Source organism: Pseudoalteromonas rubra (assembly GCF_000967655.1).
GTDB classification, from domain to species: Bacteria; Pseudomonadota; Gammaproteobacteria; order Enterobacterales; family Alteromonadaceae; genus Pseudoalteromonas; species Pseudoalteromonas rubra_A.
On sequence record NZ_JXYA01000079.1, the window covers coordinates 1 to 40,607 of the forward strand.

Annotated in this window: 27 protein-coding genes, 1 pseudogene, 1 CRISPR repeat array and 1 riboswitch; of the genes and pseudogenes, 14 read left to right on the forward strand and 14 right to left on the reverse strand. The window is 46.9% G+C overall.

Going from position 1 to position 40,607, the window contains the following annotated elements:
- Positions 1–1,166 (forward strand): hypothetical protein (locus TW77_RS25470; protein ID WP_046007308.1); only part of this gene is annotated, 1,166 nt, incomplete at its 5' end.
- A gap of 10 nt (positions 1,167–1,176) precedes the next feature.
- Positions 1,177–1,617, forward strand: a complete 441-nt coding sequence (locus TW77_RS23005) for a hypothetical protein (protein WP_046007309.1) — start codon at positions 1,177–1,179, stop codon at positions 1,615–1,617.
- A 94-nt stretch (positions 1,618–1,711) separates the two neighbouring features.
- Here TW77_RS23005 and TW77_RS23010 read toward each other — a convergent pair whose 3' ends face one another.
- From TW77_RS23010 to TW77_RS23020, 3 genes are all read right to left on the reverse strand, one after another.
- Positions 1,712–3,043 (reverse strand): trypsin-like serine protease, encoded by a 1,332-nt coding sequence (locus TW77_RS23010; RefSeq protein WP_046007310.1) that lies wholly within the window; start codon positions 3,041–3,043, stop codon positions 1,712–1,714.
- A 267-nt stretch (positions 3,044–3,310) separates the two neighbouring features.
- Positions 3,311–4,131: direct repeats of the CRISPR family, unit length 32 nt; unit sequence GTCTCAATCCCCTCTCACGCGGGGAGCGCAGC.
- A 534-nt stretch (positions 4,132–4,665) separates the two neighbouring features.
- Positions 4,666–5,013, reverse strand: coding sequence for a hypothetical protein (locus TW77_RS23015; protein ID WP_046007311.1), 348 nt, complete (start codon positions 5,011–5,013; stop codon positions 4,666–4,668).
- Between the two features lie 254 nt (positions 5,014–5,267).
- The gene (locus tag TW77_RS23020) at positions 5,268–5,858 is read right to left on the reverse strand and encodes a hypothetical protein (RefSeq protein ID WP_046007312.1); all 591 of its coding nucleotides are present in this window, start codon (positions 5,856–5,858) and stop codon (positions 5,268–5,270) included.
- Between the two features lie 308 nt (positions 5,859–6,166).
- Between TW77_RS23020 and TW77_RS25320 the strand changes: the two genes are divergently transcribed.
- Entirely contained in the window at positions 6,167–6,544 is a 378-nt protein-coding gene (locus tag TW77_RS25320) for a hypothetical protein (RefSeq protein WP_046007313.1), read from the forward strand.
- A gap of 26 nt (positions 6,545–6,570) precedes the next feature.
- Positions 6,571–7,632, forward strand: a complete 1,062-nt coding sequence (locus TW77_RS24535) for a hypothetical protein (RefSeq protein ID WP_052713329.1) — start codon at positions 6,571–6,573, stop codon at positions 7,630–7,632.
- Positions 7,633–7,917: 285 nt separating this feature from the next.
- Here TW77_RS24535 and TW77_RS23035 read toward each other — a convergent pair whose 3' ends face one another.
- Positions 7,918–8,541, reverse strand: coding sequence for a hypothetical protein (locus tag TW77_RS23035; RefSeq protein ID WP_046007314.1), 624 nt, complete (start codon positions 8,539–8,541; stop codon positions 7,918–7,920).
- Positions 8,542–9,014: 473 nt separating this feature from the next.
- Here TW77_RS23035 and TW77_RS23040 point away from each other — a divergent pair, with 473 nt between their 5' ends.
- On the forward strand, positions 9,015–9,419 hold the full coding sequence (locus TW77_RS23040) for a DUF1801 domain-containing protein (protein WP_046007315.1): 405 nt from the start codon (positions 9,015–9,017) through the stop codon (positions 9,417–9,419).
- A 9-nt stretch (positions 9,420–9,428) separates the two neighbouring features.
- Here the strand turns inward: TW77_RS23040 and rnr are convergent, their stop codons facing one another.
- Both rnr and TW77_RS23050 read right to left on the reverse strand, forming a co-directional pair.
- A complete protein-coding gene (gene rnr / locus TW77_RS23045; RefSeq protein ID WP_046007316.1) occupies positions 9,429–11,648 on the reverse strand; it encodes a ribonuclease R in 2,220 nt (739 codons plus the stop codon).
- A 202-nt stretch (positions 11,649–11,850) separates the two neighbouring features.
- The gene (locus tag TW77_RS23050; protein ID WP_046007317.1) at positions 11,851–12,060 is read right to left on the reverse strand and encodes a cold-shock protein; all 210 of its coding nucleotides are present in this window, start codon (positions 12,058–12,060) and stop codon (positions 11,851–11,853) included.
- Between the two features lie 341 nt (positions 12,061–12,401).
- On the opposite strand from TW77_RS23050, the gene TW77_RS23055 reads away from it, so the two are divergent.
- The 4 genes from TW77_RS23055 to TW77_RS23070 all read left to right on the forward strand — a co-directional run bounded on the left by TW77_RS23055 (position 12,402) and on the right by TW77_RS23070 (position 18,425).
- Positions 12,402–12,764, forward strand: coding sequence for a hypothetical protein (locus tag TW77_RS23055; RefSeq protein WP_046007318.1), 363 nt, complete (start codon positions 12,402–12,404; stop codon positions 12,762–12,764).
- Positions 12,765–13,064: 300 nt separating this feature from the next.
- On the forward strand, positions 13,065–14,921 hold the full coding sequence (locus TW77_RS23060) for a flavin monoamine oxidase family protein (RefSeq protein ID WP_046007319.1): 1,857 nt from the start codon (positions 13,065–13,067) through the stop codon (positions 14,919–14,921).
- On the forward strand, positions 14,908–16,650 hold the full coding sequence (locus TW77_RS23065) for an alpha-keto acid decarboxylase family protein (protein WP_046007320.1): 1,743 nt from the start codon (positions 14,908–14,910) through the stop codon (positions 16,648–16,650). The genes TW77_RS23060 and TW77_RS23065 overlap by 14 nt, the downstream gene beginning before the upstream one ends.
- Positions 16,651–16,664: 14 nt before the next feature.
- Positions 16,665–18,425, forward strand: a complete 1,761-nt coding sequence (locus TW77_RS23070) for an FAD-binding oxidoreductase (protein WP_046007330.1) — start codon at positions 16,665–16,667, stop codon at positions 18,423–18,425.
- A 208-nt stretch (positions 18,426–18,633) separates the two neighbouring features.
- On the opposite strand, the gene TW77_RS23075 is transcribed toward TW77_RS23070, so the two are convergent.
- Positions 18,634–19,419, reverse strand: coding sequence for a class I SAM-dependent methyltransferase (locus TW77_RS23075; RefSeq protein WP_046007321.1), 786 nt, complete (start codon positions 19,417–19,419; stop codon positions 18,634–18,636).
- 192 nt (positions 19,420–19,611) lie between these two features.
- Positions 19,612–20,379 (reverse strand): hypothetical protein, encoded by a 768-nt coding sequence (locus TW77_RS23080; protein WP_046007322.1) that lies wholly within the window; start codon positions 20,377–20,379, stop codon positions 19,612–19,614.
- A 1,008-nt stretch (positions 20,380–21,387) separates the two neighbouring features.
- Here TW77_RS23080 and TW77_RS23085 point away from each other — a divergent pair.
- Entirely contained in the window at positions 21,388–22,965 is a 1,578-nt protein-coding gene (locus tag TW77_RS23085; RefSeq protein ID WP_046007323.1) for a phage tail sheath family protein, read from the forward strand.
- Between the two features lie 143 nt (positions 22,966–23,108).
- Here TW77_RS23085 and TW77_RS23090 read toward each other — a convergent pair whose 3' ends face one another.
- Both TW77_RS23090 and TW77_RS23095 read right to left on the reverse strand, forming a co-directional pair.
- A complete protein-coding gene (locus TW77_RS23090; protein ID WP_046007324.1) occupies positions 23,109–23,471 on the reverse strand; it encodes a hypothetical protein in 363 nt (120 codons plus the stop codon).
- A gap of 268 nt (positions 23,472–23,739) precedes the next feature.
- On the reverse strand, positions 23,740–28,512 hold the full coding sequence (locus tag TW77_RS23095) for a DUF3320 domain-containing protein (RefSeq protein WP_046007325.1): 4,773 nt from the start codon (positions 28,510–28,512) through the stop codon (positions 23,740–23,742).
- Positions 28,513–28,916: 404 nt separating this feature from the next.
- Positions 28,917–28,999: riboswitch (cyclic di-GMP riboswitch) on the forward strand.
- A gap of 284 nt (positions 29,000–29,283) precedes the next feature.
- Between TW77_RS23095 and TW77_RS24955 the strand changes: the two genes are divergently transcribed.
- The 4 genes from TW77_RS24955 (at position 29,284) to TW77_RS23115 (ending at position 36,712) form a co-directional block, all read left to right on the forward strand.
- Positions 29,284–31,026, forward strand: a complete 1,743-nt coding sequence (locus TW77_RS24955; RefSeq protein ID WP_240479538.1) for a cellulose binding domain-containing protein — start codon at positions 29,284–29,286, stop codon at positions 31,024–31,026.
- Positions 31,027–31,038: 12 nt separating this feature from the next.
- Positions 31,039–34,209 (forward strand): DUF1592 domain-containing protein, encoded by a 3,171-nt coding sequence (locus TW77_RS23105; protein WP_046007326.1) that lies wholly within the window; start codon positions 31,039–31,041, stop codon positions 34,207–34,209.
- A gap of 30 nt (positions 34,210–34,239) precedes the next feature.
- Positions 34,240–35,466, forward strand: coding sequence for a DUF1552 domain-containing protein (locus TW77_RS23110; RefSeq protein ID WP_052713331.1), 1,227 nt, complete (start codon positions 34,240–34,242; stop codon positions 35,464–35,466).
- A gap of 319 nt (positions 35,467–35,785) precedes the next feature.
- The gene (locus TW77_RS23115) at positions 35,786–36,712 is read left to right on the forward strand and encodes a putative phage abortive infection protein (protein WP_052713332.1); all 927 of its coding nucleotides are present in this window, start codon (positions 35,786–35,788) and stop codon (positions 36,710–36,712) included.
- A gap of 292 nt (positions 36,713–37,004) precedes the next feature.
- Here the strand turns inward: TW77_RS23115 and TW77_RS23125 are convergent, their stop codons facing one another.
- The 4 genes and pseudogenes from TW77_RS23125 to TW77_RS24960 all read right to left on the reverse strand — a co-directional run bounded on the left by TW77_RS23125 (position 37,005) and on the right by TW77_RS24960 (position 40,579).
- On the reverse strand, positions 37,005–37,250 hold the full coding sequence (locus tag TW77_RS23125) for a type II toxin-antitoxin system prevent-host-death family antitoxin (protein WP_046007327.1): 246 nt from the start codon (positions 37,248–37,250) through the stop codon (positions 37,005–37,007).
- Positions 37,247–38,113, reverse strand: coding sequence for a hypothetical protein (locus tag TW77_RS23130; RefSeq protein ID WP_052713333.1), 867 nt, complete (start codon positions 38,111–38,113; stop codon positions 37,247–37,249). The genes TW77_RS23125 and TW77_RS23130 overlap by 4 nt, the downstream gene beginning before the upstream one ends.
- Positions 38,114–39,038: 925 nt before the next feature.
- Positions 39,039–39,827 carry a hypothetical protein gene (locus TW77_RS23135; RefSeq protein WP_046007328.1) on the reverse strand — a complete coding sequence of 263 codons (789 nt, stop codon included), beginning with the start codon at positions 39,825–39,827 and terminating at the stop codon, positions 39,039–39,041.
- 539 nt (positions 39,828–40,366) lie between these two features.
- Positions 40,367–40,579: pseudogene (locus TW77_RS24960) on the reverse strand (type II toxin-antitoxin system Phd/YefM family antitoxin).
- Positions 40,580–40,607: the final 28 nt, after the last annotated feature.

Sequence of the window (40,607 nt, forward strand, 5' to 3'; positions counted from 1 at the left end):
ATAGCGAGTTGCTAACGAACCAGGGAACGTCGATTGCCAACCATAGCGAGTTGCTAACGAACCAGGGAACGTCGATTGCCAACAACGCAAATAGCATCACCCAACTTAATATCCAGCAGACAGAGCAGGAGGCACGCTTAACTCAACTGAAAGAGCAGGTGTCTACTTTCCATACTGCGCAAAGTACAGTCAATCAGGCCACAACCACCCAACTAAGTGCGTTCAATGCTCAATTAGGTGGCCTGAATACACAAGTGGCTACGGCCGCAAATCAAGTAACAATAAATACCGGGCAAATCAGCCAGCTATCTTTGGAAGCGGCGACTCAGAAAGCAATCGTGACAGAGCTGGAAAATACAACAACCAGCCACTCAAGCACCTTAACGGCCTTAACGACTGAACAATCCGCACTGTCAGCTAAACAGCAAAAACTGGATCAGGACCTGGGCACACTGGACACCGGCGTTATGGACCTAAGCAACGCCGTTAACAGCAACACCAGCGCTGTTGCGTCGATGCAAACATCAGTAAATTCGGTGCAAGGGTCGGTCACTCAACAAGAGAGCAGACTCAGCCAGCTGGAAAGTGAGCGTGTTAAAAAATACATAACGCCAAAAGACGTACACAATCACGATGCTGAATTTGTCTACAACTATCGACCAACGACTCCTGGACAGCAGATTTCACTTCAGGGTCATACCTATCGCATGTACCGCCTACCAATAATCGATATGGAGACAGGACAGAAGTACGCGGTCGATATACCTATGGAAGAGGACAACGGCTACCGTTATTACAATTGGATTACTTATCATGCCTGTTCAAACTTTGTGTATAACCCTTCTATAGAAATTGGTGCTGGTGCACGTGCCGTATTCATAGATCATCAATCAGACACACGCTTTTATAATCTACGTTCAGACAAGTTTTCAACGCAGTATGATGGCAATGGCAATGGCGTAAGCATATCCATTAGAGTCGGAGAATCTACCTGTACAAGTTTCTTCATGCCGCGTTCTCAAGTTATTGAAGAAGGCGAAACACCAGTGCAAAGTGATGATTATGACCTAACTGATAACATAGATTGGATCACCAAAAGTGACCGAATGGATGAGTTTCCTGACTTGAGCGAGTTGCTGCACTATATTCGTGTAGTTGCGCTGTAAGGAAGCCATCATGATGCGTTTTATTTCGATTTTGTGCCTGAGCCTGGTGCTGGCAGCCTGCGGTGGTGGTGGTGGCTCCGATAATCCGTCGTCTGGCAGTGCGACATCAGGTAACAAAAACCCTACCGACAAAGGTAGCACGAGCGATAATACTGACAGTAGTGATACTGGCGGCGGTAATACTGACGGCAGTGATACTGACGGCGGTAATACTGACGGCGGTGATACTGACGGTGGCGATACTGGCGGTGGTGATACTGGCGATGGTGATACTGGCGATGGTGATACTGGCGATGGTGATACTGGCGGTGGTGATACTGACGGCGGTGATACTGGCGGTGGTGATAAAGACGGCGGTGATACTGATGGCGGTTCGGGAGACAATGATACCGTACCGGCAGACAAGAGCCAGTGGGAAGCCGCCAGCTGGGACACGCTGGAATGGCAATAACACAATCGCTGTAGGAAAAAGATATGGGCTAGTTTACAGCCCATATCTTAGCTAAATCAAAGCAGCCGGGGCTGCTTTTTTTTAGGGTTACGAATTAACGTGTGCAACCGCTATCAACGCCAAGTAGCTTCCAGACACCCCAGGTGCCCGACTCGCTCGGCACATCGCCACGCGTCCACCAGCGCGCTTCATACTTAAAGCCCTGATAGGTCACTTGATCTGGCTTGTCATAGACCTTGCTCGCATCCCAGTTGCCGGGGCAGCCAGTATCGCCACCTGAGGTGACGGTTGCGGTGGCTTTAGCGCTATAGTTCACCTGGCTTTCTTCCAGAGTGAAGTTCACAGCAACACCTGCCGATCCACTGCGGCTGGCACCAAATTCTACGCCCACCTGACAGCTCTGATTGGCAGCCAGTGTGCTCGCGCTACAAGTATCGACCGGTTTAACCAGGCCTGACGTAACGCCGCTTGAGGCCACATTTAAGGTCTTAAAGCTAAATGGCGTATTGCCTGAGTTAGTGATAGTGAAAGTATGTGCTTTGGTTTCGCCAACCTTGAAACCCGTCAGCGTATCGTTTTCTTTAAACGACACAGAAACCGGCTCAGCACCGCCTTTTACGCTGTCAATCCAGCTGCGCAGTGCTGCCACATCTGAGTAAACGCCATATTTTGCAGGGCGCGCACAGCCAATCCCCCAGCTAACGATCCCTAGCTGCACAACCTGGCCGCCAGAGTTTGCGACGATAGGGCCGCCACTGTCACCGCTACAAGAGTCTTTCTGACCCTCAGGGTAGCCTGCGCAAAACGCCACGCTGCCCACATTTTGGTACGAGCCGCCGGATTGACGACACACCTGATCAGAAACCAGCGGCACGTCGACCTCATAAAGATTCGTCGGGCGGCTACCGCCTTCGCTCAAGCGGCCAAGACCTGCAACAGAAATTAAATCACCAACCCGCACATATTGCTCAACATTGCCCTGTGCCAGCGCAACGCTTGCACCCTGAGTTGGGGTACGTACCAACTTAAGCAAGGCAATATCATGGTTTAGCGTGCTGCTGTTATATTGTGGATGCACGTATTTCTCAGCCACCGCGATACGGTCGCCGTCGTTACCACCAAGCACAAAGCCCGCCACCTTAACATTGAGGCCACTTGCTGATCTGCTACTCACACAGTGTGCCGCAGTCAGTACATAACCGTCACCCACATAACTACCACCACAAAATGCCGTGGTGCCATTGGCACTTAAAATTTGCGTATAAAACGGCCAGTCGGCCGTATTTGCCGGGTTACCTCCGACAATTTCAGGCTCATAGTAATCGCTACCCGCATCGGCAGGCTGCGCCATAACCGCACTACTCGCGCCTAGCGCAAGCAAAACAGACAACGCTGTCATAGAAAGTGTTTTTTTAACCTTTAACATGTGTATACCTTTATTTTTCCTTTATTGGGAACTTAAAAATATAAACACTTAATTTACACTTGTAAATAAAAAACAGTCAACAATTGCTCATTTTTTATCATTGTTCGGGCGAAGCAAGACCGATGATTAAAGATCATCGCAGCTTGCTGAGGTGAGGTCATGGATCCATATGGGTGTGGAAAAGCAGAATAATGCAGGAGCCATTATCGAGATGACCGATGGGCGAAGCTACACGGATGTATTCCAGCTCGGTGCTTATTGTTACTTCGTTCGATCCCCTCTCACGCGGGGAGCGCAGCTCTAATAACTACGTGAAGGCGAACGCTGTCACTTTTGTCTCAATCCCCTCTCACGCGGGGAGCGCAGCGTACCCCGTCTAGATCCTGTAACGGTTTATCTGGTCTCAATCCCCTCTCACGCGGGGAGCGCAGCGCTTTAATAGTGGTGCCCTGGATGTTTTGATACTGTCTCAATCCCCTCTCACGCGGGGAGCGCAGCGCTTGGTGTTCAAAAGGCACTAAAGCTGCTCCAGGTCTCAATCCCCTCTCACGCGGGGAGCGCAGCAATAGGTTTGAGTGTCTTGGTCAAGCATCATCTGTCTCAATCCCCTCTCACGCGGGGAGCGCAGCCGGTCAAATTGATGGTTCAACATGTTATCCGGTGGTCTCAATCCCCTCTCACGCGGGGAGCGCAGCCACATGTACGAAGCGACAACGCTAAGGCTAGGAGTCTCAATCCCCTCTCACGCGGGGAGCGCAGCGGTTAGCACAGACTTTATCATAACCCTGACAGGGTCTCAATCCCCTCTCACGCGGGGAGCGCAGCAAAAACGCTAACACTAACACGGCCGCTAATGCCGGTCTCAATCCCCTCTCACGCGGGGAGCGCAGCCACACCCGCCTCACGGGTACCGTCGCGGCTTGTGTCTCAATCCCCTCTCACGCGGGGAGCGCAGCTGGCCGCCTGCAATAACGCGTCCAGCGACTCGTGGTCTCAATCCCCTCTCACGCGGGGAGCGCAGCATGATATAGGGTGGCTGTATCACTATCCGCAAATGTCTCAATCCCCTCTCACGCGGGGAGCGCAGCGGCCTGCTTTAAAGCCCGCATTATACAAGGCCAAAAACCAAATTTTGCGCTAACCTAGGTCAAAATTGCCAAACGCAACCGAATTTTGTACAACAAGATTACACAATACCATAATAAACATCAACATACAGAAGCGCTAACCTCCCGGGTTTTTTATGAGCACCAGGGGTTAGCGCAAATAACATGATTGACTGGGAAAGTTGGCCTCAGGCATACAATGACAAAGCACAGTACAGCAAGGGCAGAGCTCTAAAGTTAAACGCCCACTCCACCGTCCTACCGGCCTTGAGCCGGTATCTTTCTTACAGGCCAAAAAGTGTTTAATTAAACCTGTTTTCATAGCTTCCATATCAAGTGTACATGGGCGATGTTTCAGTCACCACTTTTAGCCAAAACCTTAATCTAAATTGAGAATAGCAAGCCCTGGAACCAGTCAATGAAGGCTAAAATGACATTAAATAGAAGTCATATCAGGGCATCACGGTGACGCCCCGGAAACAGCCTAGCATCTTGCACAGGCTATTGCTGAGCGGCTTAGTACTTCTTGCTGATACCGATCAAAGCGTTTTCAGACTCACCATCGTAGCAACGTGTGTCGCTGCCATCACGATTCTCAATTACCAAATTATATATTGTGCCGGAAGTCTGCCCTGCTTCAATGGCTTTCAGAACCGGCCCCAACAGATAAGTATGGGTATCATAAATAATGACAGGTTCCATCTGAGCACCAAAACGCTCACTGTTGTATCTGACTTCAAAATTACCATTGTGAGACGCGACCTTAGTCACTACACCTGAACAGGTAAAAATAGTTGCCTGTGCCGCAAATGCGCTGCCCGCCATACATACGCCGATAGCGGCGCGTAACAATTGTGTTCTCATTATTCTTCCTTAAGTTGATTAGTGCCAAAGCTGGCAACACACAAACTAAACCCAAACAAAGAATAAAAAGATATCAAAATGTTAATTTTTTATTTAATTTAAAATAATAACTAAACATCGACAGATCAGCCCAATTCAGCCTCAATGTTCATAATACGGAAAAACAGTCGTACCCGCGCGTCCTGCCCACCAAGGGTGTTATGGCGTTTAATGCTGTTGCCGAGTATGAACATGATCTGTCGACTGCTGAGACCTTACGCTTTGCTGTCGATTAAATGGCTGTCAGTTGCTTTCAATACGTGCAGCGCCTGTTGCTGCAACGCTTGCAGATTAGACTGGGTCATATAAGTTTCGATAGCCTGTTTGGACTGATTGGCATACATCGCGGAATAACCGTAGGTTTTACTATCTTGCCTGGACAAGTTTTCAGACTGTTCGACGTACTCATTAATGTATTGCTGCATATCTATCTCAGCGCTGGGGTCTAATTGCCCCGCTTCCATGCGCACCTCCAGAGACACTCTGAAATGGCTTAACCCTGTCACGGCAGTCTCATCCATACCACCCACTTCGCCCGGCAGGCGAGTAATATCCGAAAGTAGGCTGCTAAAAGCCTGAGGCGAGGTATTGCGGATATTAAACGTATCCACAGCTAGTAAGGCTTTAAAGCCGCCTTGCTCTGACTGAGCAGTTTGGGTAGCAGCATCCGGCTCTTTTACCGCTACCGCTTGGTCGTTTATAGGGTCAGGGTCGCCCGCACTGATCTGCCAACGATCTTGCGCTTTCTTTTGTTCTTTATTTAAAAAATGAACAGGCGGCTGTCCTGAGCCGTTTTCCAGTTTCATCTATATTCCTTATAAATCTGTCAAGACTCTCCTCATGTCGGCCTTAAACAGGAAAGCTTTAACGGCATTTTTGGCGTGCACTCTTAGCGTTTGGTGTGGGCCCTTGGCCGGGTTGTTATTGCCATCACCGCTATATTTATTTTTATGACAGGCACACCGGAGCGCAATCTCATACTCACAGTCCCATCGGATTACTTCTGCGTGGTGTTTAAATAGCTCCCGGCTCGCTCGCGTCCGGGATGACGGTGTTGTTTGTCAGTTTTGTTGCTAGTGAGACGCTGAAGCGTGAATTTAAGTAGGCTTTGTACGTGCCCCACAGAATCAGCTACTCAGAAATTTGCGAGAACGTACTGTTTGAAACAGCCCCCTCCGAACATCAGTTTCGTGAGGTGTTTTTCAAAAATTCTTCTGTTGGGAAAATTCGAAATTCAGCGCTACATATAGAAGACCATTCAAGAGGATTCGGTACTTGGAAAGATAAAAAGAAAGGTAAGAAAATGGAAACCTCAGATTTCTTGGGGCTGATTAATCTAGAAGGTAGTTTTTTATGCTCTACAATTGATGATGGTATATATAAAAAAGTCGAAATTAGTGTAGGTGTTTTTAATATTTTAGGCCAAATAATGAACCACTTGTTGGCAAGCTTTCAGTGGGAAGGTAGTCCTCGAATTAAGCCTCACTATTAAGCATATACACGGACCGAGGAGGAATTATGAATCATTCTTTTTTACTATTTATTGCTTTGATATTATCCGCAAATATTTACGCTGCGGATCTATCCTCTATCAAGAAGGAACTAAAAACATTAAAGGAGCTCTGTGATGCAAGCTTACTAGATGCGGAAGAATGCAAAAAGCAGAGGGCTAAGATACTGCTGACTCTAGACAAAAAAGAGGAAGAAATATGGTTTTGTAACTACGGCGGGGAAAATAAATTAGGAGAACCTATTCTAGCCGAAGATGGGGTTAGTTTCTCTGAGTCTTCCTCTGTGAATACTATAGTAAGAGAAATACTCGATGAAGCAGGACTTGTTGGGAACTTTATTGTAAGGGCAGCAAGCGTGCCAAATGCAGCCGCAAGTGTACGAATGGGTGATCGTTATATTGAGTACAATCCTTCATTTGTACAGAATCTCAAGGTAGGCACGAAAACCAATTGGTCTGTATATAGCGTACTTGCTCATGAAATAGGTCATCACCTACAGGGCCACACACTAAAACCTGGAGGTAGCCGACCAGATATTGAGCTTCAAGCTGATGAATACTCTGGGTTTATACTTGCCAAAATGGGGGCGTCGATAAAGGATGCCCAAAAAGCAATGAAAACGTTTGGGTCAGATTCTGCTTCCGGTACTCATCCTGCCACACAGCAGAGACTTGTAGCAATCAAGAAAGGCTGGGATAAAGGAAAAGAACCTGATGACTCCAAACCACAACCTATAGCCCAAGATCATGAAGCCGAGAATAAAGATGTACCACCTGTAACCGTACAAACGCCTATTCAGCAACCTCCAGCCATGCCTGTGTCTTCCTACCTGTATAAATGTGTTGTGAATGGTGAACAGGTACTTATAGATAACACCAATAGAGTCCTATCCGTTCCCAGAGGAGGAATACAAGTTGGGCAAAGAGTCCCTCCAAACCATCCAAATTGTGCATTCAATTTAGCAGCACCTCCTACCGGCGTATATTGTGTCGGGCATAATGGCATGGTCTATTTTGGTACACCTATGCCTGTTGGGCAATGTATACAGTGTGGGCCAGGGCAGTGCTAAATGAGACTGTAACTAAATTTGTGTAAGCTATGTTCTATAATGAAGTGCACCACTACAGTTTAAGTTAGCTATTCTGGAGGTGAAAAAATGACGCACACTTTCCCTTCACCGGGTGAATACACCATAGTTTTGGTAGTCGTGGACAATGAATATCAATTGGGTGTGATTAGTCAGACTATACGGGTAAGCGAAAGCGAGTAATCACTTACAACTACAAAGTTACCATCATTGAGAGTTACCCGATGTTAGAGAGGTCGGGTAACTCTGGGTTTAGCATAATGCTGACTAGTGGAAATCGTCACCACATAAGATCAACATACCGCCCCGGCGGCACTGCTCAATCATTGGAGGGCTAAGCGTCATTGAGGTTTCAGTGACGTGGCCGTCGTTGTCTGTTACACGCAGTTTAACTGTGCTCCGAGAGGTAATATCAACATGCCCACGCGTAGTACTGACACCATTGACCCACTTTTCAACTTTTTGCACCTGACCATCACGGTCGCTATACGTAAAGTCAGCGACAATGACACCCGCTTCATAATAGGTGGTGTCCGTGCGTCGGTCATAGTGAGACTCAACTAAATGCGACGTAATCTGTGCTTTGGGAGTGTACTCGCAAGACTCACGAGTATGAGTGTCGTACCCCTGTTGTGTTAAGGTCGTGCTACAGCGGTAGGTAGTCCAATCAATGCCGTCAAACTCTGTTTCTTCAATTGTGTACCACTGAGTTGAACTCCTGCTTACGTACTCTTGTAGTAGCTTTCCGGATGCAAAGCAGCTGGCCCAGCCATAGTAGTAAGGTGTTTGGCTGCTTGTTGTTTTGCAGTTGATTTTTTGGTCGCCAGCCGCAAGTGCGCTAACAGAGAGAACGCTCAGAGAGCCAATGGCAATCAGGGATAGAAAATTCATAATTGTCCTTATTATTTTCACATACTAATTTATAAGTTATTGTTTTAAATAGAACCCAAATAGGGAGCTGATTAATAAAGTAGCAGAATAAATTTCTTTTTAGAAGCCTTTTTGAAACATAAAAGTCATTTTTGTTAATGAAAGATATTGAATTAGAGAGTGTTTATCAGCTTTAAAACTCTTTTCTGCTCACACAGTTCAGGGCTGCCACACAATGGGTTGGTATGGCAGCCTATTTCGTAATGCAACCGCACTCGATGGCTGATAACCCAGTTAACACGCACTGGTGTTTCATGGTGGCTGCGCTCAGCGAAAACTCTTTCACTAACATCACAATGATGACCATTTAAGGTCTGCGCAGCTTCCAACTTGGAGGCAAGTCTCTATGCTGTTTTGATACGGCTTAAATCAGGATTGGAAAAGCACCTATTTTCGGTTAGTGTACGTGTTCGGCGTGATAGGCAGGAAACCCTATGAATAAGGCAATCAAAGAGCGCTTCGATGCATACCCTGAACCTGTTAAGGCTCGTTTACTGGCGCTGAGGGAGCTGATCTTTTCGGTTGCTGCTGAGTTGGCCCTGGGTGAAGTCGAAGAGTCTCTAAAGTGGGGAGAGCCTAGCTACAGTGTAAAAACAGGCACCCCACTGAGAATAGACTGGAAAACCGCGTTTCCAAGGCGTTACTGCCTTTTCTTTCACTGCCAAACTAAGCTGGCCGATACATTCCGTGAGCTGTACGGTGACGCAATTGAACTACAAGGCAACCGGGCAATTATGTTGCCGTTGTCCAAGCCATTGCCAGACGCAATGATCAGGCACTGCATAACGCTGGCTCTAACTTATCAACAGCGCAAACTCCTGCCGCTTCTTGGCGCTTAACGATTAGCGTTACGCCTCATCATTGAGTGTAAACGCTAACTTTCTCTCTTTTAAATTAGCCCGTTGAAGCGTAACACTCACCCGCTTACCCAGTGAAATACAGTCTGTATTACTGACTAATTGTAGTCTTTGCGCATCAAATTCATAAGTGCTTTTGTTTAATGATTCGATGGCCACTAATCCTTCAACGCCGGTTTCATCCAGCTCTACGAAAAATCCGAAATTAGTGACTCCCGATACAGTGGCAGAAAACGTCTGGCCAATAAACGGTTGCATATACTGACATTTAAGTGCGGCCTCAACTTCACGACTTATCTCGTCTGCTTTTCGCGATTGCAAAGAACAGTGCGAGCTCAGCTTATCCAGCTGCGCTTCAGAGTATGGGTATGCTTTGTTTTTAAACACCCGGTTCCTGAGCTTTTCCGCATTCAAAAAGCTTAACACCTTTTCTAATACGCCATGGTTTTTACGTCGTATATTAGCTCTAATCGCCCGGTGCGTAAGCAAGTCGGGATAGCGGCGGATAGGTGAAGTAAAGTGGGCATAAGCTTGATAAGCTAAACCAAAGTGCCCTTTATTATCCAACGAATATTCAGCCTGGCTTTGCGAACGCAGTAATTGCATATGGAGCATATCCTTATCCGGGCGGTGCTGTATTTGCTGCAACAGCGTATTATAATCTTCCGCCGTTGGTTGCTCGCCTCCCTTTAAAGTCAGGCCCTTGTCCGCTAGTAATGTTTTGAGAGAAGCCAACTTTTTGCTCTGCGGCCCTGCATGAATCCTGAACATAGCCGGGATCTTTTGTGTATCCAGGAACCTTGCCGTAGATATATTTGCCGCGAGCATAAACTCTTCTATCATGCGATGCGCGTCGTTCCTGACTATCGGTTTAATGGCTGCAATTTTGCCATGTTTATTAAGCACCAGTTTGCGTTCAGTGGTCTCAAACTCAATTGCACCACGTTGTTTACGTGCTTTATTCAATATTCGATAAAGCGCGTGTAAATTCTTAACCTGAGGACGCATGCGCTCGGCAGACTTGGCTTTTGTGTGACGTTTTGTCAGTACCTGGTTTGCTTGTCCGTAAGTTAGCCGTGCATGAGATTGTATCACCCCTTCAGTAAAGACAGATTCGGTGATTTGACCATCTTCGCTGATTGCCATATCGCATACTAAAGCAAGGCGGTCCTGATGTGGGTTGAGCGAGCAAAGTCCATTTGATAACGACTCGGGCAACATGGGGGTCACCAGGCCAGGACAGTAAATCGAGGTAGCGCGAGATTGCGCTTCAACATCAAGCATATCATCTGCTTTTACGTAATGCGATACATCTGCAATCGCAACCAAAAGCCGCCAGCCACCGAGTTCACGTCGCTCACAGTATACCGCATCATCAAAATCTTTCGCATCCTCGCCATCAATGGTCACAAACGGGGTATCTCGATAATCTACTCGCCCCTCTTTATCACGCTCTGATACGTCATGACCAAGACTTTGCGCGCGAGAGATGAGCTCATCACTCCACTTATGACTAGCACCGTGGCGCAACAATGACAACTTGGTTTCTAACCCGGAGCTGTTTGGTTTACCAATGACCTCTTCCACTTCCACCAAGCCCGGGCGGCGATGATTGGGATAATGGATAATTTTACAATTGACATACTGGCCCAACGAGGAGGTCGAAAAGGATCTTTTGTCGACGGCTAGCCGATGATGAACGCGACTGTCATCAGCGACTAAGTAAACGTCTCCTCCACGCTGTTTCAACACACCCGCAACATGCGTTGTATTGCGTTCGGTTATTTTAATGAGTTTATGGCTTGATCTTTTCGCTGCCACTGGCGATTTAAGGACTTGTACGGTGTCGCCATTAAACACGTACTTTAGTTGGTTCTTTGGTATAAACAGATCTTTCTGATCGGCGTGGTACTTCACAAAACCAAAGCCATCAGCATGGAGGCTAATCACTCCCGTTACTAACTTATTTTGATCAACAACTTGGTAGCCGGTTGAAGCATCAAAAATCAGCTGCCCGTCACGCTCCATAGCGCGCAAACGCCGTCTTAGCGCTTCTTTATCTGTTGCTGTGTTTAGTTTTAGGGCGTGAGCGATCTGCTCTCGGTTGAGGTGTTTTTTCACATCAGCCAGCAGCTTTATAATGTACTCCCGGCCTGGAATTGGGTTTTCGTAATGATTGACGGATGAATTAATGGTTGGATTTAAAATAATATTTTCTCTTTTTTAGCCCATCACTTCCCGTTTTTATTTTTAAACTGAGACCTGGAAATGCTTGAGTCTTGGTAAATAGATGAGGCAGTAGGAATGCAGATTTGCGTGTAATTACGCTCAAATCAGTGTCGAGTGTAAAGCTACTTGTTCAGTATAATACGCGAACAAGTAGTCAGAAATATGGTTGTATTAGGTGATTAAGTTAAATGCAGATGATGTTTTCAGCTTGTGGGCCCTTTGCACCTTGTGTCAGTGTAAACTGAACATTTTGCCCTTCAACCAGGGTTTTAAACCCTTCGCCAGAAATGGCACTAAAATGAGCAAAAACATCGGGGCCCGATGTTTGTGAAATAAAGCCAAACCCTTTTGACTCGTTGAACCATTTAACTATACCCGTTGCGGTATTAGACATAATTGACATCCCAAATAATAAAATATTGACCTGTTCTCAGGTAGTAAAGCAGGAAGAAAACAAAATTTAGCTGAAGATATCGCGAGGAACTACAAAAATGCAACGAGGTATGAACATATAAACTTGGCTTTCTGAAGCCGTAAACACAGCCTACTCTCAAACTTTGTACAATGCAAACTTATTTACTCTGCTAAATTAAAAGTGTCATTACGCATATCTATTTACTTCACGACCTGGCGCTCTATAAAATTAACGATAACCCGATAATAAATAACAAAAGTTTAGCACCCTAACAGTTGTAGGCTATGCTCAATAGTGTTTGATTCTTAAAAGGATAGATTATGAAACAAATGCTTAAACTCTTGCTGTCCATTGTGATTGTGGTCATCACCTTTATCGCATCAGCAACGCTGGCTGGCATACTGGCCGAGTATGCAGGTTGGTGGAAAAAGCCGGTAATAGGCGGCGTAGCAGCCGCTTGTGTGGTGCTTTCAGGTTATTTGAGCGCCCCAAACTATAAATTGTATTGTGCCGCAGCCTGGTTGGTGATTGGGGCAGTCGTGGCTGGGGTGATGTCTGAGGTATTTATGTATGGAGAAGATGCAAATACGCAGGTGCCTTTGTATATCACCTACGCCAGCGGTTTCGCCACTTTAGCAATTTGCTGGGCCTGGGAGCGCAAACAATTTGCGCCAGGCCAATAACACGGATTGATAATCAAAGCCCTTGGGTTTACGGGCTTTAAATTTCAGGCTGTAACGCTGCGCGCCTGCTTTGGAAGTAACCATTCAGCGCTGATAAAAATGCACAAACTCAAAGGAGCTGCCCTTTCTTCAAACTCAGCCTGAGCGCCGAGATCCGTGTTCAAACTTTCATATTTAACATGGCTGTCCACACAACTCTATACCCATGTAATGTGCCGTAATCCCTTGTAATTATGTGTAATAGATAAACCTCAGACCCTCAAATATGCTCTTAAAGCAAAGCTTAAAGGAGCATATAAAATGAACAGTGAGATAGATGTTGCTATTGTGGGTGGTGGTGTATCGGGCGTTTATAGTGCCTGGCGTTTACAACAAACGTATGGAAACACAAAGAAAATAGAACTGTTTGAGTATAGTAAGCGAATAGGTGGCCGACTATACAGTCGCACATTACCGGGTTTACCGAACGTTGTTGCAGAGCTTGGCGGAATGCGCTTTATCCCAGAGGATCACATTATGGTGAGCACTTTGGTAGATGAGCTGAAGTTAGAGACCAAAGACTTCCCGATGGGCTCTAAATTGCCGTTATACCCTTCAGACAAGGCAAGCTCTGTTGAGGCTGGCAGCGAAAACAATTTATTTTATCTGCGTGGACAGTACTTCAGATACCGTGATTTTGCCGAGTGTCCAGACAAAATTCCCTATAACTTAGAAGAAACTGAGCGCGGCTATGGCCCGGAAGACTTGCAAGTTAAAGTCATGAACTTAATTTGCCCAGGCTTTGCCGATATGTCTTTATCTGAGCAGATGAAAGTAAAAGTATTTGGTAAAGAGATATGGAAATTCGGCTTTTGGAACCTGCTTGAGCATGTGCTAAGCAACGAAGCATACCTGTTTATGAAAGAAGCGGGTGGTTACGATGCCAACGTGGCCAATGCAAGCGCCGTCACACAGCTGCCTGCAACGGAATACAGCGATGATACGGTGTTTAAAACCCTTAAAAAAGGTTTTCAGGCGTTACCACTGAAGTTATGCGAAGAGTTTGAAGCAGCCAGCGGCTGCGTTCATATGCTGAAGCGTTTGGTCAAGATAGAAATTCATAAGGGGTGTGAATATCGCTACGAGCTCATTTTTCAACCCATGATGGAAACTGCCAGTGGCGAGGTGGTCGACGCAGATGAACCCACTCAACGCGTCAAAGCAAAACAGATCATCCTTGCGATGCCAAGACGCTCCCTTGAACTGATTGAGTCAGAGTTTTTTGAAAACCCCTGGTTAAAAGAAAATATCCCGTCGGTCTTGATCCAAAAAGCGATCAAGATGTTTATGGCATACGAGCAACCCTGGTGGCGCAGCCTGGGATTGGTGGCTGGTCGTTCAGTGACCGATTTACCCATTCGCCAAACTTACTATATGGGCACAGAGTGTGACCAACAAGAATGCGTTGAGTTTGAGGTGAATGAGCAAGGCCAGCAAGTCTGTAAAACTCTAAAAACCTATGGCGAGCCAAATACCAATTCTTTATTAATGGCTTCATACAACGATATTGGCACTATCCCCTACTGGAAAGGACTGGAAAAGGGCGAGCACTACCAAGGCTTTGTGCCTGCATATGGCAGTGAAGGGTGTAGCGCTGATGAAATTGTGCCTAAAAATCAGTATCAAATCACCACCAGTATGGTTGAAGCGGCGCATCGTCAAATTCAGGCTTTACACAATCAAAAAGTCTTGCCTATGCCTTACTCCGCGATTTACCAGGAATGGGGCGACGACCCGTACGGCGGTGGCTGGCACGAATGGAAAGCCAATTACCGGCTTGATGAGATCATGTGTAAAATGCGCCACCCTGTTGAAGGTGAAGCTATTTATATTGTCGGTGAAGCTTACTCCTATGAGCAGGGTTGGGTTGAGGGCGCGCTTAATACAGCAGAATCGACCTTGGCGCAGTTTTTTGATCTGCCTACTCCGCAATGGTTAACCAAAGACGAAGCACAATATGAGGAGTGGCTGAAAACTCATCACAACTACCTTCCCGTGGATTGTACTAACGGATGTAGCCCGAGCAAGGTTCAAAATGAACAACCGAATGCAAACCCGGACACGCTCAACGAGGTCACGGAATTTGCTTACAGGGGGATCAACCATGAGTACCAATAATTACACAGTTGCATACCACCTGCTTCGTCGCCTAAAAGAGTTTGGGCTCGACAAGGTATTTCAAGTGCCGGGAGACTATGTACAAGAGTTTATGACCACGTTAGATAACTTTGATGGTATTGACGCGGTTGGGGATGTGACTGAGCTGGGAGCGGGTTATGCGGCGGAAGGATATGCCAGATACAAAGGCATTGGCGCGGTGTCTGTGCAATATGGCGTGGGCACATTCAGTGTGTTAAACGCCATTGCCGGTGCCTATGTAGAACGCAACCCTGTTGTGGTCATCTCGGCGAGTCCTTCGGCCGAGAATCGTGTGGACATTGAAGAAACAGGGGTACTGTTTCATCACTCAACCGGGGATTACAGCGCCGATAAAAAGGTCTTTGAAAACGTAACGGTTGCCAGCGAGATACTGGCTGATGCGCAATCGGCTCCCGCTATTATCGATAATGCCCTGCAATTGGCAATGAGTGAAAAAAGGCCCATTTACTTAGAGGCGTGGCAAAACGTATGGGGAGCAGAATGCCCCAGGCCTAAAGGTGAATTAGTTATTCCACCTTTGGCCACTAATCCAGCCATGATGGCATCGTTGTTGGAGCAAGTAATAAGTCGACTCAAAGCCGCAAATAACCCGGTTGTGCTGCTGGGGATTGAACTGGCGAGGCTCGGTTTGCAGGAGCAGGTCGTTACACTTTTAAGCAAACTCAACATCCCCTACACCACGACGACACTGGCAAAATCGGTCATTAGTGAAACCCATAACGTTAGTAAAGAGCTCTTTGTAGGCACATACGCAGGCGAAGCGTCCTGGCAGGATACGTTTGACTTTGTGAGTCGTTGCGATTGTATTTTGGCGCTGGGTGCGATTTTCACTGACGACTACCTCACCATGTTAAAAACACAAGGCAATGACCTGGTCAGAGTAAATATGAACGCCGCTCGGGTGGGTGAGTGTGAGCAATTTAACGGCATTAACTTGGCTCAGTTTATTGATGAATTGAACAGTTACCTTGAAAGTCACCCGCTACAACTAAATAGCCAGCTGCCGACCATTCATAATCTGTACTTAACTGAGGGTCCCGATAGCAACGCCAAAATAACCTACGACAACTTTTTCAGCGTTTATCAAAAGCAATTGCAAACCTGTGAAACGGTTCGTGATTACAACCTGGTATTAGGCGAAAGCTCGTCCCTGTATATGGCAGCTCGCTTAACTGGCCTGGCAGAAAATCGCTTTGTAAGTGATGCGGCCTGGGGCTCTTTGGGTCATGAAACAGGCTGCTCATTGGGCACCGGCCTTGCTGATGATAAACGTAGTGTGGTGGTTGCCGGTGATGGGGGCTTTATGATGATGTGCCAATCTCTCTCCTCCATTAGCCACTATAACCTCAATACCGTGGTGTTTGTAATGAACAATCAGGTATACGCCATAGAGCAATCGTTTGTCGATATCTGCGCCTTTACCCCAGCGGCAGATTTTGCGCCATTCGATAAACTTCATCATTGGAACTATGCTTCACTGGCAAGCGCATACCGTGTTAATTACTTAAAGGTCGAAAAAGTCAGCGACCTGGACGAGGTTTTTTCTGCCATTAAGCAACACCCAGCATCGCCTTATTTAGTTGAAGTAAAAATAGCTGAAAAAGACCTGGCCCCTGCAATACAAGATTTAGCAGAAGCAATCACGGGTACTAAGGTAAGCGACTGCACATGCCAAAAGACTATGTAAACAAGGACATGATTATGACTGAACAATGTAATAAACCCATTCCAGAGTGCCAGTTAGAAGAAGCGCAAAAACGCATCGCACACTACTGGCAAACAACCCAAAACTACATCGCCGCGCTTGAAAAAAAGCACAACTTTGAAGCCGACCAGCTGCTGACTTTGCTACCTTGCGGCGATACAAGTATGGAGCGCTTTAACAACTATCAAATTAATGCCTTGATCTTCAATACGCGCCTGCAGTTTTCTCCATCGGTCATTGTCATGTGTAAGCATACCGATGATGTTATGCATGCCTACAAAGAAGCAATTGAGCATAATTTACCCATTCGGGTGCGCTCGGGTGGTCACGATCACGAAGGCGAATGCACAGGAACGGATGTTGTCTTGCTGGATTTAAGCGGGCTAAAAGACTTTTCAATTGAAAAAGATAAGGATAGCTATATCGCGCATATCGGTTCTGGCTATCGTTTTTACCAGCTGGTACCAAAGCTTGCCAAACCAGAAGACAAAAGTATTCCACCTTTGACCATCCCACACGGGACTTGTGCAACGGTTGGTTTAGCCGGTTACATTCAGGGCGGTGGCTGGGGACCGTGGACAAGAGCACATGGCATGTGTTGCGAATCGCTTGTAGGTGCTACGGTCATTTTACAAGATGGTTCAAAAGTGAATGTGTCGGAAACGGAGCACAGCGACATACTCTGGGCGCTACGTGGTGGTGGTGCACTAAGCTATGGCATAGTCACAGAATTTCGGGTGAAAGCGTTTGAGCTACCCGAAGAGATCCATCGTTTTGAAATTCACTGGAATAACCCGACAGGTGACTCCACAGATCTGAAAACATGGGACTTGTTGACGCAATGGGAAAATGCCATTAATGATCCCAGCACGGAACAATTGGTTGGTACTAATCTTAAAATTAACGCCATTGCAGATAAGTCGGTGGCCTGCGAAAAAGACTTAGAACACCCAAGCACCATGTATGGTTACTGGCGGGGCACCGAAAGTGAACTGCTCAGCTTTGGTAAAAAGTACTTTCCAACCTCAAGAATAGTGGTAACAGGTAAAGATACCAAAGACAGCTACAGTGCGGCATTGATGTCTGACTGGTCACGAAATACGTTGGCCAACCTGGCGACGGCCGGGGTTAAACAAGGCTTAGTTGCCAATGCCAATGGCACGCCGTTCACCCCTGATTTTGATGCGCCAGCGCCTCATAAAATTACGTCAAAAGTGGTACGCGAAAGCGGCCTGACTGAGCAAGGAAAGAGACAGCTATTGCGCTCGTTAACCTCGTCTTTGCTGTTTGATGAAAATGCACCATTGGGTTTATTTAGCTATGTAACCTTAGGCGCAATTGCAGGCCCATTCTACGCCGATGAATCTAGTGTTGGTGCCTTACGTCGAGTTGCATTCCCGTATTCTAAAGCACAGTACACCATTCAATATCAAACTTGGTGGAATACCGAGCTGAAGTACGACGGGCAAGGCGACAGCAAAATGCTGGGCCAGGAGAATCCGGTATATCGCTTTGTAAACAGAGCGCTTGACTGGATTGAAGTCAGTCGCGATACCTCCATTGAAGGTGCCTATGGCGCGTTTATCAGCTTTAAAGATGCCTCCATTCCAACCAAAACTTACTTTCAGGAAAGTTATGAGGAATTGATCAGAATAAAAGAGAAGTACTCTGGCTTTGAAGTGAAGCCGCCTTGCAGCGGTGGCAAGGGGGTTTACATTAACTTCAACCGCTTGCGAACGCGTAAAACGATTATTTAAAAACCCTGTTAGTTGAACTGTCGGAGTAGCTGGCTGAATAGCCGCAAACCTGACAGTTCTTTTGACTATCAACCCGCCAAACTATCACCACGCACATATATTCACGCACCAGTTAGCAGTCACTGTATTGCTCTGGCGTAGATCCGAACTAGACCAGTCATGCATCGCCCTTGATGCATTGCGAGTATTGGTATACCAATAGCACGGATTACTTATCTGAGTGCTTACATTTACAGGCCTTAATCGAATACAGCATAGGCACCTGCTGACCCTGGTACAACTTTTGATACCCCAGCTCAGGCACAAACTCCAGCCCATCAAAGCAATCGTATGGGCTATACGGGTGCTCAGCAAAGAGCTCAATGCTCAGGCCAGCCGTTATCAACGCACTGATCACATCACTGACCGAGTGAGTCCAGGTCACTGTGGTATTTTTAGTGCCATCGCAGTTTTCTGTATAGGTGCCCTCTTGCTCAATATCCGGCGTACCATGAGGAAAGTAGGCATAGCCTGCCAGCAAGTCGTTAACTGGGTGGAACTCAACCAGATGGAACACACCACCAGGCTTGAGCGCGCCCGCTACAGTTTGTGCCCACGCGGTTAAATCAGGCAGCCAGCACAATACGCCGTATGAGGAAAACACAATATCAAACTGACGAGTATTATGAAGGCCAAACTGGAGCACATCGCTTTCGATAAACTCAGCTTTAAGACCCAGCGCGTCTTTAAGTATATTCGCCTGCGCAATCGCACTTGCGGATAGGTCCACCCCTGTCACATCTGCTCCCAGTCGGGCCCAGGACAAAGTATCCTGGCCAAAGTGACATTGCAGGTGCAGCAAAGACTTGCCCTCAACATCACCCACCTGTGCCAGCTCAACCGGATTCAACGAACATTGCCCGGCTTTAAACCCGGCAACATCATAAAACTCAGACGTCACGTGTACCTGAGTTCTTTTATCCCAGGCTTGTTTATTGATGCTTAAATAGTCCATTGTTCCCCCAGTTTTAATCATTGATTGTTTATCGTAAAGGCAGCAGCGCAATGACAAAGCGTGGGATCATAGCAGACTGACTTCCTTTAAAAATAGTGGCATATCATGCCCAACCCGGACACAACAATACGCGCTGTATCCCGGCTGGTCGCTACAGCAAATTACACGGCAACCTGTGTAACAGGGTATCTGTTATTCTGCGTTTTCTCTGAGCGCTTCAGACGCGGTTTGTGTATCATCGCCGGCGCGTGGCCTTTTGTGATGCGTTCTGACAATGGCCATCTGCGTATCGTCCAAAATAAGCTCCGCAATCGCCATTGGTACGCCGCAATGAGCTAAGAGTTTGAAATTTGGATCTTGTAAAAGGGTCAGGTAATAGCGTGGGCTAAAGCTAATATCGCCACGCTTACCCCGGGCCGTTACTTTATTGATGCGATCAACCACACCACTGAGGATCACAGACGCTTGCTTGCAGGCATGGGTATATTCAATGTCGTCGATAGCCCCGCGCATATAGAGGCTCTCAATTTCATCAATTTCAGTATCCACCTCTTTAATCAGTTGAGTAATTGACAGCCCCAGCGGATGGGAAACTTCATAGGTGATCTTGTAGCTCTCGGGGCGATTAAGCACCACACTGTTATCTAGCTTTACACCGGCTTGCTTTTCAACACGCAACTGCTGCAACAGGTCCAACTGGGTGCGGGCAATCAGCAAATTGACGTCATAATGCCAGGAGCGGATCTTGTCATACGCCACCCTACATTCTTTGGCCTTTCGAAAAACGGCAGCCAATCGCTCAAATGCGTTAAGTATCCGCACCTTATTTTTAGCCAGGTAACTGTGCAGTGAGTCACTCTTGTACTCCACCTCAGATATGAGGGTTTTCATTTTGTTAGCATGGCGAGTCGACATAATGTGTGTGTCGTTAATTTGAGTTCCTTGATTATCATCAGACATATTAATCTCCTTAGTGAACTGCCGGAATGTCCACAGATCTTTATTTTACTGTCTAAGCAGTTTGCACAACAGCAAAATACAGCCTTTGGCACTGTGTATTTTTATTATAATTAGTCACTTGCACATCGAAACCCGACGGCATGCGACGGACTGTTCAAGTCCTCCCGCTGTCCTCGGGGAATACTGAACGTTTAACAATCGAGTGCTCGAATTTACTCCCTGTTGCGCTGCAAATTGCAGGCTTCTGTACAGCGGAACGGGCCTGCAGGCTTATGCCGACAACAAAAAGCAGAGTCACTTAAGTCGCGCAAACAACAGAACATCGGATCTTGTTCAGGGGTTTCATGGTTAACTCACTCAGCGCAGCATCTCAGCCGTCCCTTTATCATGGCTATGTCAGCTTTTAGTTACTCGACACCATGCCCGCCCATTTTAATCATCGTGGTGACTTTCTGTGTGCCTCGCCTACTATCGGCAATTTTGCCGTGACCGGTTTTGGTATGAAGATGGGTGCAACACCCAAACACCCGCATCAGGTATTTTGCATATAGTAACTGCGCCTCCATAAAATTCAGACGCCACATGCACCTGTGTTCTTTATATCCCTGGCTGATTTATTTATGCTTAAATAACCCATAATATCAACTAATTGTAAGTTCCTTAATGACTGTTCAGTAACATAGCGCAGACGTATGAGCAGTGCAAACCTTTGTGAAAAGTCACGACCTGAGAAAAGGAACCGATTTAGTAGTTCAATAAACGCCGCACACAGTATCTGACTTACACATTGATTGCTCCTGACAGCTTTGGTAGCTGAATTGAGTCGGATAATCTAATTCAGACGCTGTTCCACTTGAGACGGCAGAGTTCGTCCGTCACAGGAACGAGCGCAAAAAACGCATCATTGCTAGCATCGGCTATTATGGTGTAAAACAAATTAACGAGTTCACTTCGCTAATATCAGGGACAGTGAATTCAGTCATACAGGAATAAGAGGCAAATATTGCTATGGTCACTTCAAACATTAAAACTCCTGGCGTTTACATTGATGACGTAAATGCTTTCCCTAACTCTGTTGTGCCGGTAGCAACCGCGGTGCCGGCATTTGTAGGGTACACACCAGCTGCCGAGTACCAGGGCAAATCGTATTTAAACAAGGCGCAAAAAATTACGTCTTTTGCTGAGTTTCAGGCCATCTATATGAAGGAGAACCCGCCACCACCTGCGGATCCAAGCGTGCAATATCACCCTGAATACTATTTGATAGAGTCTGAGCAACAACCCGACACCGGCGACTATCTGACCATTGCTGGGCGCTATTACTCAGTCGTGGCAGACTCAGGTAGCATTTACTATTTATACAATAGCGTGCGCTGGTTCTATGAAAACGGCGGTGGGGATGCCTATATTGTGTCTGTCGGCACCCATGGGAACAGCACAGGAAAACCGGGGGCTGTTGGGACACAGGGTGTTAACCCGAACGTAAAACTGGATGAACTACAGGCAGGTTTATCATTACTTAAAAACGAACAAGCACCCACCATGTATATTTGCCCGGAAGCAACCTTACTACCTGTAGCCGACAATGGCACGCTGATGCAAAGTATGTTGCTACAAGCGGGGGAGATGCAAACCGCCATCTGCCTGTTCGACATCATAGGCGGCAAAGCACCAGACCCTATCACTTACACACAAGATATCGAAGTATTCAGAAACAATACAGGTTCAAAAGGTCTTAAATTCGGTGCGGCATATTACCCTTTTGTTGGCACCACCCTGATGCAAACTGATGAAATAAACTATACCAACTTGTGTGGTGGCGACCTTTTGCAATTACAGGCATTACTCAGCCCGGAATCGGCACCGAACCCTGCGGCAGAACAAATCATCGCTAAAATAAATCAAAATGATGGGTCCATGACCGCATCGCAGTACCATGCGGCGCTACTCAGTGCCTCTCAAACCTATTCGCAAATTATCTCGCATGTTCTGCAAGACGCCAATGTACTGCCACCCGGTGGCGGCATGGCCGGTGTTTATACGGTGAATGATAATGAAATGGGTGTCTGGCATGCACCGGCGAATACGCCTATTGTGGGTGCAGCATCTTTACCCATTCGACTGAGTGACTCTCAGCAGGAGAATTTAAACGTTGACGCTATCACGGGTAAATCTGTCAATGCCATTCGCTTTTTCAACGGCCTGGGTATTCTTGTTTGGGGAGCGCGCACCCTGGATGGCAACTCACAGGACTGGCGCTATATTGCGGTGCGCCGCACCATGACCTTTATTGAACAGACCTGCCAACAGGCTATTCGTGCCTATGCACTTGCGCCAAACGATGCTAACACCTGGGGGGCAATAAAAAGCGAAATCAGCAGTTTTCTGACTGGCGTCTGGAAAGAAGGGGGATTGCAAGGCTCACAAGCGGCAGACGCATTTCGGGTCGAGTGTGGCTTAGGCACAACCATGACCAGCGACCATTTACTCAATGGCTTTCTTAAAGTAACGGTTAAAGTAGCCGTTGTGCGCCCGGCAGAGTTTATTGTGCTCGAATTTGAGCAGGAAATGGGTAAATCGGGTTAATTGCAATAACTTTGGATATTGAGCCAAACACCCAAGTTTGAGGGGAGTTATTCAAGCCAAACTGGGCTTGGCTTGCACTAGAGTGACTGTGCAACTTTAAAGCGGGGCTGCCAGCTGGCAACCCCCTTTACAAAGCCCATGCTCTAGGCTTTATTGTGATAGAAACGGCCTGTTTCATAGGGCGTTATCATAGACAAGCCGTTCAGCTGATCCTTTTTAACAGCCAGATGTGATAACGAATCTCCATTTAGGTCCACGACTTTACCTATCTGACCGCCTTTCAGCCCAAGCTGCTTGCCCAGCTGCTCCATTTCTTTTTCCATCTGTGGCAAAATCTCTGTTCTTAGCTGTTTTGCCGCCTGAGCATAACGTTCTTTCTCTTCGGCGGAAGATGCGTTTTGGGCAATTTGCTCAAACTCAGCGATCCCCTCTTTGGCGCCTTTTACATCACCAACCCGGAAGTTGTAACCAAAATAAATATCCATCACATTACGTGGTAGTTGCATAGCGTCAGTTCCTTGCTATTAGTAAACCCTATGAAAAACAAAGCAAATATCACACCAACTAAATAAAACATTTAGGTTTTTCATGTGATATCTAAGCGTTCAAGTGCAAGATGTGTTGAAATTGTGTTCATTTTACAGAAACTGTCATGACATAGTGATTTTGGCTACCTAATCATAATATTACATGATTCGCTCGCAACGGCATTAAATTCACCAAGTTAGTGGGGCTTAATATAGCAGCTCAAAACAAGCCCCTGTTTCGCCTCAGTCAATTCCTTACTGCAATTTTTAATCTGTCGTTTTCACTGGTTAACACGCCTTTTTTACATTGCTCTTGTGCCAGACGATTCATCCTTTCAACAGCCTGTGCGGTGGCACGTTGAAACCCAAGTAAACCGAGAGCGGCAGATGCCGAGTCAGTCATATTGATTGCATGTGCGTCTCGTACGGTCAACAACAACGCATTGGTAAGCTCAGCATCGCAGACATTTTCCAGCTTTTTCATTGAGGCGTCTGCGGCATCCCAATTGCGTAATTTAACGCTAGACACGCCCTTAGGCCACAGAACCCTGTTATCGTCTTTTTGAATTGCTCCTTTGCCCGCTAACCCATCAATGGCCTGATCCACAATCCGTTTTATTTTACTACCAACGCGAGATAGCCCAGCAGCATTGGCCAAGCGGCTTGCAACGATGGAAGCAAAAATAGGGTATTCACTGGCCACGACTCGCTCAATCGCATGCTCAATAGCGCTTAATGGAATTGCACTAAAGTCATCGACCTTGGGCATGTTGAGTTCAGAAGCATCCACTTTTTTATAAGGAGTTTTACACGCATCAAACATTGCCTCTTCAGCTACTTCATTTCTTTGTATGACTGGAGCAGCACTTTGAGGCTCAGTTTCTGCAGTCATAGATAACGTATCAGCCAATACCGCAGCCTGTTCTGTGTCACCTTCCAGTGCAACAAGGTGTGCATCGTGATTCAATATGGCCTCCTCAATCATCACTTTCAGTCTTTGCAGCTCTGATTTCGGATCTCTGTACCAGTCGGTTGACCAGATGCGCGCAAATTTCCACCCTAACCCTTCTAGTACGCTTTGTCTCAACCGCTCCCTGTCCCTGGCAGAAACCGCCTCATAGTAGCCCTCGCCATCATACTCAAATGCCAAAACATATTGTTCAGGATAACTTGGGTGGCGTATTGCCAAATCAATAAAATACCCCTGATTTCCCACTTGTGCCGCAACATCAAAGCCCAAGTTTTGAATGGCATCTTGCAGTACACGACCAAAAGCAAAATTTGCCTCCTGCTCGCCTTCAGCAGCCGTTTCTGATTTGTTGAATTCAGCAAACTCTAAAAACGCCTGCAATGCACGCAGCCCGAATGGGCTACCACTATCCACTCTGAGCTCTTGCCCGTGGAAGTTCGAAAAGACCTCCATAGACAATCTGGCCCTTGATATTAATACATTGAGCCTGCGCTCTCCCCCGGGTTTATTTAATAAACCGAAGTTCTGGCTTATCTGGCCCGACTTCGTTTTTCCATAACAAATACTAATAAAGATGACGTCTCGCTCATCACCCTGAACGTTCTCAAGGTTCTTTACAAAAAACTCATCACCACCAGCATGGCGCTCAAAGAACCCATCAGTTTCAGGGTGTAAACGGCGCACTTTTTCAAGCTCCAGAAGGATTGCGTCGCGCTGAGACAAACTAAAAGCAACAATACCGAGCGATAAATGAGGTTTGGTCAGCGCGTGCTTAAGCACAGCTGCGACCACTGCTTTTACTTCTCCGGGGTTAGTTCTTGACCCCCCTTTGTCGTACCAGCTCTCTGGCAAATAATGGAACTTCAGCCCGGTTGCATCACGGTGAAACCCAGGGCTCGGAAATGCTATCAACTCATTTTTGTAAAACTGCTCATTTGAAACGGCTATTAACGAATCGTGGCGTGAACGGTAATGCCACTTCAGCATATGGCTTGGCGCACCTTTAGACTCCATCAGTGCCAGTATGCTTTCGATGTCAGCGGTATCACTCTTTTCAAGCTCTTCTTCTTCCAATTCCACCGACTTTGCAAACAAGCTATTAGGTGGCATCTGCTTGCTATCACCAACAACGATCACCTGACTCCCCCGCATCATCGCACCCAATGCATCTGGAGCGGGTATCTGGCTGGCTTCATCAAAAACAATCAAATCAAATTCCAGCGCACCTTGCTTAAGGTAAGTTGCGATGGACATGGGACTCATCATAAAGATAGGTTTAATCTGTTGAATAACATGGCCCGCTTCACTCAATAATTTCCGCAAAGGAATATGACGCGTCTTCTTACTGAGCTCTCGCAGTACCAGTTCCATTTCTCCTTTTGCATTTTTGTTCGGTAACTGTTCAAACAACTGACCGACGAGCTTTTCCTGAGCAAAAAACAGACTTTCTTCGTCCACTTTTTTGAAATCTTTGATGGTCTTTTCGTGCTTTGTCCGGTCAAATTGCCGGATAGATGCGGAATTAGCATACGCATAATCAACCAAGCCCTGGTAATAGCTTTTCTCAAACACATGCTGCAAGGCTTGCGGGGACTCTTTCCAATTGAAGGCCAGTTTTACGAAGGGCTGGATCTGATATTGCTCAAGAGCAGTAATTATCTGGTTATATCGTGCAAACTCATACAACTGCTCCGGCTTGTTCCAACTCGCTAGCAGCTCAGACAAAGCACCAAATTTCATTGTCGCAAGTTCATACTCTGACCTTTGTGGATCTATCGCAACGATTTCTGTTAGTCGATTGCAAAGGTGTAACGACTCATTATGTAATCGTTTTAGCCCGTTTGACTCATTCAGTAGCAGTTGTTTATCTACACCAGCATCAATGACTTTTGCCAGCTTCAATTGCAACTGACCACTATTCACTTTTTGATAATAGTCGCAGATCCATTCAAAAACCCGTTTGAGTTCTGCCAAGTCTGAGTGCTCTCCTTGCCATAGCGGGCCAAAAGCATTCGATAAAAACGTACAGTAGGTATCCAACTCGCGTTTTGCGCTTTTATACTCCAACACTGTATCTAACGACTCTAACCACTTTGCGGGGTTGCTCGGCAAGGCTCCTTTGTACAGACCGGAGAGCTTAGTTTTCGCTTTTCTAAAACCAGGCGACAAAAAGCGCCACCACTTATCCGTTTTTCCAACTAACCCTTCACGGATACTCAGTAAATCGGCTTCAAATACAAGTGCAATAAACTCTTCTTCGACTGCCTTTTTAAGCAACATGGTGCGCTCAAGACTCTCCAGACCACGCGCTACCTGTTGCTCATCCGAAACCCACACCGCGTTATCTACTTGTACCCCATGCAGTTCAGGCACCTCAGACAACCAATACGCGGTGGAAATCAATTGAGATACCGCCTGCAAGCTGTCGGGGCTTTCAAGCTGTATGCGCTCTGCAACCGTTTGGCAATGAGAACCCAATGCGCTTAATTCATCGCTCAGTGCCAGCATCGCAGCGGATAACGCCTGGTGCATCGCGGGAGAAAAATCCTGGCGGGTAGACATGGCAAACGGGTGCGCGGCTGGCTCCCCCACTTGCTGTATCTGCTGGACCAGTTCGTCGACAATTTTTATTACTTGATGGTATGTTTCGTCTGTCCATTGCGAAAACAGACTAAATGGCAACAGGGGTATTGGTTTGCCCGTCGACGCTTGCTCAAGCTGCATCAGCTTACCCAAAGCACTGATATAATTGATTTTGCTATTGAGAATGGGCACTCTCACTTCTTTCGCATAAGAATCCAGTAGTGATTTGGCAGCTGTAAGCTCAGCAAACTCTTGCTCTCTGTCTGCTATCTGGGGCTTGCCTTGTGCCAGTGACTCTGAGATAGAAGCCAGTACCACCTTCTTGGTACTTTTATGACTGTGCAGTTCGAGCACAGCAAGCCCGAGGTGAGTTTCATCAAGTCGCTTCTTCACCACCTCCAGTGCCGCCATTTTCTGTGCCACAAACAGCACTTTTTTACCCAAAGCAACAGCCTCAGCAATGATGTTGGTAATGGTTTGAGACTTGCCAGTACCAGGTGGACCCTGGATGATAAAATCAGCACCCGACTTCATTGCCAAAATCGCCGCTATCTGGCTGGAGTCGGCATCTTTTACCAAATGGAGCTTCTCTGGGTGCGCCAATTCACTGGCGTTGTACTCGGCTTCTGGGCTAAACCCCTCACTCAAAAGACGTGTCATGAGCGGCAGCTGCTCAGGCTTTTTGCCTTCTGGCCAGCCACTCGGATCTAAATCCATATACATTTGGAACTTGCCAAACGAGAAAAGCCCCAGGCCGATTTTATCCGGGTGGACTTTCCAGCTTGATTGCTTCTCGACAGCATGCGCAACTGCTTGATAGTAGTCTGCTAAAGTAGTTTCAACCGTGTAAGTAGGTAATTGTAGTTTGAATTCGGTTCTCAATTTTGCGGCCAGCGTCAGGTTGGAGCCCAGCTCCTCACCTGTATATTTCAGCTTAAAGCTATCCCTGGCGGACGACCTTGTAAGCTTTACGGGGACCAGGATCAAAGGTGCGTAGCGCGACACACGCGTATTGGACGGTTCATTCCATTGCAAAAACCCCAGCGCCAGGTACATTACTTCTATGCCCTGCTCTTGCAACATTGTGTGTGCATCCGCCTCTAACTTTAACAGTGCCTTATCAAGCTTTGCAGGCATAAACCCAGTTTGAAGATACTTATCGCTAAATCGTGCCTCCCCCTTTTGCTGCTCCAGATACAAATCCAGCGGAGGTAACTCAGTGTCTTCATCAGACTGGAAAAAGGTACTTTGATCATCGTCGCTGATGTTATTTTGATAAGCCTTTGGTAATGGCAAAAAGCTCATTGTTTTTTCTTTTTCAACAAGCAGCTCAAAAACTTGCTCAGACTTTTCGTCTATTATATCTATCGCTTTTCCACTGCTACGATAGTTAAGCTGCGGGTTTGCTCGCAGCCCCATATCAAGCAACTCCAGTCGTGCACTTTCCAATTTCTGCTCAATAGTCATAAACAACCCTTGTAATAACTTACCCAATCAACCTTGAATAAATGGAATAAAAATAGAGCTAACAATAAAGCGTAGAGCCACAAGACTGGTTTTGCCACTTCATAAGCAAATCAGATAGTTGCTACGAGCAGGATTGAATCAAACAAAGCGAGTTAAGGGTGAGTGAATGGCAAATACCATTTTTCAAATTTAGGACACATTCCGCTGCCCCTGTGCACAATTGAGCCACATTGTGCACATTTCTAAAAATGAGCATAAATCATTAAATTTTAAGGACTTCACAATGACCAAGAGCAAATTTTAAACAGCCTTCCTGCCTTATTTCAGGTGAAATGTGCAAATAATGTGAAAGTTGCGATTTGGCCTTTGTGGTTATTGCAATTTTAGGCTAACTTCCACAGACAGGCTTAAAATAGCAAACCTTTCGAAAGGAGGGGACGCAAAGCTTCCGGTCTAAGGTGCATACTAAGATAGCGGGGTTGCTGAATGCCAACGAGTGATAATGAAGTGTGCATACTGTTGTTTTGTATGCGCATTGCGTAGCATATTGGCATTCACGCCTATGGCATCTGTTGTCATACCGTCTACTTTTAGTCTTTCCTCATCCCTGAGCTTGTCGTTGCGATTTTAACCTGTTCATTCTGGTCGACCGCCTATTCAGCGAAGAACAGCAGGGAAACAACATGTCAGATGACAATGCTCTGGGGAATACTCATGAGACAACATAGATACAACAAGCAGCGCCGGCTTTTTAAAGTCGGGCTCTGTTTAATGGCTTTAGGACACGCTATGCCAGGCCTGGCAGCGCAGTGCGAGTTCAAGGTAAAAAATGAGTGGCAAAGCGGTTATACCGCAGAAGTCACGGTATATAACGATTCCGACGTTGCCTTAGATGGCTGGACGGTCGGGCTTGAGTTTAATCGGGGTGAGTCAATCAACAATGCCTGGCGCGCTCAACTGGGCGGCAGCAACCCCTATCAGTTTGAGAACCTCAGCTGGAACCGAAAGATTAACCCAAACTCGTCAAAGTCTTTTGGTTTTAACGTGCAAAAAGCGGCCGGGCAAACCGCCGTTGCACCTGTCTTCTCTGGCATTTGCGAGAGCAGCGGGCAGGATGACAATAACGAAGTCAGTGTTGCCATTACCGCGTCTGACACCCAGGCCACGGCACCTGCCACCATCCAATTCAGTAGCGAGCTTGCCAATTCGGCCTCAGACACAGTGAGCTACCTATGGGATTTTGGTAACGGCCAAAACTCAGATGAAATGAACCCACAACATACCTTTGAGCAGCCGGGTGATTACCAGGTGTCATTAACCATCAACGACGGCACCAATGACTACCAGGCAGCACCAATTTCACTCTCGATTGAACAAGCGCAGCCAGAATCGGCACAATGTATCTTTGAAGTGGAACAGGAATGGATCTCTGGCTTTCGCGGCAAGGTCACCATCACTAACACCGAAAGCGTGGCCATTTCAGGCTGGAAAGTGCTGATGGAATTTGCCGATAACACCAAACTGACCGGCGTTTGGCATGGCAATCACAGTGGCAATAACCCCTATGAAATTGTCAACGAGAACTACAACGGCACCATTAATCCGGGCCAGAGCTTAAACTTTGGTTTTAATGCCCAAAAGGCGCAGGAAAATGACGCCCCAACTACCCCTTCGCTCGGCGGCTTATGCTCGACAGATGGCAATATTAACCATGCGCCAACGGCCGTTGCGTCTGCCTCAGTGACCTCGGGCCAGCGCCCTCTAACAGTGAACTTTGATGGTAGTGACTCTTCCGATCCTGATGGCGATACCCTGACCTTCAGCTGGGATTTTGGTAACGGCAATACATCCAGCGAGCCAAACCCTGCTTATGTTTTCGATCAGACCGGTACATTTACAGTCAAACTATCGGTCAATGACGGGGTCAATACCACGGTCAGCCAGCTCATTAGCATTCAGGTCACAGAGCCGGATGTGGCACCCATCACCGGACCATTTGAGTTAAATCCGCAAAGCTCCAGCCTGTATTTTGTCTCCACCAAAAAACAGCACGTGGTTGAAGCACACACTTTCGAAAATCTCAGTGGCAGTATTTCTGAGCAAGGTGCTGCAAGGCTCACTCTGGATCTGGCCAGTGTTAATACGGGTAATGACACCCGGGACGGCAGAATGAAGGAGCACCTGTTTGATACCAGCTTGTTCCCGCACGCCGAAGTACTGCTCGCCGTTGATTATGCAGCCCTGACAGCCTTGCCTATTGGCAGCACTGAAAAGCAGACTGTTACCGCCACGCTCAATCTCAAAGGCGTGATAGCCGAAGTAACTGCAGACGTGGCAGTTCGCCGCCTGACGCACACTAAAGTCATGGTGCAAAGCCTTGCCCCTGTTGTGCTGGACGCGACAGACTTTGGCTTAGAGCCAGGTATAGAAACACTGAGAACATTGGCGAATTTATCTGTGATCAGTTACGCGGTTCCCGTGAGCTTTAACTTAGTTTTTGAAGCTCAACAATAGGAGGGAAAGAAAATGATATTCAATAATTTACCACGATTCTCTACCTTGACTCGTAGCAAATCTGCAGCACCTGCTATTGCAAAGTTTGCCGCCTGTATTAGTTTAATCGCAAGCGCGCCGTTTGCTCAGGCAGCGCAGTGTTCATTTACCATTCCGGATAACTGGAACAACGGCTTTAAAACCGAGATAGCCATAGAAAATGACTCAGATCAGAGCATTAACGACTGGTCGCTCGAACTCACCTGGAACCCGGGCATCTCCCTGCAAAATAGCTGGAACGGCAATTTCGACTGTAACGACACGGGCTGTACCATCACCTCACAAGGTCATACCCTACATGCAAATCAGTCATTTGGTCTCGGCTTTGTTGCCAATAAAAATGGTCTGAGTGAAGACGCTGTCATTACCCTCAATGGTGATGTGTGCAGCAACTCTGGCCCGACTACGCCCCCGGATGCGGTCACAGAAACGGGGTTGTGGGCGCTGGACAGTGCTGAGTCTTCACTTAGTTACGTGTCGGTCAAAAAAGACCATGTGGCAGAGCTGAACCAGTTTGCGTCGCAGAATAACGCTGCTCCTGCGCTATCGGGCAGTATTGATGCCGACGGTCGCGTAATCCTGGCAGTTGATTTAAATAGTGTGTCTACCGGTGTGGATATCAGAAACAGCCGGGTTATGGATTTACTGTTTGAAACTGAGCTACTGCCAACGGCGTACTTCAGCACTCAGATTGACCCTGCACTATTGAGCACGCTGGAAGTGGGCAACCCGACGGTTCAAACCGTTACCGGCGAGATGAGCCTGCATGGCGTTAACCATGAACTCAGCCTGGATGTGTTGGTCGTGAAGCTGGCAACGGGCCATGTTAACGTCAGTACGCTTACGCCTTTGATAGTCGACAGTAAAACCTTCGATATGGACTATGGTATTGAGGCACTGAGAGTGGTCGCTAACCTGAGTGGCATTGGTGAGACCGTACCGGTTTACTTTAACCTGACCTTTTTATCAGCCGAGCAAGACGGTTTTGAGCCGGTGGATATGGCGGCCAAACCCGCTGCACCTTCTGAGCTCAGCGCCAGTGTGCTTTCTACCGAAGCGCAGGCGCAATTAAGCTGGTACGACAACAGCAATAACGAAACCAACTACCTGGTGCGTTTAAAATCGCTTGATGGCCGCTGGCACACCGCCGCTACGCTTGCCTCTAACGCCAGTTATTATGAATCGGGTTTACCTGAGTCCGGCGAGTTTGATTACAAGGTGATTGCGCTGAACAACTCAGTGCCCTCCCAGCCCAGTAATATTGCCCGTATCACCGTCACGCAAACCGACCCCATTGCCCGTGGCATGGAGTTGTACAAAACTAATTGTGCCGGTTGTCATGGCTCTGAAGGGGGCGGTCTGGGTTCATTCCCTGCGCTTAATACAGAACGCGATGTACAGGCCATGATTGATGTGATCACCGCGACTATGCCTTATGGCGCGCCGGGTGCTTGTGATGAGCAGTGTGCTACGGATATCGCGGATTACCTGCAAACCCTGTGGCCTGCGCCATTAACCTGTGATGTGGGTGTCGCGCCTGTGGCATACGGTGCAAGACAGCTGAAAATCCTGACCCAAACCGAATATCAAAACACAGTAGAAGACTTACTGGGGGTTGATTTTGAGGTGTCAGACGGCCTGTCGCCGGATTCTCAGGTGGGCTTTTTCATCAATAATACCCATGCCGCTGTGCAGCCTTCTAACTACAGCAACTACCTGCTGGTTGCCGAAGAAATCGCACAATGGGTGGCTGATAATGGCTATTCGCCTGCTTTAAGTTGTACAGCCATTAACGAAGACTGTGCCAACCGTTTAATTGATGAGTTAGCGCCGCAGATATTCCGCCGTCCGCTAACGCAGGATGAAGCGGACAGTTATCGACTGATCGCAACGGGCTTTTTCAACAATAACGACGTTGCAGCGGGCATGCAGTTAGCGCTGGAAGGCTTGCTGTCTTCGCCGCAGTTTATTTATCGTCATGAATTAGGCGAAGCAAACCCGGATAACTCAGAGCTGGATTACGACGCCTTTGAGCTGACCTCGTGGGAAATGGCTACCTTCCTGTCTTATACCTTTACCGGTTCATCGCCAGATCAGCTTCTGTGGCAAGCCGCTGAGCGTGATGAGTTGCGTGATGAAGCCCATATCATTGCCCATGCAAACCGCCTGGCAGAGCAAGCCAAGCCGGTGTTGGGTGACTTTGTGGGCAGCTGGTTAGGCACAGGCAGTTTAGAGGTCGCCAGTAAAGATCAGGACCACTATCCGGGCTTTGCCAATCTGGTACCCGCCATGAAAGCGGAGATCAACGAAACCTTCTCCTACATCATGACTCAGCCGGACGAAAAATTTGGCTCGCTGTATACCGCCAACTTCACGTTCGTGAACCAGTTACTGGCCAACCACTACAACATTCCTGGCGTATCAGGTGATGACATGCAAAAAGTTGAGACCACACAGCGCGGGGGTATCTTGGCCAATGGTGCGTTTATGTCGCGCTGGGCAGAAGTAGACGAGTCGCACCCTATTTTACGCTCGGTCAGAGTGCGCCGCCGTATGCTGTGCCAGGATCAGCCCGATCCGCCAGCCGGTACCTTTGAAGCCAGAGAGCAAAGGCTTGCCGAGCTGTCTGACTTGTTGCAAGACCCGACGACCACTAACCGACTCAAGTACCACAGCTTGACCGAAGGCCAGCCTTGTTCAAGCTGCCACGAAAAGTACATCAACCCAATGGGCTTTGGTATGGAAGACTTTGATGCGGTGGGCAACATCCGCAATCAAGACAACAACGGTAATGTGATCGACGCATCGGGCACCCTCTACGCCCCTGAGAAATACGCTCAGGTCAGTGACTTTGTGCCATTCAACGGCACTAAACAGTTAGGTGCGGTGATAGCCGACCTGTCTTCAGCTCAAAGCTGCTTACCACAGCAAATGTTCCGCTACGTAATGGGTGTGGGTCATGACTCAATCGACCCGACGAGTGAAGAAGACAAGCGTCTGTCTCAGACAGAGCAGGTCGGTTATATGTGTGAAATCGACACACTGACCAACACCATGATGCAGGAAAGCCCGAGAGCCATGCTGGAGAAATTTGGTTCACTCAAGTCGGTGCGCTATCGCAAAGCCTGGTCCAGAAGCGAGTAATGCGGGTCACAACATTAAGAGGTTAGTAACATGAAAAAAGAGCATTTAAATAACATGGCGATATCGCGCCGCAGCTTATTAAAAATGTTTATGGCGTCGGGTATTTCGACCGCCCTGATCCGCACATCGCCGCTGGTATCAGGATTGCTTTACGCACGACATGCCGATGCGATGGACGCCGGGCTGCCCAACAAAACCGTGTCCATTTATATTCCGGGCGGGTCTATTGCGTCGCTTTGGAACCCCACAGGCAGCGGTGAAACCATGCAGCTGGGCGTGATGTCGGCAGGCTATGAGCCGGTTAAAACCGAGTGTAACTTTATGGTCAATATGGCCCACTCCAATGCGGGTCATGGCCGTATGCCGGTGCTGCTCGCCCAGAGCTGGGGCGGTGACAGTTACGACGTCACTATGGGTAACGCACTGGGCCCAAACCTGCCATTTCGTTATCTGAACTTAGGCGTTCACAGTAATGGCCAGGGCCACTTAACCAAAGATAACCGTAACCGTTTGCCGTTTCAGGAGAACCCCTTCACCGTGTATAAAATGGTGTTTGGCGGCGCCCAGGGCAGCAACAGCAAAACGCCTATCATGAATGCGCATATGTCGGCAGCCAACGCGATTAAAAACAGACTCGCAGGCTACGAAATACAGCGCATGAATGATCATCTGGATGCCATTGCAGATACCCAGCGGCGTTTAGATGAGCTCTCTGGTGGCACCTCCTGTGGCATTGCCCCCGATGACACTGAGTTCCCGTTGACCTTTGATACCTTCAGCCAGCAGGCCAGGCTGCAAGCAGACATTGCCGTGGCAGCTTTGCAATGTAACCTGACCAGCTCGGTATCACTGGCCTTTGGCAACCACCAGTCCGAGTTCCGTATTCCTGAGCTGAACTTCCAGGGGCACTATCACAACGCCATTCACGGTGGCAGTAACGGCCAGCCAAACTATCCATACTACACCGAAATGCGCAGCCACCTGGGCAGCCTGAGCGCCTATTTGATCCAAAAACTCAAAGCAGCCGGCATCTTAGACAGCACAGTGGTACTAGAAACCACCGACATGGGCCACGCAGACAAACACTCTGCCAACCCCTGCGCCTATCTAATCGCCGGCGGCGGTGCCCGTATCAACCGAGGCGTAGTCAGCGATATCGGCTCTGGCTACAACCAGCACGATGTGCTGCACACCGCAGCCAAAGCCTGCGGCGTAGACCTTGGGTTTGGTAAGGAAATTCCGGGGGTGATTGTTTAGGTGGTTGTTTTGGCTTTTTTTGATAACTGCTATTTAGCGAGTAGTTTTGGTTTATAGATAATCAGGACAGCAAAGCCCCTTTTTAGGGGCTTTTTTTGTGGGTATTGAAACGATTAGTCGGTGCCCCATTAAATTCAAAAATTAGTTTTGATACTGTTTTACTGTATGCTCAGGGGTTCTTAAGCTTATAGAATAATGTTGGGAATTAAGACTACACGAATCGGCACACTGAGCTTGTTAGTATTTACACACATAAGGTCAGGGCGCCCAACCAAAGAGGAAATCCGGTGAGATACGCTGGAAAGGATGTAATAGATATATGAGTACAGAATTACCACAAAAAACCACATCCCCTGTTGATGAAGAAATAAAGAAGACAAAGAAAGCAATTCAGAATTCAATTGTTTTAGTATCATGTACTGTTTTGGCATTACTTTTCCTGTACCTTGGCTGGTTTTGGGTCAAAAACGACTTGGTACTTTCTTCGGATGTTGGCCACTGGGGCAATTTCGGTGACTTTTTTGGCGGCATTTTAAACCCGCTGCTGGCATTTTTTGCTTTTTATTGGCTAACAAGATCCGTCGCAATCCAACAAACTGAGCTGTCTGAAACTCGAAAAGTCCTAGGAGAAACAGAAAAAGCAGCGAGAGCTCAGGCTATTACTCAACAAAATAAACGTTTTGAAGATTCGTTTTATTCACTTTTAAATCAGTTTAATCAGGAAAAGGCTCAACTCAGGGGGATTGAGACTCATGGCCGCGATCCCGTTGCAAAGCCTCTTACAGCAATGGTTAGCTCAGTTATAAGTCAAAATAGCTCGGCTAACACCTCTGAAATTAGAGACATAGTCCAGTTAGCTCGACGCAGAAGTGACGGCTCTAACCACGTCTTTAGAATCTTGTATCAAATTTTAAAATTCATTTTGGTTCACCAAGAATTAAATGGCAAGACTCTAAGTTTTGTTGACGCCATTGGTAGACCCGTTACAGAATCGGAAAAGTTTTATGCTAGCATCGTAAGGTCCTTTATGGATAAAGGGTTTACTCAACTATTGGCTATTATATGCTTTTGTGATCACCCAAACGACGACTTCTTAAAATATCAGCAGCTAATCGAAAGATACCAACTTCTAGAGCATATGCGATTTGACAAGAATTTTTTATATGGTGTTGTAGATAACTATAACCCAAGCGCTTTTGGCAATAATGAGCATGTAAAAACCTATTTACAGTCAAAAAATGTCTGATGGTACTAAAAGCAACAAGCTTGGGTGAATGCAACTTCAAGTGTGTTGCTTGATGTCTTTATTAGTCATTTAGTTTACCATGCGCCCGCTGTACACCGGATAGGTCTCATCCAACGCTCTTAAATCGCTCTATTTGCTTATTTGGGTAATTTAGAGCCGGAAATGTATAGACTTTCAAGTAGATGCCCACAGAGCTTGTTTACCCACTTTTCGGCAGCAGAAGGGTTGTCCAGAGAAATAAACTCAGCGGCATCACCAAGCTTCTGAATCGCTAAAGGAGACCAGACAACGTTCATTTTCTGATGCGGCTTAGCACTTGGGTTCGCGCATCCTCATTTGAAACGCCGAGGCCTGGGGCTAACTGCGCCTCAGCTGCACGCATTTCTTCCAGCAATTCAATTTTCTCTTGCATCGCTTCGTACTCAGCCACATCAAGCACAACGGCAACACCTTTACCGGGCCACGTGATTGCCAATGAGCGGCGCGTCTCATTGATTTGCTGGGCCGGAGGAGGTTCATATGTATTATGTGCAATCATGCAAAGACCCGCTTCAGTTTTTCTAAAAGTGATTTCGGCTTCTGATTAGATTGAATTTCACCTATTACTTCCTTGCGAATCTGAGGTCTTAGTTCATTTTCTAATTCGACTCTAATCTGCTGCTTAGACGCTTCGAGTCTATCTAACTGCTTTTGCTTACCATTTTGATAACTTGCAACAAGTTTGCTTTCATAGTTAGCGTAAGGTTTATCAACTATATTTTTTTGAAAACGGCGAACACCTTTAAAATGCTTATCAAAGTCTCGTTCAAAGGTATCAGGTGAAACAACCAAATCATGAATCAAGTCCGCCAAGAAATTAATCATTCTCTTCTTAAAGATTAACGATTGGAGATTCTCACGCCTAACCTTCTCCATCTTATCAGCTTCAACGCTCGTTGCTTCACTATTCAGCAGGAACTCCCATTGACCATGTGCAATGCGGTTTCTAAGCTCAATAATATCTTTGAGCTCATTATTGATAACACCACTAATTACTTGATAACGATGATAAGTAGTTGGGTCCAAGCTATCTTCAGATAAAAGAGCCTTTTTTACGTTGTATCGCCTGCGAAAAGCCAGCTCAACAACCTTATTCCATTTGTCCAATTGACTTTGACAATTATCTATTTTGCTCATTTCAGAGCTATCAAATGATTGATGCTCATTAAGCAACTTACAAAGACGCACCTCAGCCCAAGCACCAAGAAGTAAATGGTGGACACGAACAAATGTCTTCGTTGCATCTTTGTTTTGAGTACGAATAGCTGTTCTAGCTGAGGCAGCATTGTTTTTCAATGCTGTTTCGAGAAATCGAAGGTTACTTGAATGGTATTTATATAGTTTAGAAGCTGTATATTGCATTTGCTGTCTCCCTTCAAAGGATACTAAACTAATACCCTTTGAAGGGAGGGAATCGAACCCTACCAGACTCTCATTTGACTGAGCGTGTTACCTTTACACCATCTCCCTGAAAGTAATATATCAATACTTTCAGTAGGTTGCAAGAGCTAAGGGTGTGCGTCGCTTATAACAATTTATTCTACCCCATCATGCTGGAACATAAACTGACATAACGGGCTGTATTATATAGCCTCATGGTCCCACGGAGTAAAGCAAACGTAAACAAGATGCTGCACTCATCACGGTCGAAGCCACGTGAAATTTGGACAAATTGGGGCGTAATAATGTTATTGGACAACAGCCTAGATACTGTCTATACATCCAGTATGCTTTTGCTTGGACACCCTCAATTAGTGTGCCTCAGGAAGCTGCTGTGCTGTATGTCAATAGATTCAGGCTCGCAGACGTCCAGGATGACAGTAGGGATTGTGAGTTCGATAGCAAAGAATCACCTCTGTGCAGCACATTAGTAGATCCCGGCTCGCAGGCGTCCGGGATGACGGTGGGGTTTGTTAGTTCGGCTGCAAGGAATACCGCTGTGCCGCACATTAGTAGATCCCGGCTCGCAAGCGTCCGGGATTACGGTGTGGTTTGTAAGTTCGGCCGTAACCGAGTACCACTGTGCCGTACGTTGGTAGATCCCGGCTCGCAAGTGTCCGGGATGACGGTGTGGTTTGTGAGTTCGGCTGTAACGGAGTGCCACTATACGCACGTTAGTAGATCCCGGCTCGTAAGCGTCCGGGATGACGGTGGGGCTTGTGAGTTCAGCTGCAAAGGGGAACCGCTGTGCCGCACATTAGTAGATCCCGGCTCGCAGACGCCCAGGATGCCGGTAGGGTTTGTGAGTTCGACAACCACTTAGCCCGGACACCCACCCCAACTCACACTACATTCTCGTCGCTCCGGACAATCGACTATAAGGCATGTCGTGGTAAACAGACACCAGTTCCTTGAATAAAGATGACAAGGCTCCTGCATCAAGGTCAGCTTGTTTGCTAGACACTATGATCTTGAGATATCGGGGCTCCTCATTTTCATTCTGTGGCTTGAGGATATCTTCATAAAGTAATACTAGCTTTGCATTGTCTTTGTACTTCATAAATTCAAATCGAGACTTAGACGTTTTAGACCCTAGTTCACTGTTTTTGAAAACCCCTCGGGAATAGTAAGAACCATCAACAGTTAGCGATTTATCTAACAGACTATCTATCGAAGATAGTTGCAGTCCTTGTAAATCAGATAAATCAAGACGGCTTCCTCGACTTGCTTGTTCATATTCATAGCCCATTTCATAGCCAGCTACATCAATTGCATCATCCTCATAGCTGATCTCAACCCGTAACTCTGTGTTTTGAGAGCCAAATCTTAACAACCCTTTCTCATTTTTCTTGAAGTCACCTGCCAGATAATAGACATATTGCCCCATTGGAGTAACTTCCCAAAAAAGGCCATCATAAACTGCAACCTTTTTGGCATGTGGTTTAAAGTCACTGTAAACCGGAATTTTACCCAGCGAGTCTATGTAACTGACAGGTTTAATATCGTGGTAACTCAGGCTTGCCAGATGCTCAGTCGGTTTAACACCAACTTTTACAAAAGTCGCTTTTGAACTATGCCCTGTGGAGTTGCACGCGGAGAGAAATAAGATGAACGAAAAAATAGTTATTAGACGCAAAGTATATGTCCTGTAGATTTCCTGCCGATACACACACTAAAGTGAACACATCCCTAGAGCCAGGAATTAGAACAACCATGCATCGACGAGATTTTATTTATTAGCAACAGGAATTTATCATTATATCAATATAGGAACAAGCCTCCTTTAATCACGTTCAGAGCCTGTGATATGTGACTTTGTGGAGTATCCCGCACCTAAAGACGACCTGAATAAGAACAGGGGCAGTTTAGGTTAATGCCCCGCTGCTCGCAAATGCCGAAACCTAGCAATTGACGCCATAGCCCTTGTTAGTCGCCCGACGATGAAGCCTGTTTGTGTCATCAATACGTGACCAGTAAAGCTCTCTTGTAGTGGCTCAGGTTTACCTTGCCCTCATCAAATGACGAACCTTTAACATCGTTGTTCAGATCATTGATACGTTTCATGTTTGTTGTTCTGGCTTTGCCAGTACAAATAGCCCCCCTAGGCATCGTCAGGCCAGCAAACGCTCGCTACTACCCATCAATTAGCTCTCTTTCTGTTGTTTTGCCAGCACGTTACTGCAATATGGAATGACTTAAATGCTCAGCATTTTTGGACGAACGAAGCAAATGGACTGTTTCAATACGACTATTGTAATAATCCAGGGACATAACTACTGCATCTTCCGAGTCACGGCGAGTAAAGACGGGTTTGTCTGTATCATTAACGACACCGTCTAAAGCCGCTTTGAAATAGTTTCCGGCCTAGGTGAAAGACATGACTTTCACAAGAACTACGTAAGCGTGCGGCGAACTA

What these genes read in the sequence shown, in the direction of transcription:
- TW77_RS23005 (WP_046007309.1), top strand. Translation starts at nt 1,177, where the DNA reads ATGATGCGTTTTATTTCGATTTTGTGCCTGAGCCTGGTGCTGGCAGCC.
- TW77_RS23010 (WP_046007310.1), bottom strand. Translation starts at nt 3,043, where the DNA reads ATGTTAAAGGTTAAAAAAACACTTTCTATGACAGCGTTGTCTGTTTTG.
- TW77_RS23015 (WP_046007311.1), bottom strand. Translation starts at nt 5,013, where the DNA reads ATGAGAACACAATTGTTACGCGCCGCTATCGGCGTATGTATGGCGGGC.
- TW77_RS23020 (WP_046007312.1), bottom strand. Translation starts at nt 5,858, where the DNA reads ATGAAACTGGAAAACGGCTCAGGACAGCCGCCTGTTCATTTTTTAAAT.
- TW77_RS24535 (WP_052713329.1), top strand. Translation starts at nt 6,571, where the DNA reads ATGAATCATTCTTTTTTACTATTTATTGCTTTGATATTATCCGCAAAT.
- TW77_RS23035 (WP_046007314.1), bottom strand. Translation starts at nt 8,541, where the DNA reads ATGAATTTTCTATCCCTGATTGCCATTGGCTCTCTGAGCGTTCTCTCT.
- TW77_RS23040 (WP_046007315.1), top strand. Translation starts at nt 9,015, where the DNA reads ATGAATAAGGCAATCAAAGAGCGCTTCGATGCATACCCTGAACCTGTT.
- TW77_RS23050 (WP_046007317.1), bottom strand. Translation starts at nt 12,060, where the DNA reads ATGTCTAATACCGCAACGGGTATAGTTAAATGGTTCAACGAGTCAAAA.
- TW77_RS23055 (WP_046007318.1), top strand. Translation starts at nt 12,402, where the DNA reads ATGAAACAAATGCTTAAACTCTTGCTGTCCATTGTGATTGTGGTCATC.
- TW77_RS23060 (WP_046007319.1), top strand. Translation starts at nt 13,065, where the DNA reads ATGAACAGTGAGATAGATGTTGCTATTGTGGGTGGTGGTGTATCGGGC.
- TW77_RS23065 (WP_046007320.1), top strand. Translation starts at nt 14,908, where the DNA reads ATGAGTACCAATAATTACACAGTTGCATACCACCTGCTTCGTCGCCTA.
- TW77_RS23070 (WP_046007330.1), top strand. Translation starts at nt 16,665, where the DNA reads ATGACTGAACAATGTAATAAACCCATTCCAGAGTGCCAGTTAGAAGAA.
- TW77_RS23075 (WP_046007321.1), bottom strand. Translation starts at nt 19,419, where the DNA reads ATGGACTATTTAAGCATCAATAAACAAGCCTGGGATAAAAGAACTCAG.
- TW77_RS23080 (WP_046007322.1), bottom strand. Translation starts at nt 20,379, where the DNA reads ATGTCTGATGATAATCAAGGAACTCAAATTAACGACACACACATTATG.
- TW77_RS23085 (WP_046007323.1), top strand. Translation starts at nt 21,388, where the DNA reads ATGGTCACTTCAAACATTAAAACTCCTGGCGTTTACATTGATGACGTA.
- TW77_RS23090 (WP_046007324.1), bottom strand. Translation starts at nt 23,471, where the DNA reads ATGCAACTACCACGTAATGTGATGGATATTTATTTTGGTTACAACTTC.
- TW77_RS23095 (WP_046007325.1), bottom strand. Translation starts at nt 28,512, where the DNA reads ATGACTATTGAGCAGAAATTGGAAAGTGCACGACTGGAGTTGCTTGAT.
- TW77_RS24955 (WP_240479538.1), top strand. Translation starts at nt 29,284, where the DNA reads ATGGCTTTAGGACACGCTATGCCAGGCCTGGCAGCGCAGTGCGAGTTC.
- TW77_RS23105 (WP_046007326.1), top strand. Translation starts at nt 31,039, where the DNA reads ATGATATTCAATAATTTACCACGATTCTCTACCTTGACTCGTAGCAAA.
- TW77_RS23110 (WP_052713331.1), top strand. Translation starts at nt 34,240, where the DNA reads ATGAAAAAAGAGCATTTAAATAACATGGCGATATCGCGCCGCAGCTTA.
- TW77_RS23115 (WP_052713332.1), top strand. Translation starts at nt 35,786, where the DNA reads ATGAGTACAGAATTACCACAAAAAACCACATCCCCTGTTGATGAAGAA.
- TW77_RS23125 (WP_046007327.1), bottom strand. Translation starts at nt 37,250, where the DNA reads ATGATTGCACATAATACATATGAACCTCCTCCGGCCCAGCAAATCAAT.
- TW77_RS23130 (WP_052713333.1), bottom strand. Translation starts at nt 38,113, where the DNA reads ATGCAATATACAGCTTCTAAACTATATAAATACCATTCAAGTAACCTT.